The organism is Streptomyces sp. LX-29 (genome assembly GCF_029541745.1).
Classification (GTDB): domain Bacteria; phylum Actinomycetota; class Actinomycetes; order Streptomycetales; family Streptomycetaceae; genus Streptomyces.
On the sequence record NZ_CP089746.1, the window covers coordinates 2076178 to 2133848 of the forward strand.

At 73.5% G+C, this 57671-nt stretch carries 40 protein-coding genes, 1 pseudogene and 1 riboswitch (2 of these 42 only partly in view); of the genes and pseudogenes, 13 read left to right on the forward strand and 28 right to left on the reverse strand.

The window, feature by feature from the left end; translation table 11 throughout:
- Nucleotides 1-1743, reverse strand: the 5' portion of a protein-coding gene (locus LRS74_RS08795) for an acyl-CoA dehydrogenase family protein (protein ID WP_277740486.1). Its footprint begins 222 nt before the window's first position; 1743 of the gene's 1965 nt are visible here — the first part of the coding sequence; it begins with the start codon at nucleotides 1741-1743; the stop codon falls past the left edge of the window.
- Nucleotides 1744-2517: 774 nt separating this feature from the next.
- On the opposite strand from LRS74_RS08795, the gene LRS74_RS08800 reads away from it, so the two are divergent.
- Nucleotides 2518-7077 (forward strand): CHAT domain-containing protein, encoded by a 4560-nt coding sequence (locus tag LRS74_RS08800; RefSeq protein WP_277740487.1) that lies wholly within the window; start codon nucleotides 2518-2520, stop codon nucleotides 7075-7077.
- Nucleotides 7078-7194: 117 nt separating this feature from the next.
- On the opposite strand, the gene LRS74_RS08805 is transcribed toward LRS74_RS08800, so the two are convergent.
- From LRS74_RS08805 to LRS74_RS08815, 3 genes are all read right to left on the reverse strand, one after another.
- Complete coding sequence (locus LRS74_RS08805; RefSeq protein ID WP_277740488.1) at nucleotides 7195-8640, reverse strand: aldehyde dehydrogenase family protein; 1446 nt, start codon at nucleotides 8638-8640, stop codon at nucleotides 7195-7197.
- Between the two features lie 454 nt (nucleotides 8641-9094).
- Nucleotides 9095-10927 carry a PucR family transcriptional regulator gene (locus tag LRS74_RS08810; protein ID WP_277740489.1) on the reverse strand — a complete coding sequence of 611 codons (1833 nt, stop codon included), beginning with the start codon at nucleotides 10925-10927 and terminating at the stop codon, nucleotides 9095-9097.
- 295 nt (nucleotides 10928-11222) lie between these two features.
- Entirely contained in the window at nucleotides 11223-13469 is a 2247-nt protein-coding gene (locus tag LRS74_RS08815; RefSeq protein ID WP_277740490.1) for an ATP-binding protein, read from the reverse strand.
- Between the two features lie 492 nt (nucleotides 13470-13961).
- Between LRS74_RS08815 and gabT the strand changes: the two genes are divergently transcribed.
- Both gabT and LRS74_RS08825 read left to right on the forward strand, forming a co-directional pair.
- Nucleotides 13962-15320, forward strand: coding sequence for a 4-aminobutyrate--2-oxoglutarate transaminase (gene gabT, locus LRS74_RS08820; protein WP_277740491.1), 1359 nt, complete (start codon nucleotides 13962-13964; stop codon nucleotides 15318-15320).
- A gap of 478 nt (nucleotides 15321-15798) precedes the next feature.
- Nucleotides 15799-16668, forward strand: a complete 870-nt coding sequence (locus LRS74_RS08825; protein WP_347178116.1) for a phosphatase PAP2 family protein — start codon at nucleotides 15799-15801, stop codon at nucleotides 16666-16668.
- 26 nt (nucleotides 16669-16694) lie between these two features.
- Here LRS74_RS08825 and LRS74_RS08830 read toward each other — a convergent pair whose 3' ends face one another.
- The 7 genes from LRS74_RS08830 to LRS74_RS08860 form a co-directional block, all read right to left on the reverse strand.
- Nucleotides 16695-17126, reverse strand: coding sequence for a hypothetical protein (locus LRS74_RS08830; RefSeq protein WP_277744662.1), 432 nt, complete (start codon nucleotides 17124-17126; stop codon nucleotides 16695-16697).
- A gap of 363 nt (nucleotides 17127-17489) precedes the next feature.
- A complete protein-coding gene (locus LRS74_RS08835; protein ID WP_277740492.1) occupies nucleotides 17490-18902 on the reverse strand; it encodes an FAD-dependent oxidoreductase in 1413 nt (470 codons plus the stop codon).
- A 5-nt stretch (nucleotides 18903-18907) separates the two neighbouring features.
- Nucleotides 18908-19741: an ABC transporter permease gene (locus LRS74_RS08840; RefSeq protein ID WP_277740493.1), complete on the reverse strand. Its 834-nt coding sequence runs from the start codon at nucleotides 19739-19741 to the stop codon at nucleotides 18908-18910.
- Nucleotides 19741-20619, reverse strand: a complete 879-nt coding sequence (locus tag LRS74_RS08845; RefSeq protein ID WP_277744663.1) for an ABC transporter permease — start codon at nucleotides 20617-20619, stop codon at nucleotides 19741-19743. The genes LRS74_RS08840 and LRS74_RS08845 overlap by 1 nt, the downstream gene beginning before the upstream one ends.
- Nucleotides 20620-20666: 47 nt before the next feature.
- Nucleotides 20667-21821 carry an ABC transporter ATP-binding protein gene (locus tag LRS74_RS08850; protein ID WP_277740494.1) on the reverse strand — a complete coding sequence of 385 codons (1155 nt, stop codon included), beginning with the start codon at nucleotides 21819-21821 and terminating at the stop codon, nucleotides 20667-20669.
- 29 nt (nucleotides 21822-21850) lie between these two features.
- Nucleotides 21851-23101: a spermidine/putrescine ABC transporter substrate-binding protein gene (locus LRS74_RS08855; RefSeq protein ID WP_277740495.1), complete on the reverse strand. Its 1251-nt coding sequence runs from the start codon at nucleotides 23099-23101 to the stop codon at nucleotides 21851-21853.
- 205 nt (nucleotides 23102-23306) lie between these two features.
- Nucleotides 23307-24842 carry a gamma-aminobutyraldehyde dehydrogenase gene (locus LRS74_RS08860; protein WP_277740496.1) on the reverse strand — a complete coding sequence of 512 codons (1536 nt, stop codon included), beginning with the start codon at nucleotides 24840-24842 and terminating at the stop codon, nucleotides 23307-23309.
- A gap of 226 nt (nucleotides 24843-25068) precedes the next feature.
- Between LRS74_RS08860 and LRS74_RS08865 the strand changes: the two genes are divergently transcribed.
- Nucleotides 25069-25641, forward strand: coding sequence for an NADAR family protein (locus LRS74_RS08865; RefSeq protein WP_277740497.1), 573 nt, complete (start codon nucleotides 25069-25071; stop codon nucleotides 25639-25641).
- Nucleotides 25642-25736: 95 nt separating this feature from the next.
- Here the strand turns inward: LRS74_RS08865 and LRS74_RS08870 are convergent, their stop codons facing one another.
- Together LRS74_RS08870 and LRS74_RS08875 are read right to left on the reverse strand one after the other, a co-directional pair.
- Entirely contained in the window at nucleotides 25737-26210 is a 474-nt protein-coding gene (locus LRS74_RS08870) for a DUF4190 domain-containing protein (protein ID WP_277740498.1), read from the reverse strand.
- A 276-nt stretch (nucleotides 26211-26486) separates the two neighbouring features.
- Complete coding sequence (locus LRS74_RS08875) at nucleotides 26487-28001, reverse strand: hypothetical protein (protein WP_277740499.1); 1515 nt, start codon at nucleotides 27999-28001, stop codon at nucleotides 26487-26489.
- A gap of 121 nt (nucleotides 28002-28122) precedes the next feature.
- On the opposite strand from LRS74_RS08875, the gene LRS74_RS08880 reads away from it, so the two are divergent.
- From LRS74_RS08880 to LRS74_RS08890, 3 genes are all read left to right on the forward strand, one after another.
- The gene (locus LRS74_RS08880; protein WP_277740500.1) at nucleotides 28123-29145 is read left to right on the forward strand and encodes an adenosine deaminase; all 1023 of its coding nucleotides are present in this window, start codon (nucleotides 28123-28125) and stop codon (nucleotides 29143-29145) included.
- A complete protein-coding gene (locus tag LRS74_RS08885; protein ID WP_277740501.1) occupies nucleotides 29142-29831 on the forward strand; it encodes a glycerophosphodiester phosphodiesterase in 690 nt (229 codons plus the stop codon). Before LRS74_RS08880 ends, LRS74_RS08885 begins: the two co-directional genes overlap by 4 nt.
- Before the next feature lie 544 nt (nucleotides 29832-30375).
- A complete protein-coding gene (locus tag LRS74_RS08890; protein ID WP_277740502.1) occupies nucleotides 30376-31962 on the forward strand; it encodes a M4 family metallopeptidase in 1587 nt (528 codons plus the stop codon).
- Between the two features lie 71 nt (nucleotides 31963-32033).
- On the opposite strand, the gene LRS74_RS08895 is transcribed toward LRS74_RS08890, so the two are convergent.
- Nucleotides 32034-33308, reverse strand: coding sequence for a spermidine/putrescine ABC transporter substrate-binding protein (locus LRS74_RS08895; RefSeq protein ID WP_277740503.1), 1275 nt, complete (start codon nucleotides 33306-33308; stop codon nucleotides 32034-32036).
- 128 nt (nucleotides 33309-33436) lie between these two features.
- Complete coding sequence (locus tag LRS74_RS08900) at nucleotides 33437-34891, reverse strand: gamma-aminobutyraldehyde dehydrogenase (RefSeq protein WP_277744664.1); 1455 nt, start codon at nucleotides 34889-34891, stop codon at nucleotides 33437-33439.
- A 179-nt stretch (nucleotides 34892-35070) separates the two neighbouring features.
- Here LRS74_RS08900 and LRS74_RS08905 point away from each other — a divergent pair, with 179 nt between their 5' ends.
- The 4 genes from LRS74_RS08905 to LRS74_RS08920 all read left to right on the forward strand — a co-directional run bounded on the left by LRS74_RS08905 (nucleotide 35071) and on the right by LRS74_RS08920 (nucleotide 39392).
- The gene (locus tag LRS74_RS08905) at nucleotides 35071-35544 is read left to right on the forward strand and encodes an Lrp/AsnC family transcriptional regulator (RefSeq protein WP_277740504.1); all 474 of its coding nucleotides are present in this window, start codon (nucleotides 35071-35073) and stop codon (nucleotides 35542-35544) included.
- A gap of 2 nt (nucleotides 35545-35546) precedes the next feature.
- Entirely contained in the window at nucleotides 35547-36908 is a 1362-nt protein-coding gene (locus LRS74_RS08910; protein WP_277740505.1) for an aspartate aminotransferase family protein, read from the forward strand.
- Nucleotides 36909-37212: 304 nt separating this feature from the next.
- Nucleotides 37213-37941, forward strand: coding sequence for an ATP-binding cassette domain-containing protein (locus LRS74_RS08915; RefSeq protein ID WP_277740506.1), 729 nt, complete (start codon nucleotides 37213-37215; stop codon nucleotides 37939-37941).
- Nucleotides 37923-39392: a hypothetical protein gene (locus LRS74_RS08920; protein ID WP_277740507.1), complete on the forward strand. Its 1470-nt coding sequence runs from the start codon at nucleotides 37923-37925 to the stop codon at nucleotides 39390-39392. Before LRS74_RS08915 ends, LRS74_RS08920 begins: the two co-directional genes overlap by 19 nt.
- Nucleotides 39393-39408: 16 nt before the next feature.
- Here LRS74_RS08920 and LRS74_RS08925 read toward each other — a convergent pair whose 3' ends face one another.
- The 9 genes from LRS74_RS08925 to rpsB all read right to left on the reverse strand — a co-directional run bounded on the left by LRS74_RS08925 (nucleotide 39409) and on the right by rpsB (nucleotide 49500).
- A complete protein-coding gene (locus LRS74_RS08925; RefSeq protein WP_277740508.1) occupies nucleotides 39409-40431 on the reverse strand; it encodes an ABC transporter ATP-binding protein in 1023 nt (340 codons plus the stop codon).
- Nucleotides 40431-42044, reverse strand: coding sequence for an iron ABC transporter permease (locus tag LRS74_RS08930; protein ID WP_277744665.1), 1614 nt, complete (start codon nucleotides 42042-42044; stop codon nucleotides 40431-40433). The genes LRS74_RS08925 and LRS74_RS08930 overlap by 1 nt, the downstream gene beginning before the upstream one ends.
- A 167-nt stretch (nucleotides 42045-42211) precedes the next feature.
- Nucleotides 42212-43303: a thiamine ABC transporter substrate-binding protein gene (locus LRS74_RS08935; protein WP_277740509.1), complete on the reverse strand. Its 1092-nt coding sequence runs from the start codon at nucleotides 43301-43303 to the stop codon at nucleotides 42212-42214.
- A riboswitch (TPP riboswitch) is annotated at nucleotides 43299-43403 on the reverse strand. (Overlaps the previous gene by 5 nt.)
- Nucleotides 43404-43601: 198 nt before the next feature.
- On the reverse strand, nucleotides 43602-44714 hold the full coding sequence (gene rlmN / locus LRS74_RS08940) for a 23S rRNA (adenine(2503)-C(2))-methyltransferase RlmN (RefSeq protein ID WP_277740510.1): 1113 nt from the start codon (nucleotides 44712-44714) through the stop codon (nucleotides 43602-43604).
- 167 nt (nucleotides 44715-44881) lie between these two features.
- On the reverse strand, nucleotides 44882-46018 hold the full coding sequence (locus LRS74_RS08945; protein ID WP_277740511.1) for a phosphatidate cytidylyltransferase: 1137 nt from the start codon (nucleotides 46016-46018) through the stop codon (nucleotides 44882-44884).
- Nucleotides 46018-46575, reverse strand: coding sequence for a ribosome recycling factor (gene frr, locus LRS74_RS08950; protein WP_277740512.1), 558 nt, complete (start codon nucleotides 46573-46575; stop codon nucleotides 46018-46020). Before frr ends, LRS74_RS08945 begins: the two co-directional genes overlap by 1 nt.
- A gap of 126 nt (nucleotides 46576-46701) precedes the next feature.
- Nucleotides 46702-47484, reverse strand: coding sequence for a UMP kinase (gene pyrH, locus LRS74_RS08955; RefSeq protein ID WP_277740513.1), 783 nt, complete (start codon nucleotides 47482-47484; stop codon nucleotides 46702-46704).
- 184 nt (nucleotides 47485-47668) lie between these two features.
- Nucleotides 47669-48505, reverse strand: coding sequence for a translation elongation factor Ts (tsf, locus tag LRS74_RS08960; protein ID WP_277740514.1), 837 nt, complete (start codon nucleotides 48503-48505; stop codon nucleotides 47669-47671).
- Nucleotides 48506-48615: 110 nt separating this feature from the next.
- Nucleotides 48616-49500, reverse strand: a complete 885-nt coding sequence (gene rpsB, locus LRS74_RS08965) for a 30S ribosomal protein S2 (RefSeq protein ID WP_277740515.1) — start codon at nucleotides 49498-49500, stop codon at nucleotides 48616-48618.
- 1048 nt (nucleotides 49501-50548) lie between these two features.
- Between rpsB and LRS74_RS08970 the strand changes: the two are divergent.
- Nucleotides 50549-51139 (forward strand): annotated as a pseudogene (locus tag LRS74_RS08970) (M23 family metallopeptidase); the annotation flags it as partial.
- Between the two features lie 1180 nt (nucleotides 51140-52319).
- Here LRS74_RS08970 and LRS74_RS08975 read toward each other — a convergent pair.
- The 4 genes from LRS74_RS08975 to LRS74_RS08990 all read right to left on the reverse strand — a co-directional run bounded on the left by LRS74_RS08975 (nucleotide 52320) and on the right by LRS74_RS08990 (nucleotide 56896).
- Nucleotides 52320-52877, reverse strand: a complete 558-nt coding sequence (locus tag LRS74_RS08975; RefSeq protein ID WP_277740516.1) for a TetR/AcrR family transcriptional regulator — start codon at nucleotides 52875-52877, stop codon at nucleotides 52320-52322.
- Nucleotides 52878-52951: 74 nt separating this feature from the next.
- Nucleotides 52952-53788 carry an RNA polymerase sigma factor WhiG gene (gene whiG / locus LRS74_RS08980; RefSeq protein WP_144381731.1) on the reverse strand — a complete coding sequence of 279 codons (837 nt, stop codon included), beginning with the start codon at nucleotides 53786-53788 and terminating at the stop codon, nucleotides 52952-52954.
- 174 nt (nucleotides 53789-53962) lie between these two features.
- Complete coding sequence (dprA, locus tag LRS74_RS08985; protein ID WP_277744666.1) at nucleotides 53963-55093, reverse strand: DNA-processing protein DprA; 1131 nt, start codon at nucleotides 55091-55093, stop codon at nucleotides 53963-53965.
- A 183-nt stretch (nucleotides 55094-55276) separates the two neighbouring features.
- Nucleotides 55277-56896 (reverse strand): YifB family Mg chelatase-like AAA ATPase, encoded by a 1620-nt coding sequence (locus LRS74_RS08990; RefSeq protein WP_277740517.1) that lies wholly within the window; start codon nucleotides 56894-56896, stop codon nucleotides 55277-55279.
- 239 nt (nucleotides 56897-57135) lie between these two features.
- Here LRS74_RS08990 and LRS74_RS08995 point away from each other — a divergent pair, with 239 nt between their 5' ends.
- A protein-coding gene (locus LRS74_RS08995; protein WP_277740518.1) for an IS110 family transposase crosses the window boundary here: on the forward strand, nucleotides 57136-57671 show its beginning. It continues 661 nt past the right edge of the window; the window shows 536 of its 1197 coding nt (coding positions 1-536); the start codon lies at nucleotides 57136-57138; its stop codon lies off the right edge, out of view.

The window sequence follows — 57671 nt, forward strand, 5'->3', positions numbered from 1 at the left end:
CGCGAGCTGGTACGCCTCCGTGCCGTGGTCGCCCTCGCCGCGCAGCTTCTCGGCCCGTACGCAGGCGGCGCTCATCGCGAACAGTTCGGCGCCGATGTCCACGATGCGGCCGAGGAAGCCCTGTTTGGTCTCCATCCGGCCCTGCCAGCGCGACATGGCGTAGAAGGTGGAGCGGGCGAGCTTGCGGGCGGAGCGCTCGACGTAGCGCAGATGGCCGGAGAGGTCGCGGTGGCCGGCCGGGTTGAACTCGGCGTACGCGCGGGGCAGCTGGCCGGGGCCGGTGACCAGGCCCGGCAGCCAGCGTGCGTAGAAGCCGCCGGCCTTGGCGGCCGCTCGGCGCTTCTCCGCGAACGACTTGTCGGGGTCGATCAGATCGCCGGCGACGGACAGATGGGCGTCGACGGCCTCCCGGGCGATCAGCAGGTGCATGATCTCGGTGGAACCCTCGAAGATCCGGTTGATGCGCATGTCGCGCAGCATCTGCTCGGCCGGGACGGCTCGCTCGCCTCGGGCGGCCAGCGAGGCGGCGGTCTCGAAGCCGCGCCCACCGCGGATCTGCACCAGCTCGTCCGCCATCCGCCAGGCCTGCTCGCTGCCGTACAGCTTGGCCAGCGCGGCCTCGATGCGGATGTCGTTGCGGTCCTCGTCGGCCATCTGGGAGGCGAGGTCGAGGACGGCCTCCAGCGCGAAGGTGGTCGCCGCGATGAAGGAGATCTTGGCGCCGACGGCCTCGTGTCGGGCGATCGGCTTGCCCCACTGCTCACGGGCGGCCGACCACTCGCGGGCGATCTTCAGGCACCACTTGCCGGCGCCCGCGCACATGGCGGGCAGGGAGAGCCGGCCGGTGTTGAGGGTGGTCAGCGCGATCTTCAGGCCGGCGCCCTCGGGCCCGATGCGGTTGGCCGCGGGGACCTTGACCCGGTGGAACCGGGTGACGCCGTTCTCGAGGCCGCGCAGCCCCATGAAGGCGTTGCGGTTCTCCACCGTGACGCCTTCGGAGTCCGCCTCGACGACGAAGGCGGTGATGCCGCCCCGGTGGCCCTCGGAGCTGGGCACCCGCGCCATGACCACCAGCAGGTCGGCGACCACGCCGTTGGTCGTCCACAGCTTCACGCCGTCCAGGACGTAGCCGTCGTCGCCGTCGGGGACGGCCACCGTGGCCAGCCGGGCCGGGTCCGAGCCGACGTCCGGCTCGGTCAGCAGGAAGGCCGAGATGTCGGTGCGAGCGCAGCGCGGGAGGTAGGTCTCCTTCTGCTCCTGTGTGCCGAACTGCTTGAGCGGCTGCGGTACGCCGATCGACTGGTGCGCGGAGAGCAGCGCGCCGATGGCGGGGCTGACGGAGCCGACCAGGGCGAGCGCCTTGTTGTAGTACACCTGGGTGAGCCCCAGGCCACCGTACTTGGTGTCGATCTTCATCCCGAGGGCGCCGAGCTCCTTGAGCCCCTCGATGGTCTCGTCCGGGATCCGCGCCTCGTGCTCGATCCGCACCGGGTCGATCCGGGTCTCGCAGAAGTCCCGCAGCTTGGCGAGGAACTCCTCGCCGCGCCGGACGTCGTCGGGGGCGGGGCTCGGGTGCGGGTGGATCAGGTCGAGCCGGAAGCGGCCGAGGAACAGCTCCTTGGCGAAGCTCGGCTTCCGCCACGCCTGCTCCCGGGCGGCCTCGGCGACCTGGCGCGCCTCACGCTCGGAGACGCTGCGTACGGGAGGTACGGGGGTGTCTTCGGGGATCGTACGAGCGGTCATGAGGCTCACCTCGCCGCGGAGTCGGGGTAGTTGGGCCGGTCATCTACCGACCGGTGCTACTGCTGCGTATGTACCCGATACGGGAATTGTGTACCAGCCCTCGCGGCGCCGCGCTGCGGGACGGGGCCGCCCTCGGACACTCACCGGGGGCTCTCGGGCCCCTCGGTTGTCCGGAACGCTACGGCCGTTTCGACCAGAAGTCCGATTCGCCCACCCAGGCGGCCGACTGCTGCCACACTCGCCCGGGGACGACACTCCGTGCCGTGCAGGGGGGTGCTGCGCATGGCGAGACACTGGCCTGGTTTCAAGGCGTCCGGTCGCCACGGACGCCGACGGAAGGCGGAGCGCGGACGGCTGGATGCCGCCGTACGGCACTCCGAGCCACCCGGCCGCGGGGACCCGGGCGCCCGGGGACCGGAACCGTTCGCGCCGCTGGGCGACGGCGGTGGTGAGGGCGGGGCGACGGGCGCCGGGGCGGGCTGGTCAGCGAGCCCGTCAGCGCTGGGCACGGGGTGCGACGCGGGCTCGGATGCGGGGTGCGACACGCTGGGCGCCGGGGGTCTCGGGGGCGCGGAGCAGGGTCCCGCGTGCCTTTTCTCCGCGGCTGGGCCGTTCGAGCGGGATTCCCCGACTGGGCCGTTCGAGCGGGTCTCCCCGGCTGGGCCGTTCGAGCGAGCGGCCCCTCACGTCGAGCCCGGGTACCCGCTTCAGCCCCCTGCCCCGCCCCCCGTCACCGAGCCCGTGGCCCACTCGGGCGGGCCCGCTGAGCCGTTCGTGTGGACCGAGCCTCGCGGGGACGGCGGGTACGGCCCCTCCGGCGGGCGGGAACAGTCCGGGGAGGGCGTCGCCGAGCGGAGCGTCGCCAGGCCGCCGCGCGGCGCGGGGGCGGAACCGGTACCGGCCGGCGTCCAGCTCGCCCAGGCTGTGGCGGGCGGCGGGGCGGAGTTCGTCACCGTGAGCGATGGGGTCGGGTCCCGGGCCGGGCCCGGTTCCGGATCGGTGTCCGAGTCGGCGTCGGTGTCGGGCTCGGAGTCAGGGTCGGCCGTCGTGGCGGCGATCGATCCGGCCCTGGCCGTCGGTGGGGTCGATCCCGCCGATCCGCTGGGCTCGGCCGATCGGCTGCGGGCGGCGTACGCGCGGTCCGGGGATCCGCGGTTGCTGTCTCTGGCGGTCCGTATGGGGCGGCTGGCGGTGGGGCTGTACGGACAGCGGGCGCAGAACACGGCGCCATGGCCTTTGCACCGTCGCGAGGGCGAGAGCGCGATGGCGGACCATCCCTTGCGCGTCCTGAGTCTGACCCTGTTGGGGACGCTGCTGCGGTTGAGCTATCGGGGCGACGGGGCCCCGGAGACGCTCGCGGAGGCGGTGGACGCCGGGCGGGCGGCGGTCGCCGCGACCACCCCGGAGGACACCGGCTACAGCCGGCATCTGGGCGGCCTGGCGGACTCCCTCCAGGAGGTGTTCGAGCGCACCGGCGACATGGCGGCGGTGGACGAGGCCATCGCGCTGTACCGACGCTGCCTGGCGGTGTGCCCGTCCAGGACGCCGGGCTACGCCCGACTGCAGTCCGAGCTGGCCCGCGCGCTGCTGCGCCGGACCCGCCGGGAGCCGGACCCGACGCTGCTGGACGAGGCGGTGCTGTTGTGTCGTTCGGCCGTGCGCGGCACGCCGGCCGGGCGGCCGCAGCACCCGCTGCGCCTGGCCGACCTGGGCTCGGCGCTGCTGCGGTACGCCACGGCGACCTCGCACCGTGCCGCGCTCGAGGAGGCCGTCGCGGTCCACCAGCGGGCGCTGGCCGCGCTGCCGGCCGGCCATCCGGCGGGCGAGCGGATCCGGGCGGAGCTGGGTCGGTGCGCGCGGGTGCGCCAAGCGATCGAGGCAGGGCGAGGCCGCGCGGTGCCTCCGGGGGCTGGCGCGCCGGGTGCCCCGCGGCCCGGGCCGGCGGTGGCGTGGGCCGGCGAACTGGCGCGGGCCGCGTCGCACCTGGCGGCGTACGAGCGGTCCCGGAGCCTGCCCGACCTGGAACGGGCCATCGGCGGGTTCGAGTCCGTGCTGCGCTCCCCCGCGGAGAGCCCGATCCGCGGGGCGGCGGCCGACGGCCTGGGTACGGCCCTCTGGTCGCGGTACACCCGAGGCGGCGACCAACGCGATCTGGATCAGGCGATCGCCCTGTTCCGGGAGGCGCTGGCGATGCTGCCGCCGGAGACCGCGGAGGCGCACGGCGCGAACGCGAACCTGTCCGGGGCACTCTGGGTCCGCTGGCTGCGCACCCGCGACGGCGAGGACCTCACCGGCTCCGTGGGCCTCGCCCGCGCCGTGCTCCTCGGCACCGCGGTGGACGATCCGCGCCGCTCCGGCCGGCTGCTGTGCCTCGGCACCGGCCTGCGCGCCGTCCACCAGCACTTCGGCGACCCGGCCGCGCTCGTCGACGCCGTGCGCACCCTCCGCCAGGCCGTCGCCGCGGCCCCGGACGACGGCGACGCCCGGGCCCGCTCCCGCGCCGAACTGGCCGAGGCGCTCCGGCTGTGGGCGCGGACGGCGGCGGTCCCCGGCCGGCACGGCCACGAGCACGGCCCCCACGCCGCGACGCCCCACGGTGGAGCCCCCGCCGCGGACTGGCCGGGCGGCACGGGGAGTGTCGGTGGCGTCCGGGGCGGGAGCGGCGTCGGGGGCGGTGGGGCGCGCCCGACGGGCGACCGCGGGCCGACCGGGGTCCCCGGAACCGGCCCGCCGGGGGCGTCCGCCCCAGCCTGGGGCGGACGACGCCCGACCGGAGGAGGACCGCAGGGCGCGGCCGGGTGGCGACCGGCCGGCTCGGGCGGGGGCTGGCCGGAGCACCCGGCCGGGGACGGATCGGACCACCCCTCCGGGCGCGGACCGGACCACCCGGCCGGGCCGGCCGGATCAGACGAGGCGGCCGGGGGCGGGTCGGACGACACGGCCGGGGGCGGATCGCGGGTCGCGGCCGCGCTGGCGGAGGCGGTGGACCTGGGCCGAGCCGCGCTGGCGCTGACGCCGCCGGACCAGACGGTGTACCCGTATCTGGAGGCCGGCCTGAGCCGCAGCCTGTCGCAGCGGTACCGCGCCGGCGGTGACCCGTACGACCTGGCGGAGGCGGCCGCGGCCGCGCGGCGCGCGGTGGAGGCCACGGCGCCGGGTCACCCGCACCGGCCGGAGCGGCTCACCGCGTTCATCGGGGTCCTGCGGCTGGTGTACGAGGCGCGGCGGGACGGCCAGGCGCTCGGGGCGCTGCTGCGGGTGGCCGAGGAGGCCGCGCGCACGGTGCCCGTCGGGCATGCGCTGCGCGCCGCGGCGGTGTGCGCGTACGCCGACGCGCTGGCGGTCAAGGGCGCCGTCGAGCACGACCTGGACGCGACCCTCGGCGCGGAGTCCGGCTACCGGGAGGTCGCCGAGGACGCCCTGGCCGCGATCGGCGAACGGGTGGCGGCCGCGCGGAGCTGGGCCGAGTGCGCGTACGCCGTCGGGGGCGCGGAGCGCGCGATGCGCGCGTACGAACTGGCCGTGGAGTTGCTGCCGCGCATGGCCGCGCGCCGCGCGGAGCCGGAGCGTGCCTTGGCGAGGCCGTCGCCCCGGGTAGACCGGCCGAACCCGGCGCGCCCGGCGGAGCCGATGAACCGGGCGGACCCGATGAAGCGAGTGGCCCCGACGAACCGGGCGGGCCCGGCCGGGCTCGCCTCGCGGGCCGCCGCCTGCGCCATCGAGCTGGGCGACCCGTGGCGCGCCGTACAACTGCTGGAGCTGGGCCGCGGGGTGACGCTGGCCCACGCGCTGGACGCGCCCACCCCACTCGCCGACCTGTGGGAGAGCCACCCCGGGCTCGCCCATCGACTGCTGCGGCTACGGGAGGCGTTGGACCGGCCGGCGGAGCCGGACGGCCCTGGCCTCGCGGGCTGTGCCGGGGGGCTGGAGAACGGTGGCCCGGGGGCGGCGGCGCGACTGGAGGATCGACACGCGCTGGTCGAGGAGTGGGCGCGGCTGACGGACCGCATCCGTCGGACACCGGGCTTCGCGGGATTCCAACGCCCGCCCGATATAGTCGAGTTGCGGGCGACGGCGGAGCGCCTGGGCGGCCCGGCGGTGATCGTGAACGTCAGCGAGACGCGCTGCGACGCCCTGCTGCTGGACGGCGGCGAACCGCGGATCGTGCCGCTGCCCGGGCTGCTCCTGTCCGAACTGCTCGATCGGTCCGCGGACTTCGCGGCCGCCGTGCGCGCCGAGGCCGAGGAGGAGGTCTTCGGGGTTCTGGAGTGGCTGTGGGAGGCGGTGGCCGAGCCGGTGCTGACCGCCCTCGGGCTCACCGGTCGACAGCAGCGCAGGCCGTCGCGCCGGGAGCGGGGCGTGGAGCGTCCCCTGCCGCGGCTGTGGTGGATCCCGACCGGCCCGCTGACCGCGCTGCCGCTGCACGCGGCCGGGCGTCGCGCCGCCCCCGGCGTCCGCGCCGACGGTGTGCTGGACCGCGCGGTCTCCTCGTACGCGCCCACGCTGGGCGCCCTCGCCCACACCCCCGCCGCGGCGCCGCGACCGGCTTCCGGCGGTGGCGAGGTGGAGCCGCTGGTCATCGCCGTGCCGGGCGGGACGAGCGGAAGAGGCGAAGTCGGCCGGATGGGCGAGGCGTACGGGATGACCGCGCCGGAGAGGTCGGCTGGCTCGGTACGGTCGGCCGTCTCCGGCGGCACGGGTGTGGCCGGGGTGCCGAGCGTCTCGGGGGTGACCGGGGGCACGATGTCGGACCCCTCGCGCCGGCCGGGCCTCCCCCGGGTGCGGCGGGAGGCCGCCGCGCTCACCGGGCGACTCCCCGGCACCCGGGTGCTGACCGGCGAGCGAGCGCGGCGCGAGGTCGTCCTGGAGACCCTGTACCGGCACCGCTGGGTGCACTTCGCCTGCCGCGCGGTCAGCGATCCGGACGATCCGTCGGCCGGCCGGGTGCTGCTCTACGGAGAGGAGGCGAGCGGTGGCCACCACCCGCGGCCGCTGGCCGTCGCCGACATCGCCCGGCTGCGGCTGGGCGACGAGGCGGAGCTGGCCTTCGTGTCGGCCTGCGAGACCGCGCGGACGGGCGAGGCACCGGGCGCGGAGCCGCTGCATCTGACCGGGGCGTTGCGGCTGGCCGGATACGCGCACGTGGTCGGCACCCTGTGGGTGGCGGACGACGCGGTCGCCGCGGGCCTGGCCGACGACTTCTACGCGGCGCTCGGCGAACCGGCGTCGGCGCAGAACGCGGCGCGCGCCCTGCACCGGGCGGTGCGGGGCGCGCGTGAGGCCCATCCGACGGCGCCCACGCGATGGGCGGCGCACATCCACGTGGGCGCCTGACGGACGACGGACGAGCGAACCCCGGCCGTACGACGCCGAAGCGGCGCCGTACGACCGGGGTTCGGTCCTGAAATCGGACCTGGGGGTCGGACTCGGGGGTCGGACCCGGGGGTCGGACTACAGCTCGATGCCGGTGACGACCATGACCCGCTCGTAGGTGTAGTCGTCCATGGCGTAGCGCACGCCCTCGCGGCCCACACCGGACTGCTTGGCGCCGCCGTACGGCATCTGGTCGGCGCGGTAGGACGGGACATCACCGATGATCACGCCGCCGACCTCCAGCGCGCGGTGGGCGCGGAAGGCGGTCTGCAGGTCACGGGTGAAGACGCCGGCCTGGAGGCCGTACTTGGAGTCGTTGACGGCGTCGAAGGCCGCGGCCTCCCCGTCCACCTTGGTAACGGTCAGCACCGGGCCGAAGACCTCCTCGCGGGCGATGGTCACCTCGCCCGGCACCTCGGCCAGCACGGTCGGCGCGTAGGCGGCGCCGTCCCGCTTGCCGCCGGTGAGCACCTTGGCGCCCGCGTCCACGGCCTCGTCGACCCAGGACTCGACGCGCTTGGCGGCGTCCTCGCTGACCAGCGGGCCGACATCGGTGGTGTCGTCCGACGGGTCGCCGGTCACCTGCGCCTCGACGGCCGCGACGATCTTCGGGACGAGCCGGTCGTAGACCGAGGCGTCGGCGATGACCCGCTGCACCGAGATGCAGGACTGGCCGCCCTGGTAGTTGGAGAAGGTGGCGATGCGGCCGGCCGCCCAGTCGAGGTCCGCCTCGGAGGAGAAGTCGGGCAGCACGACGGCGGCGCCGTTGCCGCCCAGCTCCAGGGTGCAGTGCTTGCGCGGCACCGAGTTCATGATCGCGTAGCCGACGGTGTCGGAACCAGTGAAGGAGATCACCGGCAGCCGCTCGTCCTGCACCAGCGCCGGCATCCGGTCGTTCGGCACCGGCAGCACGGACCAGGAGCCGGCCGGCAGCTCGGTCTCGGCCAGCAGCTCGCCGAGGATCAGCGCGGACAGCGGGGTGGCCGGCGCCGGCTTGAGGATGATCGGGGCGCCGACGGCGATCGCCGGGGCGACCTTGTGGGCGCACAGGTTCAGCGGGAAGTTGAACGGCGCGATGCCCAGCACGACGCCGCGCGGGAAGCGGCGGGTCAGCGCGAGCCGGCCGACGCCGCCCGCGTCGGTGTCCAGGCGCTGCGCCTCGCCGCCGTTGTAGCGGCGGGCCTCCTCGGCCGCGAAGCGGAACACGGAGACGGCACGGCCGACCTCGCCGCGCGCCCACTTCATGGGCTTGCCGTTCTCGGCGGAGATCAGCAGCGCGATCTCCTCGGTGCGCTCGGCCAGTCGCTTGGACACGTGGTCGAGCGCGGCCGCCCGTACGTGCGCGGGCGTCGCGGCGAACTCGTCCCGCGCGGCGAAGGCCGCGGCCACGGCCTCCTCGACCTGGGCCTCCGTGGGGACGCTCACCGCGCCGACGAGACGACCGTCCCAGGGGGACGTGACGTCGAAGGTGTCCTCGCCGGTCGCCTTACGGCCGGCGAGCCAGAACGCGTGGGTGGTAGTCACAGCGGATCCCGGCCCTTCCGAAGTGGTGGGTTGGTGCGGTTGGCTCTCACCCTCCACCGTAGGGGCGCCGCGCCCGAACGGCGTTTGTCCGGCAAGGAGCAGTCGACCGCGCCGGCACACCGCTATGGCGTGCGCCCGCCACGCGACGCGGCGCGGGACGCCGCGAGGGACGGGGGTTGGTGGCCGCCGTGGGGGACGGGGGCGGGGTGCGGCGCGGGATGGGGGCGACGGTGCGGGGTGGGGGCGGCGGTGTGGGTGGGGCGGGGCCCGGACGCAGCGCGGCGTGAGGGGTGAGGTCTGGCCCGGGAGGACCGGTCACGTCCAAGGGCCCCGGCACGCTCACGGGCGAAGCCTCGGGCCCGGCCAGGTCCGGCCTCCGGAGCCGACCACGTCCGGGCTCCGGGCACGAGCAAATCCGCCTCCAGCCCCGATCAGGTCCGGGCCTCTGGGCCGGTCAGGTCTGAGAAGACGGTGCGGTCGCCTTGAGGGCGAGCCAGAGTTCCATACGGACGTCGGGGTCGTCGAGCGAGCGGCCGAGGATCTCCTCGACGCGGCGCATGCGGTAGCGGAGCGTGTGCCGGTGCACGCCGAGGTCGGCCGCGGCCGCGTCCCACTGGCCGTGCCGGGACAGCCAGGCGCGCAGCGAGGCGACGAGGTCGCCGCGACCGGTGGCGTCATGGTCGCGCAGGGCGCGGAGCATGCCGTCGGCGAAGGCGCGCACCGCGTCGTCGGCGAGCAGGGGCAGCACGGAACCGGCGGCGACCTCCTCGTGTTCCACGAGCACCCGGCCGCGCCGGCGGGCCACGGACAGCGCCTGCTCGGCCTGGCGGTAGGCACCGACAGCGGCGATCGGGCCGGCGGGCGCCGAGAGGCCGATCACCAGGTCGTCGTCCGGCGCCGGGGGCGCGGCCGCACGGTCGCGCGGGCGGGTGGCGGAGCCGCGGCGCTCCTCTACCGCGGCGGCGTGTTCCGCGCAGGCGGCGACGGCCGCGCCGCCGTCGGAGGCGAGGACGATGAGCCGTTCGCCGTCCGGGACCACCAGGACCGCCTCGCCGGTGCGGGCCGCCGCGGTCTCCACCGTGTCGGCGAGCGCGCCCAGCGGGTCCGGGGCGAGCTCGCCGCTCGGCGCACCCGGGCCGTTCGCCGCCGCGGCGGCCGGCGTCGCCGCCCCGCTGGCGGCCGGGGCGGCCGCCAGCGCCGCTTTCCCCACTTTCACCGCGTTCCCGGGTTTCGCCGCTTTCACCGGCTTCGCGGTGCCACCGATGCCCTCGATCGGGAGGTCCTCAGCCGCGTATGCGCCGGGCTGTGTCCCGGCGACGCTCGGCGCGGCCTCCGCGACCAGCATCCGGAACGGCGCGTCGAGGAGCCCGCCGTACAGCCGCCCGGCCACGGCGTGGGCGTGGTCGGGCTCGCCCGCGAGCAGCATCCGCAGCACCGCCGCGCCCAGGCGGCCCTCCGCCTCCTGGAGGGAGCGGGAGCGTTCCGTGGTCAGGGTCAGCAGGGCCACGGCGGAGTGCACGGCATAGCGCTCGGCGGTGCCGAGGGGAGCGCCGGTCCCCACCGCGAGCACGCCGCGTGCCCGGCGGCCGGTGCCGAGGGACTGCAGCTCGACCCGGTCGGCGGCGTCCTCGGCCTCCTCGCCGCCGGTGCCGCCCACGACGGCGCTGGCGGGGGCGGGGCGGGCCCGCAGTCGCTCCACGTCGGCGGAGAGCCGGGCAGCTCGGCGGGCTGCCCAGTCGGGGGCGGCGGCGACCACGGCGCCGGAGGCGTCGTACAGGGCGGCCCACCCGTCGAGGTGTGCGGCGAGCCGGGCCAGCAGCGCGGCCGGCCCCTCCATGCCCATGGCGGCGCGGGTCAGCTCGCGCTGCGCCTCGAAGCCGGCGGTCACCGCCCGGTACTGGTCCGCCGCTATCGCCGCCGAGACGGCCTTGCTGATGGCTATGAAGGGGGTGCGGCGGGGCACCTCGAGCAGCGGGAAGCCCTCGTCGCGGGCCGCGGCGACCAGCGCCTCCGGGACCGTGTCGTAGTTGACGCCGACGGCGAAGCCGAGGCCCACGACCCCCGCGCCGGCGAGCCGTACCACGTAGCGACGCATCGCTTCCGGGTCCTCGGCGTCCAGCTTCATCGCGGTGATCAGCAGCAGCTCGCCGCCGTCCAGGTAGGGCGTCGGGTCGGCCAGCTCGCTGACGTGCGCCCAGCGCACGGGGGTCTCCAGCCGTTCCCCACCCGCGAGCACGGTCAGCTTGAGCGCGGAGTGGTGGACGAGTGAGGCGAGGGTGGGTGGCATGACACCTTCGATACGGCTGTGGTGCGTGTGGTCGGGCAGGCGGCTCGGCGGGGCGGGGTGAGCGGCGGCTCGTGCCGGGCTGAGGGGACGGGCCGCGGAACGGCGCACCGCATCCGGCAGGTCTCCGGCCCGGACGGCGCCCGACCACTACGCCCTGTACGAACCACCGCCATCAATTCTGCCTCAGTGGAGCCGTCGGGCCCTCATCGCACGGGCCGGTCCCCGTCCACGGCCTCAAGGGCGGCCGGGCCCCGCTCCCGGTTGCGACCGGTCCGGCCGGCGGTCCGGCCCGGTCTCATCCCCGCAGGTCCACCAGCACCGGGGGCGCGCTCTCGCCCCGCACCGAGGTCACGGACAGCACCGCGTGCCCGGGTGGTACGGAGTGCGCCAGCTCCGACGCCGACCAACGCTCGCGCTCCACCTTGCGGACGGTCACGGACTGCACCGTGGCGGCCTTGCCGGTCACCACCCTGCGGATGAAGTGCAGCACCTTGGTCATCGGCTCGTCGGAGATGATCTGCCGGTCGGTGACGTCCCGCGTCTCCACCCATGCCGTTCCCCAGACCTCGGCGAAGCGCGCGCCGTCCCAGGTGGTCACTCCCGCGTACGCCATCCGGCAGCCGACCGCGCCCAGCAGCGCGCTGCGCAGCGCTTCGGGGACGTCGTCCAGCGTGCGCAGCGTCAGGACCGCGCCCGCGTTGGCCGAGCGGAGGCGCTGGATGCCGCGCAGCGCCTCCGGGGTGACGGTGTGCGAGGCGTCGTCGAGGACCAGACAGGCGAAGAGCGAACGGTCGGCCCGTCCCACCGCGCACTCGGTGAACTGCGCCAGCACCAGTCGGGCGAGCATCCGCGACGCCTCGGCGTGCCCGCGCTCGGGGAGGTCGATGCGGACCCTGAGCGGGTGTTCCAGCGCCCGCAGCGAGAAGGGACGCCGGCCGCCGCGCGTGTCGAAGAAGTCCGCGAAGGCCGGCCGGTCCAGCAGCGCGATCCGGTCCGCGAGCAGCGCTCCCACGTCACCTGCGGCGGCGGACTGGCGCACCCGCGCGTCGAGCTCCCGGGCCTGCGCCTGCTGCCCGGCCTCGTCGAGCGCCGCGCGGAGGGCGTCCAGGGCCGTCTGCGAGCCGTCGAGCAGCTCGCGCAGCTCGGGCACGGAGGGGAAGCGGCCGTGGGCGGCGCGATAGGGGCCGAGCAGCTGCGCCAGCGCGGTCGCGGCCCGCCGGCTGTCCCCGCCGGGCAGGCCCTGCGCCATGTCGCCGACCAGCGCCTCCGCCAACACGCCCGCCGCCTCGTCGGGGTCGGTGGTGCCGCCGTACAGGTCCAGGTCGTAGGCCGACTCCGGACGGCCGATCTTCACCACGACGTCGAAGGCGTCATCCGGCCCGATCCCGGCGCCCGCGGGCCCGACGGCCACCACCGCGACCCGCCCGGCCAACGCCTGGAGGCACAGCGACTCGACCACCGGCCGTACCAGCCGCCCGGTCTTCCCCGCCCCCGGCGGCCCCACCGCCAGGAGAGAGGTGCCCAGCACCGCCGGGTCCAACGCCATGCTCACGTCGCGGAACTCATACGGATTGCGCAGGTCGTCCGTGGCCCTGCCCAGGCGCACCTGGCACGCGACGAGGTCGTGCCGCGCCGTGCGCACCGGCAGGTCGCGCACCCCCGACGGATGCCCACAGGCCGCCGCGCCCTCCCTCAGCACCGTGTCCGTGAACGCCGCCAGCCGCCCGGGCTGCGCCCGCACCGACTCCCACGCCCGCTCGAGCCGGGCGTGGTCCACGTCGTTCATCACCCCGGCCCGCGCCTCCGCCGCCAACCGGTCCGCCACCCCATGCGCCCCGGCGGCCCGCAGGTGGGGCCATTGGGCGGGGTCGGTCTCTGGTTGGGTGCATTGCGTTGTCTCGCGCCTTTGACGGAAGTGTCGAAGCAGCGGCTCTGCCAGCCGACGAGCGAGCTCCGGCCAATGCCCGACCCGTCCAAAACCGAAAGCGATCAGCCCCTTCACCAGCCACACATAGCCGTCCGCCACCAACGCGCCGCCTTCGGTGCCTCGCCATGAATCTGGGAAGAACAGAATCAGGGGTAGGCGCCACCAACTACCGAGGTAGTTGTTGGAGAGCAGGGCCCAGAGCAACCAAGCGCACAGGAATGCGATCAGAGCCCCGCTGACGAGCCTCCGGGTAGGGACGCGCTCCGGATCTTCAACAGGCTTGGGCTTGTGCCCGAACATCCACACCCCCGGCCCGCCCGCCGTCCGCGGCGTCCGCAGCCAGGTCAGGAAGGGCGACTGGGCCGCGGGGGACGCCGGCCCGGTGGAGAGCGTCGCGCCGGGCGCTGCCCCGGGAGGCGGGGGTACCGGCGGGGCGGGTGGAACAGGCAGCGGCACGGAGTCGGCAGGGGCCGTGCTCGGCAGTGAGGCCGGGGGGGCGGGGTGGACCGGGGGGTGGGGCGGGCCCGGGGGGACTGCCGGGAGGGGTGGGGTGGCAGGGCGGGGCACCGCGTCCCGCCGGGTCCCACGTGAGTCGTACGTGCCCTCGGTGTCCATGTGCCGCCCCTTACCCCCTGACCAGCCAAGCCATCTGTAGTACGCACACGCGTGCGCGCCCCATCCGTGTACGCCGACCTTCAGGGGCTCAATCTAGTGGGCCCGGCCGGGTGGTTCGGTGACACATCCGGATGCCGCGCCCAGCCGGAGCACACGATTACCCGCCGGCCGGGCCACCGCCCCCTCCACCGCTGCTCCTGGCTCCCCCACCGCCAGCCCGCCCCCCAGAGCAGGCCCATCCCCTCACCAGGCGCCCGACTCCGCCGCCCCCCCCAGAGCAAGCCCACCCCCTCACCAAGCGCCCGACTCCGCCCGCCCCGAGAGCAGGCCCATCCCTCACCAGGCGCCCGACTCCGTCCCTCGCCCCACGCCCCCGCTATGTCCGTCGCGGACAACGCAACACGTCCACTGCTCCCGATCGGAACATGCCTCATCGGCGCCACCGCCCCTAGCCTGCGTCTAAAACCTCTGTTCTTTCCCCTGGAGCACCTCATGACCGAACTGACCGGAGGCCCGTCCCTCCCCCAGGAGCGCCGCGTCGTCACCGCGATCCCCGGCCCGAAGTCCCAGGAGCTGCAGGCCCGCCGGCTGGCGGCCGTGGCCGGCGGTGTGGGCTCGGTGCTGCCGGTCTTCACGGTGCGCGCCGGCGGCGGCGTGATCGAGGACGTGGACGGCAACTCCCTCATCGACTTCGGCTCCGGCATCGCGGTGACCTCGGTCGGCTCCAGCGCCGAGGCCGTGGTGCGCCGCGCTTCGGCGCAGCTCGCCGACTTCACGCACACCTGTTTCATGGTGACGCCGTACGAGGGCTATGTGGAGGTCTGTGAGGAGCTCGCCAAGCTCACGCCGGGCGACCACGCCAAGAAGTCGGCGCTGTTCAACTCCGGCGCCGAGGCCGTCGAGAACGCGGTGAAGATCGCCCGCGCCTACACCAAGCGCCAGGCGGTCGTCGTCTTCGACCACGGCTACCACGGTCGCACCAACCTCACCATGGCGCTGACCGCCAAGAACATGCCGTACAAGCACGGCTTCGGCCCGTTCGCCCCTGAGGTCTACCGGGCCCCGCTGGCGTACGGCTACCGCTGGCCGACCGGCCCGGAGAACTGCGGCCCGGAGGCCGCCGCCGCGGCCATCGACATGATCAGCAAGCAGGTGGGCGCGGAGAACGTCGCCGCGATCATCATCGAGCCGGTGCTCGGCGAGGGCGGCTTCATCGAGCCGGCCAAGGGCTTCCTGCCGGCCATCGCGCAGTTCGCGAAGGACAACGGGATCGTCTTCGTCGCGGACGAGATCCAGTCCGGCTTCTGCCGCACCGGCCAGTGGTTCGCCTGTGAGGACGAGGACATCGTCCCGGACCTGATCACCACCGCCAAGGGCATCGCCGGCGGCATGCCGCTGGCCGCCGTCACCGGCCGCGCCGAGATCATGGACGCCGCGCACGCGGGCGGCCTCGGCGGCACCTACGGTGGCAACCCGGTGGCCTGCGCCGCCGCCCTCGGCGCCATCGAGACCATGCGTGAGCTGGACCTGAACGCCAAGGCCAAGCGCATCGAGGAGGTCATGAAGGACCGCCTCGCCGAGATCCAGAAGAACGCCGCGAACGGCGACATCATCGGTGACATCCGCGGCCGTGGCGCGATGATCGCGGTCGAGCTGGTCAAGCCCGGCACCAAGGAGCCCCACCCGGAGGCGGCGGGCGCCCTCGCCAAGGCGTGCCACGCCGAGGGCCTGCTCGTCCTGACCTGCGGCACCTACGGCAACGTGCTGCGCTTCCTGCCGCCGCTGGTGATCGGCGAGGACCTGCTGAACGAGGGTCTGGACATCATCGAGGGCGCCTTCGCCCGCATCTGAGGCTCCTTCGCCCGGATCTGAGGCGCCTTCACCCGGATCTGAAACGGCCGCGGGGCACGACGGCCCCGCCCGAGTCCGGACGCCGTCGATGCTCCACCGGCCGTCCGCCCCGCCTCTGGTGACCCTGCGTCACCTTCGGCGGGGTGGACGGCGGGGGCGGCGTGAAGAAGATGTGCGGGGCCCATGTCGGACAGGTGATCCGACTGTCGGCCCCGCGCTCGCTGCCGTACGGTTTCTGCAGATGAGAGAAACACCCCGCTCGCAGGGGACTGCGAGCGACGCCGAGCCGGTGCTTCCCCAGCTCCGACCCGGCCGTGCCCTCGCGCACACCACTGGAGCCCTCGGCTCTGGATCTCCTCACCGATCGGACGGCCGCCCGCCCCAAACCCCCCGGGGCGCGCGGCACACCGGTCGCATCGGCGGCCCCGGAACTACCCCCCCTGTTCCGGGGTCGCCGGCTGTTCTGCTCACGCTCTGTGTGCTTCTCTTCGTGATCGTCACCTGGCAGGTGGCCACCCACGGGCCCCTGCGGGAGCTCGACGAGCGCATCGGATCCGGCGCGCGCGGCCGGCTGCTACCCGCTCCCCTCGCGGAGTTCCTCGCCGACCTCGGCAACACCACCGTCGCCCTTCCCGTACTCGCGGTGGCGATCGCCTACGCGGCCTGGCGGGGCCGTCGCCGCGCCGGACGGAGCCCGGGGACGGTACGGGGCACGCCCTCCCCGGACGCACCTCCTGTGGAGACGACCTCCGCGGCCCCGCCCCCGGTGGACGCACCATCCCTACGCCAGGCGCCCGACGCGCCGGCGTCGGCCGCCGTACCAGGGGCGCCCGCCGGAGGAGACGCGTCCGGCGGAGGGGACGGATCCTCGCTACGCGCGACGCCCGCCATACGGGGGACAGACGCCGTACGACGACGCCCCTGGTGGCAGCCGCCTCTCGCGGCGGCTCTGGCCATGGCCTTGGTGCCGGCCCTCGTCGTACCGGTGAAGACGCTGCTTGCCCGGCCGGCACCGCCGGGGCCGCTCGCCGGCACGGACGGCTTCTACCCCTCCGGCCATGCCGCCACCGCCGCGCTCGCCTACGGGGCGGCCGCGCTGCTCCTGCTCGGGTGCTCCGAACGCTCCCCCGCCCCACGCCGCCGCCGGCCCCTGCCCGGGGCCGTGGCCACGGCCGTCGTGGTGGCGGTGGTCAACGTCGGCGTGGGCCTCGGCCTGGTGCTGCGCGGTTATCACTGGCCGCTGGACGTGGTCGGCGGCTGGTGCCTGTCCGGCGTGCTGCTCTCGGCCGTCCTCACGGTGACGACCCGCTCGCCGCGCCGCCGGCGGGAGGAGCGGCCGGACCGCTGACCGGGCGCGGCGCGGGGCAGCCGTTCTCACCGCCGGGTGAGGCGTAGGGCCGCCTCATGCATGGCCAGTTCGAGGGTGCCGGGGTCGGTGAGTCGGCCGGAGCCGTCCGGCGGCACCAGCCAGCGCACCCCGCCGCAGGGCCGCCCCGGATGCGGGACCACCACCCAGCTGCCGGCGCCGGCTCCGCGCACGCCGGTGCCCACCCAGTGGTCGGTGGTGCCCACCGGGACGAGGAAGCCCACCCGTGCGTCGTGGTAGGCGCCGATCACCGGGCCGGGTCGGTCGGGGCGGCGCTGGAGCACGTCCAGCGCCGCCGTGCCCAGCCGGCCCGGCAGGATCAGGACGTCCCAGAGCCTGCCGGCGGGGAGTAACGCCACCCCCAGCGGGTGGCGCTCCCACTCCCATCGGCAGGCTCCGGGGTCGGGGGCGGCGGAGGCCAGCCACTCCAGGGCGTTCATCCGCCCCACGCCGCCACCCGTGCCCCCGCTGGCCGCTTCGTCGCTCACGTCGGTTCCTCTCCGTCCGTCGGCGCGCCGTGGCGCGCATGGCGTGTTCACGGGAGGAGAAGAGGGGCGACGCGGATCCTTACGGCGTTACGGCTACCCGTTGGTAGTGACGTGGCGCACACGTCCGGAGCCGGCCGGCAGCCCGCGGGCGTACGTCGACGGCCCCGGTCCCAGGCGCGCGATGACGACCGCGTCGGCGAGCGGCGCGCGTCGCCGTCCGGCCGCCCTGTACCAGCCGCCACGTCCCGGCCGCCGCGCCCGCGCGGGCGCCGACCGACGGGTGTCGGGAGCCGGCCGAAGGGGCCGTCCGTCGGCTCAGCTGTCGAAGCCGAGTCCCGCCTTGTCCATCGCCTTCAGCCACAGGTTCCGCCGCCCGCCCCGCTGGTCGGCGCGGGTCATCGACCACTGGGTGATGCCGATGCCCGCCCAGCGCAGCGGCTCCGGCGGGAACGGCAGCGGCTTCGTGCGGACCATCTCCAGCCGGGTGCGCTCGGTCTGCCGGCCGTCCAGCAGGTCGAGCATCACGTTGGCGCCGAAGCGGGTGGCGCCCACGCCGAGGCCGGTGTAGCCGAGGGCGTAGGCCACGCGCCCGCTGTGGGCCGTTCCGAAGAAGGCCGAGAAGCGGGAGCAGGTGTCGATCGCGCCGCCCCAGGCGTGGCTGAAGCGCACCCCTTCCAGCTGCGGGAAGCAGCGGAAGAAGTGTTCGGCCAGGGTCCGGTAGGTGTCCGGGTGGTAGTCGTACTCGGCGCGGACGCCGCCGCCGAAGCGGTAGACGATGTCGTAGCCGCCCCACAGGATGCGGCGGTCGGCGGTGATCCGGAAGTAGTGGAAGTGGTTGGCGTAGTCGCTGAGCCCCTGGCGGCGCTTCCAGCCGATGGCCGCGAGCTGCTCCTCGGTCAGCGGCTCGGTCATCAGCGCGTGGTCGTAGACGGGCACGACGTACGGGCGGACGCGCCGCACCGGGGAGGGGAAGGCGTTGGTGCCCAGCGCGACGCGGCGGGCTCGGATGCGTCCGTAGGGGGTCCTGACGGTCGCTCCGGCGCCGGAGGTGACGGGGCGTCCGGCGCGGGTGTGCTCGTAGATCCGCACCCCCAGGTCCAGGCAGGCCCGCTTCAGGCCCCAGGCGAGCTTGGCGGGGTGCAGCATGGCCACGCCGTCGCGGTTCCAGAGCCCGGCGAGGAAGGTCGGCGAGTCGACCTCCGCGCGCAGCGCGTCGCGGTCCAGGAACTCGTGTCCGCCCAGGCCCAGCCGCTCGATGTCGGCGGCGGCCTCGCGGAGCTCCTCGACCTGGTGCGGCTCGGTGGCGATGTCGATCTCGCCGGTGCGCTCGAAGTCGCAGTCGACGGCGTAGCGGGTGAGGGTGTCCTGGATCTCGTCGAGGTTGGCGTGGCCGAGCCGCTCCAGCTCCTTGAGCTCGCCGGGCCAGCGGGACAGGCCGTTGCCCAGGCCGTGGGTGAGGGAGGCCGCGCAGAAGCCGCCGTTGCGACCGGAGGCGGCCCAGCCGACCTCCTCGCCCTCGACCAGGACGACGTCCCGGTCGGGGTCGCGCTCCTTGGCGAGCAGGGCGGTCCACAGACCGCTGTAGCCGCCGCCGACGACGAGCAGGTCACACTGCTCGTCGCCGACGAGGGCGGGCTGGGCCTTGGGCCGGCCGGGGTCGTCGAGCCAGTAGGGCCTGGGTTCAGCGTCGGAAAGGCTTCGGACAAAGTTCATGGCTGCTGAGGCCATGATTCTCAGCTCCTTTTGCGGCGAGAGCCGGCCAGCTGGCCGACGAGTACGCACAGCACGGCGATCGCGAACATCGCGGTCCCGATCACGTTGATCTGGACCGGGGTGCCGCGCTGTGCCGATCCCCACACGAACATGGGGAAGGTCACGGTGGATCCGGCGTTGAAGTTCGTGATGATGAAGTCGTCGAAGGAGAGCGCGAAGGACAGCAGCGCGCCGGCGGCGATGCCGGGGGCGGCGATGGGCAGGGTGACCCGCAGGAAGGTCTGCACCGGGCTGGCGTAGAGGTCCTGGGCGGCCTGCTCCAGCCGCGGGTCCATGCTCATCACGCGCGCCTTGACGGCGGTCACCACGAAGCTGAGGCAGAACATGATGTGCGCGATGAGGATGGTCCAGAAGCCGAAGTCGACGCCCATGTTGAGGAAGAGGGTGGCCAGCGAGGCGGCCATCACCACCTCGGGCATCGCCATCGGCAGGAAGATCAGGCTGCTGACGGCGGAGCGGGCCCGGAAGCGGTAGCGGGCCAGCGCGAAGGCGATCATCGTGCCGAGGACGGTGGCGCCGATGGTCGCCCATATGGCGATCTTCAGGCTGAGCGTGAGCGAGCCGCAGAGGCCGGCGACCCCGCACGGGTCGGTCCAGGCGTCGGTGGAGAACCGCTGCCAGGCGTAGTTGAACCGGCCGTTGGGCTTGTTGAAGGAGAAGACCAGGACGACGAGGTTGGGGAGGAGCAGGTAGGCGAGGGTGGCCAGGCCCGCCAGCACCACGAGGTTGCGGCGCAGCCAGCTGCTGAGGGCGGTCAGCGGTCCCCTGCTCGCCGTGGGAGTCGTCGAGCTCATCAGACCAGGTCCTCCGTCCCGGACTTGCGGATGTAGACGGTGACCATCGCGAGGATCGCCGCCATGAGGATGAAGGACAGCGCGGCCGCCGTCGGGTAGTCCAGCACCCGCAGGAACTGCGACTGGATGACGTTGCCGACCATCTTCTGGTCGGCCGAGCCCAGCAGCTCGGCGTTGATGTAGTCGCCGGCGGCCGGGATGAAGGTGAGCAGGGTGCCGGCCACCACGCCGGGCATCGACAGCGGGAAGGTCACCTTGCGGAAGGTGGTGAAGGGCCGGGCGTACAGGTCCCCGGCGGCCTCGTGCAGCCGGCCGTCGATGCGCTCCAGCGAGGTGTAGAGCGGCAGGATCATGAAGGGCAGGAAGTTGTACGTCAGTCCGCAGACCACCGCCAGCGGCGTGGCCAGCACCCGCTCCCCCTCGGTGAGCCCGAGCCAGCTGGTCACGTCGAGCACGTGCAGCGAGTTGAGCACGGAGACGACGGTGCCGCTGTCGGAGAGGATCGTCTTCCAGGCCAGGGTGCGGATGAGGAAGCTGGTGAAGAACGGGGCGATCACCAGGATCATCAGAACGTTTCGCCAGCGGCCCGCCTTGAAGGCGATCACATACGCCAGCGGGTAGCCGAGCAGCAGACAGCCGAGGGTGGCGGAGGCCGCGTAGAGCACCGAGCGGAGGAACTGCGGGTAGTACTCGGTCAGCGCGTCCCAGTAGGTCTGGACGTGCCAGGTGACCTTGAAGCCCTCCTCCAGCGAGCCGGTCTGGAGCGAGGTCGACGCCTGGTAGACGAGCGGGGCGGCGAAGAAGACCAGCAGCCACAGGATGCCCGGCAGCAGCAGCCAGTAGGGCACCAGGCGCTTGCGGGTGGCGGGCTTGCGCACCGTGAGGGGCGGCGTGTCGAGCGGTGGCGGCGCGTCGGTGGTCACGCTCACGAGACCTCCTCGTCCACGTCCGTGCCGGCCTCGATGTCCTGGTCGGCGTCGAGGCCGAAGGTGTGCTGCGGGTTCCAGTGCAGGACGACCTCGGCGCCGGGTACGAGCCGCGGGTCCCGCTCGATGTTCTGCTCGTAGACCGAGAGCGCGGGGCAGGCCGGGCTGTCGATGACGTACTGGGTGGAGACGCCGATGAAGCTGGAGTCGCTGATCGTGCCGCGGACCTGGTTGCGCCCTTCGGCGATGGTGTCGGCGGCGTCCGCGTGGGTCAGCGAGATCTTCTCCGGGCGTACGCCGACAAGCACCTTGTCGCCGGTGCGGGCGGTGGTGGTGCAGCGCTCCGCCGGCAGTCGGAGGGTGGCGTCGGCGGCCCGTACCACCAGGTCGCCGCCGGACTTGTCGGTCACGGACGCGGCGATCAGGTTGGAGGTGCCCAGGAAGTTGGCGACGAAGGTGGTGCGCGGGTTCTCGTAGAGCTCGGCGGGGGCGCCCAGCTGCTCGACCCGGCCGCCGTTCATCACTGCGACGGTGTCGGCCATGGTCATGGCCTCTTCCTGGTCGTGGGTGACGTGGACGAAGGTGATGCCCACCTCGGTCTGGATGCGCTTGAGCTCCAGCTGCATCTGGCGGCGCAGCTTCAGGTCCAGGGCCCCCAGCGGCTCGTCCAGCAGCAGCACCCGCGGGTGGTTGATCAGCGCCCGGGCGACGGCGACGCGCTGCTGCTGGCCGCCGGAGAGCTGGTGCGGCTTGCGGCGCGCGAAGTCGCCGAGCTGGACCAGCTCCAGCATCTCCTGGACCTGCTTCTTCACCGACTTGATGCCGCGGCGGCGCAGCCCGAAGGCGACGTTCTCGTAGATGTCCAGGTGCGGGAAGAGCGCGTAGCTCTGGAAGACGGTGTTGACCGGGCGCTTGTACGGCGGCAGGGCGGTGACGTCCTCGCCCGCGAGCTCGACCGTTCCGGTGCTGGGGTCCTCCAGGCCGGCGATCATGCGCAGCGTGGTGGTCTTGCCGCAGCCGGACGCGCCCAGCAGCGCGAAGAAGGAGCCGGCGGGGATGGTCAGGTCGAGCGGGTGCACGGCGGTGAAGGAGCCGTAGGTCTTGCTGATCCCGGTGAGGCGGACATCGCCGCCGGAGGGGGCCGGTGGTGTCATGAGTGGCATCTCTCCGTTGTCTGGCGTTGTCAGGCGCCGATGAGCTTCGCGAACTTGTCCTCGAACGCCGTCTCTTCCTTGCTGCTGAGCGAGCGGAAGGCGTGCGACGTGGCGGCCATCTCCCCGGTGGGAAGGATCAGCGGGTTCTCGGCCAGGTCCGGGTCGATTTTCGCAAGCTCGTCGCGGACCCCGTCCACCGGACAGACATAGTTGATCCAGGCGGCGAGCCGGGCGGCGACCTTGGGCTCGTAGAAGTAGTCGATGAGCCGCTCGGCGTTCTTCTTGTGCCGGGCCCCGCTCGGCACCAGCAGGTTGTCGGTGGAGATCATGTAGCCGCTGTCCGGGATGGCGAACTTGATGGCGGGGTTGTCCGCCTGCAGCTGGATGAGGTCGCCGGCCCAGGCGACACAGGCAGCGATGTCGCCCTTGTCCAGGTCGTTGGTGTAGTCGTTGCCGGTGAAGCGGCGGATCTGGCCCCGGTCGACGGCCTTCTGGACGCGGGCGATGGCGGCGTCGAAGTCGTCGGCCGTGCAGCTCTCGGGTTTCCTGCCCATGTCGAGCAGGGTCAGCCCCATGGTGTCGCGCATCTCGGTGAGCATCGCGACCCGGCCCTTGAGCTCGGGGTCCTCCAGGAGCTGGGAGATCGAGTCGACCTTCTTCCCGCCGGTGGCCTTCTCGTTGTACGCGATGACGGCGGGGATGCCCGTCCACGTGTAGGAGTGGGCCCGGCCGGGGTCCCAGTCGGGGCTGCGGAACTGAGGCGAGAGGTTGGCGTAGGCGTGCGGCAGGTTGGCCGGGTCCAGTTGCTGCATCCAGCCCAGCCGGATCATCCGGCCGGCCATCCAGTCGGTGACGCAGATCAGGTCACGGCCGATGTCCTGCCCCGCCGCGAGCTGCGGCTTGATCTTCCCGAAGAACTCGACGTTGTCGTTGATGTCCTCGGTGTACTTGACCGCGATGCCGGTGCGGCGCTCGAACTCCTCCAGGGTCGGATAGTGCTTGTTGTCGTCGCTGACGTCGATGTACTGCGTCCAGTTGGAGAAGGAAAGCCGCTTCTCCCGGTCGGAGTGGTCGTCGGAGGGGTCGGCCCCGGTGCGGGTGGCGGCCGGGATGCCGCAGCCGCTCAGGGTGCCGAGCCCGCCGACGGCGAGGAGCCCGGCGCCACCGGCACGCATCAGCGAGCGCCGGGTCATCGCCATGCGGCCGCGGGTGAGGCTGCGCCGCATGGCGGCGATCTGGGGCGGGGACAGGCTCTCCGGCCCGTGCTGATCCTGCTCCATGCTGTGCCCTCTCTGGGGTCGGGCCGGTGGTCAGCCGGTGGGGTGGTGTGGTGCCTGAGCGCTCCGCGGGAGGTTCGGTGATGGGCCGTCGGTCGTCTCGGGGCCCGTTGGGGCGGGCCGTGCCCACGCGGCGGGAGCCGCGTGTCCCACCCGGCCCCGCGCCCCTTCGGGCCCCGCCGAACCGCGGCCGACGTCACCGAACTCCTCAGCGGTCCCCGAAGATGGTGCGGTGCCAGTCCTTCCTGGCGATCGCCGTGTTGTCGTACATGACGTGCTTGACCTGCGTGTACTCCTCGAAGGAGTACGCCGACATGTCCTTGCCGAAGCCGGAGGCGCGGTAGCCGCCGTGCGGCATCTCGCTGATGATCGGGATGTGGTCGTTGACCCAGACGCAGCCGGCCTTGATCTCCCGGGTGGCGCGTCCGGCGCGGTAGACGTCGCGGCTCCAGGCGGAGGCGGCGAGGCCGTACGGGGTGTCGTTGGCGAGCGCCAGCCCCTCGTCGTCGCCGTCGAAGGGCAGCACCACCAGCACCGGCCCGAAGATCTCGGACCGCACCACCTCGCTGTCCTGCGGGGCCCCGGTGATCAGGGTCGGCCGGTAGTACGCGCCCTTGGCGAGCTCGCCCTGCGGGGCCTCGCCGCCGGTGACCACGGTGGCGTACCCCCGGGCCCGGTCCACGAAGCCGGCGACGCGGTCGCGCTGGGCGTGCGAGATCAACGGGCCGAGGTCGGTGTGCGGGTCGAACGGGTCGCCCAGGCGCACGGTCGCCATCAGATCGGCGACGGCGGCGACGAAGGCGTCGTACAGCGGCCGCTGGACGTAGGCGCGGGTGGCAGCGGTGCAGTCCTGGCCGGTGTTGATGAGGGCTCCGGCGACCGCGCCGTGCGCGGCGGCCTCCAGGTCGGCGTCGTCGAAGACCACGAAGGGGGCCTTGCCGCCGAGCTCCAGATGGAGCCGCTTGACGGTGGCGGTGGCGAGCTCCGCGACCCGCTTGCCGACCGCGGTGGACCCGGTGAAGGAGGTCATGGCGACGTCCGGGTGGCCGACGAGGTGCTCACCGGCCTCCCGGCCCGCGCCGGTGACGATGTTGACGACGCCGTCCGGAATGCCCGCCTCGGTCGCCGCCTGGGCGAACATCAGCGAGGTGAGCGGGGTCAGCTCGGCGGGCTTGAGGACCACGGTGTTGCCCGCGGCGACGGCCGGGAGGATCTTCCAGGCCGCCATCTGCAGCGGGTAGTTCCAGGGGGCGATGGAGCCGACCACGCCGATGGGCTCGCGGCGTACGTAGGAGGTGTGGTCGCCGCTGTACTCGCCCGCTGACCTGCCCTCGAGGTGACGCGCGGCCCCCGCGAAGAAGGCGGTGTTGTCGACGGTGCCGGGGACGTCGAACTCGGTGGAGAGCTTGATCGGCTTGCCGCACTGCAAGGACTCGGCTCGGGCCAGCTCCCCGGCCTGGTCGGCCAGGACGGCGGCGAAGCGGTGCAGCGCGTCGGACCGCTCACCCGGGGTGGCGCCCGCCCAGTCGGGGAACGCCTCCCGCGCGGCGGCGACCGCCGCGTCCACGTCGGCGGGGCCCGCCAGCTCGTAGCCGTACACCTCCTCGCCGCTCGCCGGATCGACGACCGCGTGCCGGCGGCCGGAGGTTCCGGCCCGCAGGGCCCCGCCGATGTACTGCGCGCCGGCGGCGAAGCGGTCCTGTACGTCGTTCTGTGCCTGGAAGCGGTTGTCCTGGTCGCCCATCACGCTCTCCTCCGCCGCGCCCCGTCCCTGAGGTGCCGGCGTAGCTCCAGCTCGAATTGAGTGCCGATCCTGACAGAGGGAATCCCCTTCAACAAGTGATTCCGTTGTTGCCTTTTGGTTACGCGACGAAATCTATCGAGGGGCCGATGATCGCGTCCGCCACTGTGCCGGGTCGCGAGGGAAAACCCGTTACGGAGTGTCAGTGGCGGATGCCAGACTCACCTGTATGACGATCATCGACTCCACGGACGCCCTGCTGGAGCGGGTGCTCTCGGGCGAGCCCGTGAAGTACCTGCACTTCTGGGGCCACACCCCGCGCCGCGACGGCCGCGTGGGTGCGAGCTGCCTCAGCCAGTGGTGGCCGTCCCCGTTCACCGTCGACGGCGTCTCCTACGCGACGGCGGAGCACTGGATGATGGCCGCCAAGGCGCGGCTCTTCGGGGACTCCGAGGCCGAGCGGCACGCCCTCGACGCCGCCAACCCGGCCCTGGCGAAGAAGGCGGGGCGACTGGTGCGCGGCTTCGACGAGGCGGTGTGGCGGCGCGAGCGCTACGACATCGTGGTCGAGGGCAGCGTGCACAAGTTCCGGCACGACCCCGAGCTGCGCGCCTTCCTGCTCTCCACCGGCGACCGCGTCCTGGTCGAGGCCAGCCCGATGGACCGGATCTGGGGCATCGGGCTGGCCGCCGACGACGAGCGCGCGCACTCCCCCGAGCACTGGCGCGGGCTCAACCTGCTCGGCTTCGCCCTGATGGAGGCCCGCCGCCGGCTCGCGGCGGAGTCGGGCCCGGCGGCCTAGGAGCTCGGGAAGAGTACGGGCCCGGGGCCTGGTCGGGGCCCAAGAGATCGACGGCGTCTGTCAGCAGGTCTGCCGGACAGGCGTCAGAAGGTCTGTCAGAAGACCGAGTCGATGGCCGCGCCCAGCGCGGCGAGGTAGATGAACGGGATGACCATGCCGACGATCCCGCAGACCAGACCGGCGGTCGCCGAGCCGGCGTTGCCGGCCTCACCGCGCTTGGCCTTGCCCTTGCCGACGGCACCGAAGATGATCGCCAGGATGCCGAGGATGACGGCGAAGACCCACAAGAAGTAGGTGATGCCGCAGACCAGGCCGATGATGCCGCACACCAGCGCGGCCGTGCCCATGCCGTTGCTCTGCTGCATCGGCATCACGGCGCCACCGGGGTATCCCGGGTATCCGGGGTAGGGCCCGGCGGGCGGGGCGACGGGGTATCCGTGGCCAGGGGCGCCGGGGTACCCCTGGGGCGGGGCCGGCGGCTGCTGCGGGGCGGCGGCGTACGGGGTCTGGGGGTGGCCGCCTAAGGCGTTCGGGTCATAGCCGGGCTGGCTGGGAGTGTTGCTGGACATGCGTGGTTTCCCCTCCATGTTTGCGTCGCGCAATGCTATGGGGTGAAGTCACCTTCAGTCAGCTCGACGGCACTCTCGGTTCCGGATGCCAGAACAGGCCCGGGATGAGATGCGGGGGAAGCGGGGACGCAGCCAGTGGTGGTCTTCCCCGTTGACCGTCGACGGGGTGCGGTATGCCACGGCGGAGCACCGGGTGACGCCCGGGGTCCTGACCGGGGCCGGCCCCGGTCTGCGCGTTCGGCGCGGGCCGTCGGTGCCGTCGGTGCCGTCGGCGAGCTAGTACGGACGGTCAGCCCACGCTACCGAGCCGCCCGCCGACCTCTCCGAGCCGCGCTCGGACGCGTCCGAAGCGTCGAGAGACTCCACCCGCACCACGGTGGTGCGTGCGTAGGGGTCGTCGTCCTCGTCGTCCTCGGCCTCGATGTAGACGAACAGCATGATCAGGCTGGCGATCACGGCGCACGCGCCGAGGATGATCCCGGCCAGCGCCTGGCTGCCGTTGGTCGCCTGGCCCCGCGCCGCCTTGGCCCGGCCGAGCGTGCCGAAGACGATCGCCAGGATGCCGAGGATCGCGCCGAAGACCACGCTCACGAACAGCACGGCACCCACGATGCCCAGCACCAGGGCCGCCGTTCCGTGCCCGTTGTCCGGCGGGTACGGGCCGGTGCCCCAGCCCGGACCGTACGGAGAGCCGGGGTAGCCGTAGGGCGCCGGCGCGGCCGGATAGGCCGGGTGGTGCCCGTAACCGCCGTGTCCGTACCCCTGCTGCGGGAGGTATCCAGCCGGTCCAGGGCCGGGGCCGAGGCCGGGGTATCCGTACGGCCCGGTCGGGTACGTGTTGGGGGCGCCGAGCCCCGTCGGGTAGGCGCTGGGGGTGCCGGGCCCGGTCGGCGCCTGCGGGGGTGGCGGGACGGGAGTGCCCCCGGTCGGTGGCGCACCCGGCACGGTCGGCATGCCGATCGTGCCCGGCGGCGGCCCGGCCACGGGGGCACCCCCCGGCGGCGGCACGGGAGGCACACCAGCCGCTCCCGGCCGCGCGGCGACCCCGGGGGCACCGCTACGGGCGGGCGGCACGAGAGGCGGGGCAGGCGCGGCCGCCGGCGGCGCCGGGGGCATGGCGGGCGGGGCGGCGGGCGGGGCGACCCCCACTGCCGCGGTCGGGGCGATCCCCGCCGCGGTCGGGGCCGTCGCCCGCTCCGGCCTCCCCGGCGCCTCGGACTTGCTCAGCGCCACCGGCCGTTCCGGCTCCGCCCACGGGTCCCGCTCGCGCCCCGCCCCGGAGGGGGAGGAAGGAGCGGCGGGGGACACGCGGCTCTCCGAGGAGCCCGCGTACGACGTCTCCTCGGCCTTCGCCGCCGTGGGGGTCGCCTCGGGCGCCGGTGCGGGAGAGGGCACCGAGCGAGCCGGACCGCCGACGGCGTCGGCCGTCGTCGCCGGTGCCGACGCCGCGGGCGCCGGGCCCCCGGACGGCTCCGGCTCCGGCGAGGCCCCCGCCGCCGAGTCCCCCTCGGCGGACGCCGCGACAGCGGGTCCCATGTCGGCGGAGTCCGCCGACATGGCGGCGGACGACGGCGAGCCCTCTGGCTGCGCGGCCGCCGAGGCCGGCGCCCCGGCGTCGACATCGGTCGACGGCGTGGGCGCGTCGGGCGAGGGTCGCGAGCCGGTCGCGTCGGAGGGTTGCGCCGTCTCCGGCGGGAAGCCCGGCGAAGGCTCGGCCGGCACGGTGGTATCCGCCCCCGGAGTCGACCGCTGCGGCTGCTGTGACGGTTGCTGCTCGGGCTGCTCGGCCATGGTTCTCCCCCACGCGATGCGGTGCCGGCCATGCTACGGCCTCCCTCTCACCGGGCGCCGCCGCCCATCTACGATGTTCGGAGCCCGCCGCACGCGGCGGCCCGTCTTCAGGAGGAATCCGATGACCGACCTCAACGCCTTCATCGCCGGCATGCCGAAGGCCGAGCTGCACGTCCATCACGTCGGATCCGCCTCCCCCCGCATCGTCTCCGAGTTGGCCGCGCGGCACCCCGACTCCCGGGTGCCCACCGACCCCGAGGCGCTGGCGGACTACTTCGTCTTCAAGGACTTCGCGCACTTCGTCGAGGTCTACCTGTCGGTGGTGGACCTGATCCGCGACGCCGAGGACGTGCGGCTGCTGACGTACGAGGTCGCTCGCGACATGGCGCGGCAGAACATCCGGTACGCCGAGCTGACCGTCACCCCGTACAGCTCGACCCGGCGGGGCATCCCGGACGCCGCCTTCGTCGAGGCGATCGAGGACGCCCGCAAGTCGGCCGAGTCCGAGCTGGGCGTGGTGCTGCGCTGGTGCTTCGACATCCCCGGCGAGGCGGGCCTGGAGTCAGCCGAGGAGACGGCGCGGATCGCCACCGAGCTCCGCCCCGAGGGGCTGGTGAGCTTCGGTCTCGGCGGTCCGGAGATCGGCGTGCCGCGCCCCCAGTTCAAGCCGTACTTCGACCGCGCCATCGCGGCCGGCCTGCACAGCGTGCCGCACGCCGGCGAGACGACCGGCCCGCAGACCATCTGGGACGCGCTCACCGAGCTCCGCGCGGAGCGCATCGGCCACGGCACCAGCGCCGTGCGGGACCCCCGGCTGCTGGCGCACCTGGCCGAGCACCGCATCCCGCTGGAGGTCTGCCCGACCTCGAACATCGCCACCCGCGCGGTGGCCACGCTCGACGAACACCCGATCAGGGAGATGGTCGAGGCGGGCGTCCTGGTCACCGTCAACAGCGACGACCCGCCGATGTTCGGCACCGACCTCAACACCGAGTACGCGGTCGCCGCCCGGCTGTTGGACCTGGACGCGGCGGGCGTGGCGGCGCTGGCCAAGAACGCCGTGACGGCGTCCTTCCTGGACGAGCCGGCCAAGGCGCGGCTGACGGCGGAGATCGACGCCTACACCGCGAGCGCGGCGGGGTGACGGCCACGGCCGGCTGCCACGCCGTCGGACACCGCGGCGATCCGTACGTCCAGCGGGAGAACACGCTGCCCTCGATCCGCTCGGCGGTGCGCGCGGGCGCCCAGGCGGTGGAGATCGACGTGCGGCTGACCCGCGACGGGGTGCCGGTGCTGCTGCACGACGCCACGCTGGAGCGGCTGTGGCGCCAGGACCGCCCGCTGGCCGGACTCTCCGCCGCCGAGGTGCGCGGCCTGACCGGCGGCGGGGTGCCCACGCTGCACGAGGCGCTGGCCCACACGGAGTCGGTGCGCACCCTCGTCGACCTGCCCGACGCGACGGCGGCGTCCGCCGCCGTGGCCGCGGCGCGGGAGAGCGGGGCGGCCGACCGGGTCTACTACTGCGGCTCGGTGGCCGCGATGCGCGCCGTACGTCGCGCCGACCCGGCCGCCGAGCTGGCCCTGACCTGGACCACGCTGGCCCCGCCGCGCCCCACCCTGCTCGCCGAGTTGCGCCCGCGCTGGATCAACTACCGCTTCGGGCTGCTCTCCCGCGCGCTGGTGGACCGCAACCACGCGGACGGGCTGCTGGTCTCCGCGTGGACCGCGGACACCCGCTGGTCGATGTCCCGGCTGCTGACCGTCGGCGTCGACGCGATCACCACCAACCGGGTCGGCGCGCTGTGCGCGCTGCTGGCCACGCGCCGCTGAGCGAGCGGCCCACGACGCCGCCGCGGGCCGACGCCCCCGGCGCCCGCGCCCCGTACACCCACGGAGCCCGCCCTCGTACCGCCGCACCACCACCCGGCGCCACGCCGTGCTCTCCGCAGAGCCCGCGCCCGCGCCGCGCCGCGCCGCCCTCCCACGTCCCGCACCAGCGCCGGCCCTCCCCACGGCCGTACCCGCGCCGGCCCCGCCCCGCCGCCCGCGCCGGCCAACAGCCTCCGCGCACCGCCACCGACGCGGCGGCCGGGGCCGATCCGCAGCCGGGACACCGGCCCTCCGGACGGCCGGGGCCCGCGCCGGCCCTCGCCCGCCGCCCAACAGCCTCCGCGCGGCGCGCGGGAGTCGTTGAGCGGAAGCTGTCGTGCCCCTGCCATGTAGCGCGGAACGGTGCCATGCTCGCTGACGTCCAGCAGCTCTTCGGCGTGGCCGCCACAGAGGGAGTCTGTCGTCGATGTCATCACCCACACCCCCCACCACCCGCCCCCGGTTACCGCGTCCACGGCGGGGCGCGGCGCGGCGGGGAAGAACCGTGGCCTTCGCGCTCGCCGCCGCGAGCGCGCTGATCGTCACCGGAGCGCAGGGCGGCGCGGCGGACGCCGCCGGCGCGCGGCGCGCGACACCCGTCGGCGCCGAGGCCGTCCCGCTCACCCCCGCGCAGCGGACCGCCCTGATCGCGGACGCCCAGGCCGCCGGCGCGGCCACGGCCGACCGGCTCGGCCTGGGTCCGCGCGAGAAGCTGATCGCCGTCGACGTGGTCGAGGACGCCGACGGCGCGCGGCACACCCGCTACCAGCGCACCTTCGCCGGCCTCCCGGTCCTCGGCGGGGATCTGGTCGAGCACCGCGCGGCCGGCGGGCGCACCACGGTCACCCGCGCCACCGCCGCCGCCATCGCGGTTCCCACCACCACTCCCGTCCGCACCCCCGCCACCGCGCGGCGGGCCGCGCTCGGCGCCGCCGTGGCGGAGGGCGATTCGGGGGCCCACGCGGACCGCGCGCCACGGTTGGTGGTCTGGGCCGCCGCCGGCCGGCCCGCCCTGGCCTGGGAGTCGGTGGCCACCGGGCGGCGGCCCGACGGCTCGCCCAGCGAGCTGCATGTGATCGGCGACGCGACCACCGGGAAGGAGCTGTTCCGCTACCAGGCGGTGCGCAACGGCACCGGGATCAGCACCTACAGCGGTCCTGTCGGCCTGGACACCACGTACAACGGCACGACCCGCCGCTATGAGTTGATCGACCCCAAGCGCGGCAACCACCGCACTTGCGATCTGCGCCGGCAGACCTCGGGCGCCTGCGTCCCGATGTCCGACCTCGACGACGTCTGGGACCACGTCGGCCAGCGCACGGGCGTGGACGCCCACTACGGGCACGCGGTCACCTGGGACTACTTCTTGTACGTGCACGGCCGGAACGGCATCAGGAACGACGGCCGGGCCGGCACCAGCCGGGTCAACTACGGCAACGGCTACGTCAACGCGTTCTGGCAGGACAGCTGCTTCTGCATGACCTACGGCGACGGCGGCGGCTCCCGCCCGCCGACCAGCATCGACGTGGCCGCGCACGAGATGTCCCACGGTGTCACCTCGGCCACCGCGAACCTGCTGTTCAGCGCGGAGGCCGGCGGGCTGAACGAGGGCACGAGCGACATCTTCGCCGCCTCCGTGGAGTTCCACGCGGACAACCCCTACGACCCGGGCGACTACCTCATCGGCGAGAAGCTCAGCACCGACGGGACTCCGCTGCGGTCCATGGACCGGCCCTCCCGGGACGGGCGGTCCAAGGACTACTGGTACCCCGGCATCGGCTCCATCGACGTCCATCACTCGTCGGGCGTCGCCGACCACTTCTTCTATCTGCTCTCCGAGGGCAGCGGACGGAAGGTGATCAACGGGGTCGCGTACGACAGCCCGACCTTCGACGGCGTGCCGGTGACCGGCATCGGCCGGGCCGCCGCCGAGAAGATCTGGTACCGGGCGCTGACCGTCTACATGACCTCCACCACCGACTACCGGGCCGCCCGCGCAGCGACCCTGCGCGCCGCGGCCGACCTCTACGGTCAGGGCAGCGCCCCGTACGGCGGCGTCGCGGCCGCCTGGGCCGCCGTCAACGTGAAGTAGAGGCGACGGCAGCGGGCACGGGGCAGCGGGGCAGGGGTCCGGGACCTCGGCCGTGTGGCCGCCGCGTAGGGCTACAGCCCCACGATCGAGTTCCACTCCCGCGCGAAGTCCCTGCGCTCCGCCGACGTGATGTCGCGGGCCACCGCCAGCCGCCCGCGCATCGCGTCGTCGGGGAAGATCAGCGGGTTCTCGGCGAGCTCGGCGGTCTCCGCGTCCTTGGCGGAGGCCAGGATGTCGCGCGCGGCCGGCACCGGGCAGACGTAGTTGACCCAGGCGGCGAGCTCGGCGGCGACCTCCGGTTCGTAGTAGTAGTCGATGAGCCGCTCGGCGTTGCGCTTGTGGCGCGCCCGGTTGGGGATCATCATGCTCTCCGCCCACAGTTCGGCGCCCTCCTCGGGCACCACGAACTCGATGTTCGGGTTGTCGGCCTGGAGCTGGATGATGTCGCCGGAGTACGCCTGGCAGGCGAGCACGTCGCCGCTGGACAGGTCCTTCAGATAGTCGTTGCCGGTGAACCGGCGGATGTGGCCTCGGTCCACCAGGCGGCGCAGCTGGTCGGTCATCCGGTGGAAGTCGTCGGCCGTCCAGCGCGTGACGTCCACCCCGTTGCCCTGCATGAGCAGGGTGAACGCCTCATCGAGGCCGGACAGCAGGGTGACCCGGCCACGGAGGTCGGAGTGCCACAGGTCGGCGGTGCTCCGGATCTCCCGCCCGAGCCGCTTGCGGTCGTAGGCGATGCCGGTGATCCCGGACTGCCAGGGCGCGCTCTGCCGGCGGCCGGGGTCGAAGGCCGGCTTGCGCAGCAGCGGGTCCAGGTACTTCTCGACGTGGGGCTGATGGGGCCGGTCCATCTCCTGGACCCAGCCGAGGCGGACGTACCGGGCGCACATCCAGTCGCTGATGACGACGATGTCCCGGCCGGTGTCCTGGTGGTTCATCAGCGCCGGGCTGATCTTCCCGAAGAACTCGTCGTTGTCGTTGATCTCCTCGACGTAGTCGACGGATATCCCGGTGCGCTCCTCGAAGGCGTCCAGCGTGGGCCGCTTGCGCTCGTCGGCGTCGTCGACGTCGATGTAGAGGGGCCAGTTGGCGAAGGTCAGCCGCTTCTCCTGGGCGGACCGGTCGCGGGCGGCGCGGTCGCCCGGCTCCACGTAGGCGGCGGGCACCCCGCACCCGGCGGTCGCGGCGGCGAGGGCGGCGGTGAGCCCCGCCGCGCCGGAGGAGCGGAGGAACCCGCGGCGGGAGAGCCCACGGCCGGGGGCCTGGAGGCCCAGGGCCGCGAGGTCGGGGGCCCCACGGCCGAAGAGCCCACGGCGGGAGGGCGTGGGGCGGGTAAGCGCTGGCATGCGGAACACCTTGATACGCGAGGGGCGGAGGAGGCAACCGACGGATCGTCGGCCCGGCCCCCTCCGCCCGCTACACACCGTCAGGCGACGGCCGGTCGGGACCGGCCGTCGGTCGGCGTGTCGTCTCGTCAGCCGTCGAGCGAGGTCATCACGTGCTTGATGCGCGTGTAGTCCTCGAAGCCGTACGCCGACAGGTCCTTGCCGTAGCCGGACTTCTTGAAGCCGCCGTGCGGCATCTCGGCGACCAGCGGGATGTGGGTGTTGATCCACACGCAGCCGAAGTCGAGCGCCTTGGACATGCGCATCGCGCGGGCGTGGTCCTTGGTCCACACCGAGGAGGCCAGCGCGAACTCGACGCCGTTGGCGTAGGAGACGGCCTGGTCCTCGTCGCTGAAGGACTGGACGGTGATGACCGGGCCGAAGACCTCCTGCTGGATGATCTCGTCGTCCTGCTTGAGGCCCGAGACGACGGTGGGGGCGTAGAAGTAGCCCTTGTCGCCGACGCGGTGGCCGCCCGCCTCGACCTTGGCGTGCGCCGGCAGCCGGTCGATGAAGCCGCTGACCTGGGCCAGCTGGTTGGCGTTGTTCAGCGGGCCGTAGAGCACGTCCTCGTCGTCCGGCGCGCCGGTCCTGGTCTCGGCCGCGGCCTTGCCCAGCGCCGCCACGAACTCGTCGTGGATGGACTCGTGGACCAGCACGCGGGTGGCCGCCGTGCAGTCCTGGCCGGCGTTGAAGAAGCCGGCCACGGAGATGTCCTCGACCGCCTTGGCGATGTCGGCGTCCTCGAAGACCACGACCGGGGCCTTGCCGCCGAGCTCGAGGTGGACCCGCTTGACGTCCTTGGCCGCGCTCTCGGCGACCTGCATGCCGGCCCGCACCGAACCGGTGATGGAGGCCATGGCGGGCACCGAGTGCTCGACCATGAGCCGGCCGGTCTCGCGGTCGCCGCAGATGACGTTGAAGACGCCCTGCGGGTGGCCGAGGTCCGCGAGCACCCCGCCGATGATCTCGGCGATCAGCACGGTGGAGGCCGGGGTGGTGTCGGACGGCTTGATGACGACGGTGTTGCCCGCGGCGAGCGCCGGGGCGAACTTCCACACGGCCATCATCATCGGGTAGTTCCAGGGGGCGACCTGCGCACAGACGCCGACCGGCTCACGACGGATGATGGAGGTCATCCCGTTCATGTACTCGCCGGCCGAGCGGCCCTCCAGCATCCGGGCCGCGCCCGCGAAGAACCGGATCTGGTCGACCATGGGCGGGAGCTCCTCGCTCCGCGTGAGGCCCAACGGCTTGCCGGTGTTCTCGGACTCGGCCGCGATGAGCTCCTCGGCGCGCGCCTCGAAGGCGTCGGCGATCTTGAGCAGCACCTTCTGGCGCTCGCCCGGAACCAGGTCGCGCCAGGCGGGGAAGGCGGCCGCGGCGGCGGCCATGGCGGCGTTGACGTCGGCCGCGCCGGACAGCGGTGCGGTGGCGTACGCCTCGCCCGTGGCCGGGTTGACCACCTCCGTGGTCCGCCCGTCCGCGGCGTCCCGGAATTCTCCGTCGATGTAGTTGCGCAGACGACGCAGCTCGGTGGTCACTGCCACCCCTCCAAGTCAGATGTCCGATGGGTGAGACACCCACACTAGTCGGCCAGGCGACGCATTCAACATACCCGCCAGGCCACAACTACGGAATCCGTGAAATCTGGTCCACAAGACAACGAATTTCATAGGTCCAGGGGTTGCGAGACTGCTGACTTCTCGTGCACAGTGAGGACGTGGCCACACCTGACAAGAACGGCACGCCGTCGATCGACTCCGTCTCCCTGGCGATCATCGAGCAGCTCCAGGAGGACGGCCGACGGTCCTACGCCGCCATCGGCAAGGCCGTGGGCCTGTCCGAGGCGGCTGTACGGCAGCGCGTGCAGAAGCTGCTCGACCAGGGCGCGATGCAGATCGTCGCGGTCACCGACCCGCTCACCGTGGGGTTCCGGCGGCAGGCGATGGTCGGCATCAACGTCGAGGGCGACCTCGATCCGGTGGCGGACGCGCTGACCGCCATGGAGGAGGTCGAGTACGTGGTGGTGACTGCGGGCTCCTTCGATCTCCTCATCGAGATCGTCTGCGAGGACGACGACCACCTCCTCGCGACCATCAACAAGCGGATCCGCACGCTGCCCGGCGTGCGCTCCACCGAGAGCTTCGTCTACCTCAAGCTCCGGAAGCAGACCTACACCTGGGGAACGCGATAGCCATGAGCGCCGACCTGTCCAAGACGGCCTACGACCACCTGTGGATGCACTTCACCCGCATGTCGTCGTACGAGAACGCCCCCGTGCCCACCATCGTGCGCGGCGAGGGCTGCTACATCTACGACGACAAGGGCAAGCGGTACATCGACGGCCTCGCCGGGCTGTTCGTGGTCAACGCCGGTCACGGGCGGGTCGAGCTCGCCGAGACCGCCTACAAGCAGGCCCAGGACCTCGCCTTCTTCCCGGTGTGGAGCTATGCCCACCCCAAGGCGGTGGAGCTCGCCGAGCGGCTGGCCGGCCACGCCCCCGGCGACCTCAACAAGGTCTTCTTCACCACCGGCGGCGGCGAGGCCGTGGAGACCGCCTGGAAGCTGGCCAAGCAGTACTTCAAGCTGGTCGGCAAGCCGACCAAGTACAAGGTCATCTCCCGCGCGGTCGCCTACCACGGCACGCCCCAGGGCGCGCTCTCCATCACCGGCCTGCCCGGGCTGAAGGCCCCCTTCGAGCCGCTGGTCCCCGGCGCGCACAAGGTCCCCAACACCAACATCTACCGCGCGCCGATCTTCGGAGACGACCCCGAGGCCTTCGGCCGCTGGGCCGCCGACCAGATCGAGCAGCAGATCCTCTTCGAGGGTCCGGACACCGTCGCGGCCGTCTTCCTGGAGCCGGTGCAGAACGCCGGCGGCTGCTTCCCGCCGCCGCCCGGCTACTTCCAGCGGGTCCGCGAGATCTGCGACAAGTACGACGTGCTGCTCGTCTCCGACGAGGTCATCTGCGCCTTCGGCCGGCTGGGCACGATCTTCGCCTGTGACAAGTTCGACTACGTCCCGGACATGATCACCTGCGCCAAGGGCATGACCTCGGGCTACTCCCCCATCGGCGCCTGCATCGTCTCCGACCGGATCGCGGAGCCGTTCTACGCCGGCGACAACACCTTCCTGCACGGCTACACCTTCGGCGGCCACCCGGTCTCCGCCGCGGTGGGCCTGGCCAACCTCGACATCTTCGAGCGCGAGGGTCTCAACCAGCACGTGCTGGACAACGAGAGCGCCTTCCTCTCCACCCTCCAGCGCCTCCACGACCTGCCGATCGTCGGCGACGTCCGCGGAAACGGCTACTTCTACGGCATCGAGCTGGTGAAGGACAAGGCCACCAAGGAGTCCTTCGACGCGGAGGAGACCGAGCGCGTCCTGTACGGCTTCCTCTCCAAGGCCCTCTTCGAGAACGGCCTGTACTGCCGCGCCGACGACCGCGGCGACCCGGTGGTCCAGCTCGCCCCGCCGCTGATCGCCGACCAGCAGCAGTTCGACGAGATCGAGCAGGTGCTGCGCAGCGTGCTGACGGAGGCGTGGACGAAGCTCTGACGGACGGTCCCGTCGACGCGCCGCGGTGCCGGTCCCACGGACACGGCACCGGGCACCGCGGTGAGGTACGGGGAGCGCGGTAGGGGGCGAGCACCCATGGTGCTCGCCCCCTAACCGCGCGTCCGCCGTCGGGCCCGGGCGGGGCCCGCCGACGGCTGATCGGAGGAACCCCGGGGCCGCACGCGCCGAGCCTGGGCGCCGGCACGGGGTCGGATTCCTTACCGTGCCAGTGACTCATCGGCCCTTGTCGTCGTTCCCCCAACCGGGGGAACGGACACACATCAGTCGAACCGAGGTGCTCTGCATGGTGGCCCCGCCGGACAACGACGTGCTCTGGGCACGCACCCTCACGTACGCGTACCGCGGCTCACCCGCCCTCGTCGGTGTCTCCCTCGGCGCGCGCGAGGGCGAGATCCTCACGGTGCACGGCCCGCGCGGAGCCGGGAAGACCACCCTCCTCAAGTGCCTGTCCGGCCAGCTCGCCCCCGACCACGGCGAGGTGTGGTTCAACAGCCGCCCCGTGCACACCCTCTCCACGGCGCGCCGGGAGCGGCTGCGGCGCGAGCGCTTCGCCTGGATCGGCAGCGAGCCGGCCCTGGTGCCCGAACTGACGGTCTGGGAGAACGTCGCGCTGCCGCTGATGCTGCGCCGCGCGGGCCGCCGCGTCGCGAAGCACACCGCGCGGGAGTGGCTGGACCGGCTCGACATCGGCGACCTGTGGCGCGCCCGGCCGGCCGCGCTGCTCCAGTCGCAGCGGCAGCGTGTCGCCATCGCCCGCGCGCTGGCCGGTGCCCCCGCGGTGCTGTTCGCCGACGAGCCCACCGCCCCGCTGCACCGCGCGGACCGGGGACAGGTGCTGCGGACGCTCACCGCCGCGGCCCGCTCGCACGGCATCACCGTGCTGCTCGCGACCCACGACGAGGAGGCCGCCGAGTTCGCCGACAGCGCGGTCACCCTGGTGGACGGCCGCCGGGTCGGGGCGATCCCGGCCCCCGACGCGGAGGGCCGAGGCGCGTGCTCAGTCTCCGCCTAGCCCGCGGCACCCACCCGCTCGTCCTGCTCCGCCGGCTGCTGGTCACCGCCGCATCGGCGGGCACGGGCTTCCTGCTGCTGTGCACGCTGGCGTACGCGGCCGCGCACCCCGCGGAGGCCGGCCACGCGCTGCTGCGGCTGCTGTGGTGTCTCATCCCCCTGTCCGCGACGGTGCAGCTGGCCGTCGCCGTGGCGCGCACCGCCTTCGGCGCCCGCACGCACCGAGGGCTGACCGCCGCCGGTTTCGGACCGGCCCGCCACACGCTGCTCGCGGCGGCCTCCACCGCGCTCTTCTGCGCCCTGGGCAGCGCGCTGGCGCTGCTGGCGTTCCTGGCCGTGCGGGGGCACTTCGGCGGCTGGCGGCCGTCGGCCCGGCTGGTCGCGGAGTTCGGCGACGGCGGCCCGCTCCCGTTGGGCGCGGTGCTCATCATGGTGGCCGTGGCCCCGTTGACGGCGGCCGGGGCGACGGCGGTGTGCCTGCGGCCCCCGACGTCGAAGTCCCCGCGCGGCCCCGTCGGCCGACGCCGCGAAGCGGCGTTCGCGCGGGTCCTGTCGGCCGGCCGGCCGGCTCCGCTCCCCCAGCCCGCCCTGACGGGAGGGGAGGTGACGGAGCCCCAGCCGCTGAGCGAGGCAGTCGGCGGGCCGCGGGCGACGGCGGCCGCTCCGCCCCCGGGCGACGCGACGGGTCGGGAGGCGGCCGCGCACGACGAGCCGCACGAGGGGACGTCGCGGCAGGGCGCGCCGCGGGACGGGGCGGCGCCCGAGGCACCCCGGCCGGCCCCGGCGCCGCTCGACCTCGCCGCCCTGCTGCCGCCGGCCCCCGAGCCGCCGTCCGCGGCCACGCTGGCCGGACTGCCCTGGGGCACCACGCTGATCGCGGCGGGCCTGGCGCTTGAGGCGTACACGGCGCACGAGAGCCCCGACGCCACCAGCGACCTGCTGCCCTTCCCGGGCCCGGTCGCCGGGAGCCCGCCGGGCATCGTCGGCGGCTGGGCGCTGACCGTGCTGGGGCTGATCCTGGCCGGCCCGGGTCTGACCATCGCCTGCGGCCGCCTGCTGGCCGTCTGCCGGCCCGGCGCCCTGCGGCTGCTCGCCGGCCGCGCCCTCCAGGAGGAGGCCGGGCTCATCGGCCGCCCGCTGGGCGTGCTGTGCGCCGTCGCCGCCGGTGCCTACACCGTGGTCGAGCTCTACGGCCCGGCCCTGCGCTCCGCAGGCCCGCTCACCGGCCTGGGCGCGGCCCTCGTCATGATGTGCACCACCGCCGCCGCGCTCACCGCGACGCTCCACGTGAAGGCCGTACGCGAACCCACCACCGCGGCGCTCCGGCAGCTGGGCACCTCCCGCCGCGTCCTGCGCACCGCCGCGACCCTCCGCGGCGCCGCGCTCCTCACCCTCCTGGCGGCCTTGACCTGGGGGATCGCCGAGCTCATGACCCTGCCGCTCACCCGCTGAACGAAAAGCCGCCCGGCTACCTCAACACCACGACGTCCTCCGCCTCGAAGGCGACCCGCACCCGCGCGCCGGCCTCCGGGGCGTCCCGCAGCGCACAGGACGCCTCCAGCCGGGGCCCGGCCTCGGGTTCCAGCAGCAGGGCGACGTGGTCGCCCCGGAAGGTGCGGCCCGCCACCGCGCACGGCAGCCCGTCGTCGGCGGCGGTCAGCCGTACCCCGGCGGGGCGCACCAGGAGCCGGCACGGGCCGGCCGGCGACCCGGCGGGCACGGGGATCGGCCCCCAGGGGGTGTCGGCGACGGCCTCGCGGACGGTGGCCTCGACCACGTTGTCGAAGCCGAGGAAGCGCGCGACGAACTCGGAGGCGGGCCGCTGCCACACCTCCAGCGGGGTGCCGGTCTGGGCGATCCGACCGCTCTCCATCACCACCACCCGGTCGGCGAGCGCGAACGCCTCGCCCTGGTCGTGGGTGACCGCCAGCACCGTGGTGCCGAGCCGGTCGAAGAGCTGGCGGAGTTCGACGACGAGCCGCTCGCGCAGGGAGCGGTCGAGTTGGCCGAGCGGCTCGTCCAGCATGAGCAGCCGCGGCCGCGGGGCCAGCGCCCGCGCGAGCGCCACCCGCTGTTGTTCGCCGCCGGAGAGCGCGGCCACGGCCCGCCGTTGGGCGCCCGGCAGGCCGACCAGGTCCAGCAGTTCGGCGACCGTGCGTTCCCGCTCGGCGCGCGCGACACGCCGCATGCGCAGCCCGAAGGCGACGTTGCCGCCCACGTCGCGCTGCGGGAAGAGCTGATGGTCCTGGAACATCAGGCCCACCCCGCGCCGGTGGGTGGCCACGCCGCTCTGGTCCCGCCCGGCGAGCCAGACCCGACCGGCGTCGGCGCGCTGCAAGCCGGCCACCACGCGCAGCAGGGTGGACTTGCCGCTGCCGCTGGGGCCCAGCACGCACACGGTCTCCTGTTCGGCGACCTCCAGGTCCACCGCGTCCAGCACCGCGCGGTCGCCGAAGCGCACCGTCACCCCGTCAAGTCGCAGCGAGGCCATCAGAACTCTCCCGAACGGTCGGTGCGGATGCGTTCCAGTGCCAGCAGCGCCACCGCGCACACCAGCATCAGCAGGGTGCTCAGCGCCATCGCCTGCCCGTAGTTGAGCTCGCCGGGCCGGCCCAGGAAGCGGGCGACGGCCACCGGCAGCGTCGGGTTGTCGGCGCGGGCGATGAACACCGTGGCCCCGAACTCGCCGAGCGAGACGGCGAAGGCGAAGCCCGCCGCGATGCCCAGCGCCCGGCCGACCAGCGGCAGGTCCACTTCGCGCCAGGCGCGCAGCGGGGAGGCGCCGAGCACGGCGGCGGCCTCGCGGAGCCGTGCGTCGACCGCGCGGAGCACCGGCAGCATGGTCCGTACGACGAAGGGCACGCCGACGAGGGCCTGGGCCAGCGGCACCAGGATCCAGGAGGCGCGCAGGTCCAGCGGCGGCTCGTCCAGCGCGATGAGGAAGCCGAAGCCGACGGTGACCGCGGAGGTGCCCAGCGGGAGCATCAGCAGGGCGTCGAAGCCGCGCACCAGCCGTCCCGCGCGGCGGGTGAGGGCGGCGGCCGCGAGCCCGCCGACCAGCAGCGCGATGAGGGTGGCGACGGCCGCGTACGTGAGGGAGGTGCCGATGGCCTCCACCGGGGGCTCCAGGAACATCCCGCCACTGTCGGCGGCGGAGCCCAGGGCGCGGTAGTAGCCGAAGCCGTAGCCGTCGGGGGTGTCGAGGGAGCGCTCGACCAGCACCCCGAGCGGCAGCAGCACCAGGAGCACGACCGTGAGCAGCACGCCGCCCAGCAGCGCCCACTGGCCCGCCCCGCGCGGGCGGCGGGCGGTCAGCGCCGGGTCGACGAGCCTGAGGGCGCTCTCTCGGCGGCGCACGGTCCAGGCGTGCACTCCCAGCAGCGCGGCGACGGCCGCGAACTGCACCAGGGTGAGCACGGCGGCGGCCGGCAGGTCGAGCAGATGCGCGGTCTGCCGGTAGATCTCCACCTCCAGGGTGGCGTAGTGCGGTCCGCCGAGGATCTGGATGACGCCGAAGGAGGTGAAGGTGAAGAGGAAGACCATGAGGGCGGCGGCGGCCACCGCGGGGCCGAGCGCCGGCAGGGTCACCCGCCGCCACGCCCCGAGCCGGCTCGCGCCGAGCACCCGCGCGGCCTCCTCCTGGCGCGGGTCGAGCTGGGCCCACAGTCCGCCGACGGTCCGTACGACGACGGCGTAGTTGAAGAAGACGTGCGCGAGCAGGATCGCCCACACGGTGGTGTCGAGCCGTACGCCCCACATCTCGTCGAGCAGCCCGCCGTGGCCCAGCAGGGCCAGGAAGGCGCTGCCGACGACGACGGTGGGCAGCACGAAGGGCACGGTGACGACGGCGCGCAGCAGTTGCTTGCCGGGGAAGTCCAGCCGGGCGAAGACGTAGGCGCCGGGCAGCGCGATGAGGAGGGTGAGCCCGGTGGAGGCGGCCGCCTGCCAGGCGGTGAACCACAGCACGTCGAGGATGTGCGGGTCGGCGAGCGCCTCGCCGACCCTGCCCAGCCGCCACCGGCCGTCCTCCTTCAGGCCGCGGGCGACGATGGCGGAGACCGGATAGCCGAAGAAGACCGCGAGGAAGGCGATCGGCACGGCCATCAGGCCGCAGCGCACCGCCGCGCCGCGCGGATCGCGCTCGCGCGGGGCGGCGGTTCGGGGCGCGCGCAGCCGTGTGCCGGCCTCACGGCCGGCCGCAGTCCCGTCGGGCCGTTCCGGCCCGGCGGGCGTGCCGGGCCGGACCGGAGCGGCCTTGGCGGGGTCGTTCCCTACAGAACGAGGGAAGACCATGACTTGATCCACCGCTCACGGTTCTCGGCGATCTTGCCGGGTTCCATGGTCTGCGGCTTGTCGACCGTGACTCCGAAGTCGGAGTAGATCTTCGGGAGCTTGGCGCCCTCGACGACCGGGTCCACGAACATGGTCAGCGGCATGTCCTCCTGGAACCGCTTGCCGACCATGAAGTCCAGCAGCGCCTTGCCGCCCGCCTCGTTCTTCGCGCCGGCGAGCAGGCCGGCGAACTCGGTCTGGCGGAAGCAGGTGCCGGTGGCGACGCCGGTCGGCGCCTTCGTGGGCTGCGGCTTGGCGAAGTACACCTCGGCCGGCGGGCTGGAGGCGTAGGAGACCACCAGTGGCCGGTCGCCGCCGGCCTTCTTGCCGCCCGAGGAGCCGGAGAAGCGCGCGTTGTACGCCTGCTGCCAGCCGTCGGTCACCTCGACGCCGTTGTCGCTCAGCTTCTTCCAGTAGTCCTCCCAGCCGTCGTCGCCGTAGCGGGCGGCGGTGCCGAGCAGGAAGGCGAGGCCGGGCGAGGAGGTGGCGGGGTTCTCCACCACCAGGAGGTCCTTGTACTCCGGCTTGACCAGGTCGTCGAAGGACTTCGGCGGGGTGAGCTTCTTGTCGGCGAAGTACTTCTTGTCGTAGTTGACGCAGACGTCGCCGGTGTCGATCGGGGTGACCCGGTGCTCGCCCTTGTCCAGCTGCACGGCGTCGGGGATCCGGTCCAGGCCCTTGGCCTCGTACGGGGCGAACAGGTCGTTGTCGAGCGCGCGGGACAGCAGCGTGTTGTCGACGCCGAAGAAGACGTCGCCCTGCGGCTTGCCCTTGGAGAGCACCGCCTGGTTGACGGCGACGCCCGCGTCCCCGCTCTTGAGCACCTTGAGCCGGTAGCCGCTCTCCTCCTCGAAACGCTTCTGCGCCTCGGGGGAGATCTGGAAGGACTCGTGGCTCACCAGGACGACGGTCTTGGAGCCGGCGCCACCCTTCGCGTCGGAGTCGTCGTCCGAGCCGCAGCCGGTCAGGGCGGTGGCGCCGAGCGCGCCGAGAAGGGCGGTGCCGATGGCACGCCGAAGGATGGTGTTCATGGTCGAGCTGACTCCCTACGCCGGTATGACCCGGATCAGGTCCGAGGGTCTGCGGCCGTGCCGCACTCTCAGCGCTGTGTGCGCTCCCCTGTCGGAATGTTCATTTGTGCGAATGCACCGTATCAGCCGGTGCGGGCGGGAACGGCCGGCGGTGAAGCCCGCCCCGTAGGCGGCCGTACGGGCGGGCCCGGCACCGGGCCGCCCCTGCGGCTCGCGCGCGGCGACGGGCCCGGCGACGGCCTGCCCCCCCGGGGCGTCCTCGGCCGCGGGCGGGCCCGGCGCCCCCTGCCCGCGCGGGTCAGCGCTCGGAGGCCGCCAGCTGCCCGCAGGCGCCGTCGATCTCCTGGCCACGGGTGTCGCGCACGGTCACCGGCACGCCGTGGGACTCCAGCGCCGCCACGAACGCGCGCTCGTCCTCGGGCCGGGAGGCGGTCCACTGGGAGCCGGGGGTCGGGTTGAGCGGGATCAGGTTGACGTGCACCCGCTTGCCCTTGAGCAGCCGGCCCAGCAGGTCACCCCGCCACGCCTGGTCGTTGATGTCGCGGATCAGGGCGTACTCGATGGAGACCCGACGGCCGGACTTCTCGGCGTACTCCCAGGCCGCGTCGAGCACCTCGCGGACCTTCCAGCGGGTGTTCACCGGCACCAGGGTGTCGCGCAGCTCGTCGTCGGGGGCGTGCAGCGAGACCGCGAGCCGGCACTTGAAGCCCTCGTCGGCGAACCGCAGCATCGCCGGGACCAGGCCCACGGTGGAGACCGTGATGCCGCGCTGGGACAGGCCCAGGCCGTCCGGCTCGGGGTCGGTGAGCCGGCGGATGGCCCCCACGACCCGGTTGTAGTTGGCCAGCGGCTCGCCCATGCCCATGAAGACGATGTTGCTGAGCCGCGCGGGGCCGCCGGGGATCTCGCCGTCCCGCAGCGCCCGCATGCCGTCGACGATCTGGTGCACGATCTCGGCGGTGGACAGGTTGCGGTCCAGGCCGGCCTGGCCGGTGGCGCAGAACGGGCAGTTCATGCCGCAGCCCGCCTGCGAGCTGATGCACATGGTGACCCGGTCCGGGTAGCGCATCAGGACGGACTCCACCAGGGTGCCGTCGAAGAGCCGCCAGAGCGTCTTGCGGGTGGTGTCGTTGTCGCAGGAGATGTGGCGGACCACGCTCATCAGGTCGGGCAGCAGCTCGCCGGCGAGCTTCTCGCGCGAGGCGGCCGGGATGTCGGTCCACTCCGCCGGGTCGTGGGCGTACCGCGCGAAGTAGTGCTGCGAGAGCTGCTTCGCGCGGAACGGCTTCTCGCCGATGGCGGCGACGGCCTCACGGCGCTCGGCGGGCGAGAGGTCGGCGAGGTGCCGCGGGGGCTTCTTGGCTCCGCGCGGGGCGACGAAGGTGAGCTCACCGGGTGCGGGCGGTGCCATGGGCGGAAACTCCTCAGTACGACTGGCCGGGCGATCCCCGCTGTCGCGGGGCAGGCGGCTGGATGACGCCGACGCCCGGCGATCTCACGGGGGCGTTCCCGTGGCCGCGGGGCCGGAAAAGGGCCCGCCGCAGAAGCGACGGGCCCTTCCAGGGTACCGGGCGCGGTTCAGCCCGCCCCGACGAAGATCACCAGCAGCAGCCACACCACCGGCGCCGTCGGCAGCAGCGAGTCCAGCCGGTCCATGATGCCGCCGTGGCCGGGCAGCAGGTTGCCCATGTCCTTGATGCCGAGGTCCCGCTTGATCATGGACTCGCCCAGGTCGCCGAGGGTGGCGCTGACCGCCACCGACAGCCCCAGCAGCAGGCCCTGCCACCAGACGCCGTCCTCGACCACGTACTGCATGCACAGCGCGCCGGCCACCATCGCGAACGCCACCGCGCCCAGCAGCCCCTCCCAGGACTTGCCGGGGCTGATCCGGGGCGCGAGCCTGCGCTTGCCGAAGCGCCAGCCCACGGCGTACGCGCCGGTGTCGCTGACCACGGTGAGCAGCAGGAAGGTCAGCACCCGCTGCGGACCGTCGTCGGCCGCCAGCATCAGCGCCACGAACGTGGCCAGGAAGGGCACGTAGAAGGCCGCGAACACGCCGGCGGTGACGTCCCGGAGGTAGTTCTCAGGAGGCTCGGTCATCCGCCACACGAGCACCGCGAGCGCGGTGAGCGCGACCGCCACCCACGCCCCCTCGGCTCCGCGCACATAGCCGGCGACGACCATGGCGACGCCGCCGACGGCGAGCGGGATCAGCGGGGCCCGGATCTCCTTGCGCTCGGACAGCCGGGAGGTGAGCTCCCAGAGCCCGACGACCACGGCGAGCGCTATCACGCCGATGAACGCGGGCTTGTAGACGAAGAGCGAGGCGACGATGACCGCGCCCAGCCCGACGCCGACCCCTATCGCCGCCCGCAGGTCGCGGCCCGCGCTCTTCTTCGCGGGCGCGGGCTGCGGTGCGGGCTCCGACGGCCGCGCGGCCGGATCCGAGGGGGATCCGGGCGAGCCGGGCGGCTGCGGCGACTGGTGCGACCGGTTCGCCGAGTCCGGCTCCTCACGGAACAGGGGGCCGCTCAGCCGAGCGGCCCCCAGGTCACGGTCGTCCTGGTTTCCGCCTGCGTGGGGCACGGTGGGCATGGGCCGAGTCTGCGCCGCCTCGCCCACCTGATGCGCGGGACCCGCCGAGACGGCGGGACCCTGGTCGGTCGGGCCCCAGTATCCGGCGCGCGGCGGGGCTCCCCAGGAAGAGTCACTCATCAGACTTCGAGAAGCTCGGCTTCCTTGTGCTTCAGCAGCTCGTCCACCTGTGCGACGTACTTCGCGGTGGTGTCGTCGAGCTCCTTCTCGGCGCGGCGGCCGTCGTCCTCGCCGACCTCGCCGTCCTTGACGAGCTTGTCGATGGACTCCTTGGCCTTGCGTCGGACGCTGCGGATCGAGATCTTCGCGTCCTCGCCCTTGCCCTTGGCGACCTTGATGAACTCCTTGCGCCGCTGCTCGGTGAGCTCCGGGAACACCACTCGGATGATGCTGCCGTCGTTGCTCGGGTTGACGCCCAGGTCCGAGTCACGGATCGCCTGCTCGATGTTGCGCAGCGCGCTCTTGTCGAACGGGGTCACCACGGCCATCCGCGGCTCCGGCACCGAGAAGGACGCCAGCTGGTTGATCGGCGTCATCGCACCGTAGTAGTCCGCCACGATCTTGTTGAACATCGCCGGGTGCGCACGCCCGGTGCGGATCGCGGCGAAGTCCTCCTTGGCGACCACAACGGCCTTCTCCATCTTCTCCTCGGCCTCGAGGAGGATCTCTTCGATCACCACTTGCTCCTGGTGTTATGGGTAAGCAGAGCCTCGCCCCTGCGTGCGTCTTCTCCTGCACGGTGTCCGACCGGCAGGCCGTTGTCCATCCCCGTAACGGGCTGTGTACGAGCGGTGTCGGCCCGACTAGGACCGAGTGCCCTGGTCGCTCACGAGCGTGCCGATCTTCTCACCCTTGACCGCGCGGGCGATATTGCCCTCGGCCAGCAGCTCGAAGACCAGGATCGGCAGGTTGTTGTCCCGGCACAGGGTGATGGCGGTGGCGTCGGCGACCTTGAGGTCCCGCGCGATCACCTCGCCGTACTCCAGCGCGTCGAACTTCACCGCGTCCGGGTTGGCCTTCGGGTCGGAGTCGTAGACCCCGTCCACGCCGTTCTTGCCCATGAGCAGCGCCTCGGCGTCGATCTCCAGGGCGCGCTGGGCGGCGGTGGTGTCCGTGGAGAAGTACGGCATGCCCATGCCCGCGCCGAAGATCACGACGCGTCCCTTCTCCAGGTGGCGCACGGCACGCAGCGGGATGTACGGCTCCGCGACCTGCCCCATGGTGATAGCGGTCTGGACGCGGGAGTCGATGCCCTCCTTCTCCAGGAAGTCCTGGAGCGCCAGGCAGTTCATGACCGTGCCGAGCATGCCCATGTAGTCCGAGCGGGCCCGGTCCATGCCGCGCTGCTGCAGCTCGGCGCCGCGGAAGAAGTTGCCGCCACCGATGACGATGGCGATCTCGGCGCCATCCCGCACCACGGCGCCCACCTCACGGGCGATGGCGTGCACGACGTCGGGGTCGACGCCGAGCCCGCCGCCGCCGGAGAACGCTTCTCCGGACAGTTTCAGCAGGAACCGGCGGCGCTTGGTCCGACCGTCGGTGCGCTTGTCGTCGGCGGCCAGTGTGGCGTCCGCACCCTGATTCATTGGAGATCTCCTCGTGCACATACCAAGAAGGCCATTGCCGGATGGGTCTTTGTTCGACCTCTGCGGCAATGGCCTCCTCGTCACATCTGCGGCCGGCCGGAAGACGGCCGGCTGCGTACGACCCTATAGGGGCCGCACACCGATCGCTGCCCGCGTGGGCTCAGGCGTCGCTGCCCTGGTGGGCTCAGGCGCCGACGCGGATGCGCGCGAAGCGCTTCAGCGAAACGCCGGCCTCGGCCAGCACCTTCTCGACGGACTTCTTGTTGTCCTTGGCGAACGGCTGGCTCAGCAGCACGCTCTCCTTGAAGAAGCCGTTGACGCGACCCTCGACGATCTTCGGCAGGGCGGCCTCAGGCTTGCCCTCCTCACGCGCGGTGGCCTCGGCGACGCGACGCTCGTTCTCGACCGTCTCGGCCGGGATCTCGTCCTTGGTGAGGAACTTCGGCGCGAAGGCGGCGATGTGCTGCGCGACGTCCTTGGCGGTGTCGGCGTCGGCCTTGTCCAGCTCGACCAGGACACCGACCTGCGGCGGCAGGTCCGGGCTGGTGCGGTGCATGTAGGCGTAGACGAAGCCGTCCGCGTACTGCGCGAAGCGGTCCAGGACGATCTTCTCGCCGAGGGTGGCGTTGGCCTCGTCCACGAACGCCTGGACGGTCTTGCCGGCCTCGATCTCGGAGGAGAGCAGGGCCTCCAGGTCGGCCGGGGAGCCCTTGGCGACGTGGGCGGCGAGCGCGTCGGCGACGGCCACGAACTTCTCGCCCTTGGCGACGAAGTCGGTCTCGCACTTCAGCTCGAGCAGCACACCGGAGGTGTGGTCGTCGGCGATGAGGGAGACGACGGCACCGTTCTCGGCGCTGCGGCCCTCACGCTTGGCCACGCCCTTCTGGCCCTTGACGCGCAGGATCTCGACGGCCTTCTCGACGTTGCCCTCGGCCTCGTCCAGCGCCTTCTTGCAGTCCATCATGCCGGCGCCGGTGAGCTCGCGGAGCTTCTTGACGTCAGCGGCGGTGAAGTTCGCCATGGTCTGTGAATCTCTTCTCGAAAGTCTCGAAAGTCTGAGAGGTCAATGCTCTACGGGTGGACGGCGGGGGCGTGTCGCCCCCGCCGTCAGCAACCGCGAGGTATTGAGGTTCAGGCCTGCTCGGCGTCGGCGGCCGGGGCCTCGGCGGCCTTCTCGGCCTCAGCGGGCTTCTCGGCCTCGGCGGCCTTCTCGGCCTCGGCGGCAGCCGGCTCGTCGGCCTTCTTGTCGCCCTCGAGCAGCTCGCGCTCCCACTCGGCCAGCGGCTCGCCCGCGGCCTTGTCGCCCTTGCCGCCCTCGGCGACACCGGAGCGGGCCATCAGGCCCTCGGCGACGGCGTCGGCGATGACGCGGGTGAGCAGGGTGACGGAGCGGATCGCGTCGTCGTTGCCCGGGATCTTGTAGTCGACCTCGTCCGGGTCGCAGTTGGTGTCCAGGATCGCGACGACCGGGATGCGCAGCTTGCGCGCCTCACCGACGGCGATGTGCTCCTTCTTGGTGTCCACGATCCAGACGGCGCTCGGCACCTTCTGCATCTCGCGGATACCACCGAGGGTCTTCTCCAGCTTGGCCTTCTCGCGGGAGAGAACCAGCAGCTCCTTCTTGGTGAGGCCGGAAGCGGCCACGTCCTCGAAGTCGATCTGCTCAAGCTCCTTGAGGCGCTGCAGACGCTTGTAGACGGTCGAGAAGTTGGTGAGCATGCCGCCCAGCCAGCGCTGGTTGACGTACGGCATGCCGACGCGGGTCGCCTGCTCGGCGATGGCCTCCTGCGCCTGCTTCTTGGTGCCGACGAACATGATGGAGCCGCCGTGCGCGACGGTCTCCTTGACGAACTCGTAGGCGCGGTCGATGTACGACAGCGACTGGAGCAGGTCGATGATGTAGATGCCGTTGCGCTCGGTGAAGATGAAGCGCTTCATCTTCGGGTTCCAACGGCGGGTCTGGTGCCCGAAGTGGACGCCGCTCTCCAGCAGCTCCCGCATCGTGACGACGGCCATGGCCGTACTCCTTTGAGGTACTCGGTTCCGCGACGGCCGGGCGGCCGTCACGCCTGACGCCCCGACGCGCCATGCCGCGGAGCTCCGAGCGGAGCCTGCCGAGGACCGAGGAACGCGACCACCGGTTCTGCGCCGGTAGCGGGGCGTGCGAAGTCGACCCGGTGACCCGGATCGCCATAAGAAGTGTACGGGACCGTCGCTGTGCTGGGTGACGGCGATGTCCACAACCAGCGAGTAGTCCCCAGATCTCACCCGACCTCCCCACACCCCGCCCCCACTGGGTCACCCTGCGGACATGACCCATACCCCGCGCGCACGGACACCACGGCGAACCCGCGTGAGCGACGCGCTCCGCACCGACCACGGTCACCGAGGCCACGCCCCGCGCGGCCGCGCCCCGGGCGGTCGGGGCGGGGGCGGTCGGGGCGGGGGCGGTCGCGCCCCGTGCGATTGCGCTCCGGACGGTCGGGGGCGGGGCGGTCGCGCCCCGGGCGATTGCGCTCCGTGTGATTGCGCCCCGGACGGTCGGGGCCGAGGCGGTCGCGCCCCGGACAGTCTCGCCCCAGTCGGTCGTACCCCGAGCGGTCGTACCCCGAGCGGTCGGAGACCGGGCCGTCGGAGCGGGGGCGGTCAGCCGGTGGGCGGGCGGACCGTGGGTGGTCAGCCGGTGGGTGGTCAGCCGGCGGGTGGCCGGAGCGTGGGCGGTAAGCCGGTGGGCGGTCAGCTAGCGGGCGGGCAGCCGGTCGGTGGCCGGAGCCCAGGCGTCCGGCGCCCGGGCGGGCGGGGTCCGACGGGCGTCGTGGCGCGCCGGCCGGCGCGGGGTGACGCTCTGCCGACCCCGCGCCCGACGGCTCTCCGCGGGGTGGGGGCGGCGCGGGGCGGCGCGCCCGTAGCGACGGCAGTGTCTGGGGCCGGGCCGGCGCGGGCCGGCGCACCGTGGCCCGCGCGGCGCGCCGCGCGGGGGACGGCGGGGGCGGCGGGGGTCGACACGCGCCGCGCGATGCCGGTGCTCGCGCACAGGGCGGCGCGCGCCGTCGGGGCGGCACTGATGGGCCTGAGCGTGCTCATGGTGCTGGTGGTGCCGCTCGCGCTGGCGCCCCGGTCCGCGGCGTACGCGACACCCGCCGGGGCCGCGGCGGGTGTCGAGGCCGCCGCGGCCGGCGAGGCTGCCGAGACCGCCGGCGACGGGGCCGAGGGGGGCCGTTCCTGGCCGGTCGGCGGCCGTCCGCCGGTCCTGCGGGGCTGGGAGCCGCCCGACTCGCCCTACGGCCCGGGGCACCGTGGCGTGGACCTGGCGGCCTCTCCGGGTGAGCCGGTGCTGGCGGCCGCCCCCGGTCGGGTGTCCTTCGCCGGCCGGGTGGCGGGTCGCGGAGTGGTCTCCATCGAACTCGACGGCACCGGCGCCCCACCGCTGCGGACCACCTACGAGCCCGTGCGAGCGAGGGTGCGGGAGGGCGAGGCGGTGGAGGCGGGGCAGGTGGTGGGGGTGCTGGAGCCCGGCCCGTTCCACTGCGCGGTCGGCTGTCTGCACTGGGGTCTGCGCCGCGCCGATCGCTATCTCGACCCGCTCTCCCTGCTGCCCCCGTGGCTTCTCCGGCGCGGCCCCTCCCGGCTGTTGCCGATCTTCGACGTGCCGCAGGGCGCGCCGCTGGTGCCGAGCGGGGGCTCGGCGGCAGGAGCGGTGTGGGCCGGCGCCACGACGTTCGACCCGGATCACCCCGGAGGCGCCTTTATGCCCCGGACCCGGACCGCCGCGGGCGCCCAGCCGACAGGCTGCGCGGACCTGGCCCCGCCGGCGATGCTGGCCGGCGCCGCGGCCTGGGCCCGACGCCGCCTGCACCGCCCACCGACGCGCCGGAACGCCCGGAAGCCGCGACGGGCGCCCGGCCGAGCCCGCCTCCGACCACCGTCGGGGATACCCGCGGGTCAAGCAGGTACAGGTCCGAGACGGATACGCGACCGGCGTGAGCGTCACCCCGAGCATCCAGCCGACCAGCGGCGACACCCGACCACCGAGCCGCCGGCCGGGCGGCGCTTCCACGGCGTCGCGCGGGCCGTCGGCGGTGAACGCGGCGGCCACCGGCGCCGCGGCCCACATCGCCCCGTACACCCGTTGCCGGTGTGCGACCGCACGGCGTCACGCCGCCCGACCACCGGGCCGCCGGCCGACCAGGGGGCGTCCGGCCACCGAGCCGGCGGGGCCGCCGCCGCCCGGGTCAGCCACACCCGGAAGCGGCCGGGCCCGCCGGGCGTAAGAGCGCGACGGCAAGCCAGACCGCCGACGCAGGGCGATGAGCGCGGCCGCAAGACAAGCGGCGGGGCCAGGGGCGCACGACACAGACACCCGCCAGAGGCAGGCACGACGGCAGACCGGAACGGGCAACGCCCGCTCGAAGACCGCTGACACCCGCCACCAGGGCAATGGGCACCGCCCGCCAGACGAAGCGACCAGGCCCCCACACGGCGGCCACTCCGACACCGCGGGCCCTCACAGGGCCGAGGCCCCAGGCGAGGGGGCTAGGCCGGTCCCCTCGAAAGCGGGACCCTGACGATGGGCCTGTGAGACGCCGGCTGAAGGCGGCCCCCGGCGGACAGAGCCGGGTCAGCCCCCACGTCGCGGAGGGCCACCGCCAGGTGCGAGCGCAGTGACAAGACCGCAACGACCAACGGCCACTCCAGCACCGCGGGCCCCGACAGGGCCGAGGCCTTGGGCGATGGGGCTCGGCCGGTCCCTCGAAAGCGGGATCCTGGCAAAGCGGGACCCTGGCGATGGGCCTGTGGGGTGCCCGCTGGAGGTGCCCCCGGCGGATAGAGCCGGGTCAGCCCCCCACGCCGCGGAGGGCCATGGCGACGGCGGCCTCGGTGATGGTGGCCGGGTCTTCGGCGGCGCCGAGCTCGATACGGCGGACGGCGGCGTCGACCACGCCCTGGAGCAGCATCGCGGCCAGCCGTGGCTGCTCGTGGCCAAGGGTGCCGAGGGCCTCCACGACCATGGCGACGAGCCCGCCGTGGGCCGCGCGGATCTTCTCCCGGGCGCCGGCGTCCAGTTCCAGCGCGGAGATCGCGACCACGGCCCGGTGACGCCGGTCGCCGACGAGGGTCAGCTGCTGGCGCACATACGCCTCGATCTTGTCCTCGGGCGTGTCGGCGCGCTCCATGGCGGCTTCGACCTCGGCAGCCCAGACGGGGAAGTCGACGGCACACAGCTCTTCGACGACGGCAGCTCGGGAGCGGAAGTACTCGTAGACCGAGGACCGCGCGAGGCCCGTGCGCTCGGCGAGAGCGGGGAAGGTCAACGCCTCCGTTCCACCCTCGGACAGCAGGGAGCGGGCGGCGTCCAGCAGGGCGCCGCGCTGCATCGTCCGGTGCTCAGCCACTGAGGCCGCTCGAATCCTTGGCACATGACCACTTTACGGAGCACCCGGCCGAGGGGCGATGTTGGAGGGACGATTCAGCGTCCGAGGTCCTGCAGTTTGGCTCGCAACTGCAGCACGGACTTGGTGTGGATCTGGCTGACCCGGCTCTCGGTCACGCCCAGGACCTGCCCGATCTCGGCCAGCGTGAGCCCCTCGTAGTAGTACAGGGTGACCACCGTCTTCTCCCGCTCCGGGAGCGTGTTGATGGCGCGGGCCAGCAGCCGGCGCAGCTCGCGGTCCTCGGCCACCTCGACCGGGTTGTCGGCGGCGGTGTCCTCCAGGGTGTCCATGAGGCTCAGTCCGTCGCCGCCTTCGCCGCCGACGTGCAGCATCTCCTCCAGCGCCACCACGTTGGCGAGCGACAACTGGCTGAAGAGTCCGTGCAGTTCGTCCAGCGAGATCTGCATCTCGGCGGCGACCTCGGCTTCGGTGGGGGTGCGGCGCAGCGCCGCCTCGAGCGTGGCGTAGGCGCGCTCGACCTCGCGCGCCTTCTGGCGGACCGAGCGCGGGATCCAGTCCAGGGCGCGCAGTTCGTCGATCATGGCGCCGCGGATCCGGGTGATGGCGTAGGTCTCGAACTTGATGGCCCGTCCGGGGTCGAACTTCTCGATGGCGTCGATGAGTCCGAACACGCCCGAGGAGACGAAGTCCGCCTGCTCGACATTGGACGGCAGCCCCACGCTGACCCGACCCGCCACGTACTTCACCAGCGGCGAGTAGTGCAGGATCAGCTGTTCCCGCAGTCGCTCGTCACCGGTGGCCTTGTACGTCCGCCACAGCTCGTCCAGCGATGAGGGCGCGGCGGGGCGCACGACACCGCGGGCAGCGGACGGCGCTGCCGTGCGGTCAGACCCGGAGATGTGCTGGGGCATTCGTCGCCTTGTGCCGTTCTGCGGAGATGAAGGTGTGGGGGTTGGAGTGCTGCGTTCCCGCCAGAAGCCTTGTGAGCGTAGCGTGACGGAGGCGTCGCGTTAAGCGATGAGACGCGATTGCGTGGTGTGGGGATACGGTCATCGCCCCAACCCTTTCACCCGATTGCCCCAAATTCAGGGACCGCCTCGCCGTGGGCCGCCCCGCTGACCGCCGGCGTGGTTCAACTCCCATCGGTCGCCCTGTCGGTTGACGAATCCCAGCGCGAGCAGCTCCTGGAGCCGGCGGAGCGCCTCGTCGCGACCGGTCCCGGAACCCCGGGCCACCTCGTCCACCTCGTTGCCGCCCCGTGCCGACAACGCTTCCAGGACGCGCGCCGTCACGGGATCGAGCGCGTCGCGTGCCACCACGGGTCCGCGCCGCTCGGGGGGCGGCTCCTCCCCCACCCGCCCGACCAGCTCGGTCACGTCCGCAGCGTCGGTCACCAGAACGGCTTCTCCGCGCAGGAGTTCGTGCACCCCCGCGGAGAGAGCGCTGGTGACCGGGCCCGGCACCCCCATGACGACGCGGCCCAGGTCCCGGGCGCGGCGCGCGGTCACCAGGGACCCGCTGCGGTAGCAGGCCTCGACCACGACCGTGCCACGGGTGAGGGCCGCGATGACCCGGTTGCGGAGCACGAACCGGCCGCGGGTGGGGTGGGCACCCGGCGGCAACTCGGCGAGGATCAGACCCTGTTCCGCGATGCGGGCGATCAACTCGGCGTGGCCGCGCGGGTAGGGCACGTCCACCCCGGAGGCGAGCACGGCGACGGTCGTCCCGCCGGCGGCCAGCGCCCCCCGATGCGCCGCCCCGTCCACGCCGTGCGCCGCACCGGAGGTGACCACGAAGCCGCGCTCGGCGAGCCCCGCGCCGAGGGTGGTCGCGACCCGCGCGCCGTAGTCGGTGCAGGCCCGGGCGCCGACCACGGCGACCGACCGCAGCGCCCACAGCCGCAGCGACGCCCTGCCGCGGACCCACAGGCCGACCGGTCGGGCGTCCCCGAGGTCGTCCAGTTGTCGGGGCCACTCCAGGTCGCCGGGGCAGACGAAGGCGCCGCCCAGCCGGGCGATGGCGGCGAGGTCGGCCGCCGGGTCGAGGTCCGCGGCGCGGAGCGCGCAGCCGGCCAGTCGCCGCGGGCCCGCCCCGACCGGGGGCGCCGCCTCCCCGGTGAGCGCGCGCCACAGCTCCACGGGCCCGAGCTCTCGCAGCCACCGCCCCACCGTGGCGTCCCCGGGCTCGACCAGGCGGGTGAGCGCCGCCCGCGCCATCCGCTCCTGATCGGCGACCTCGGGCACCCCGACCTCTTCCAGCACCCCGGCCTCCTCCAGCACCTCCACCTCCTCAGACACCTCCACCTCCTCAGACACCTCGGACACCTCGGACATCGGCTCCGGTGGGCGCCGCGCGCGGCGGGCCCGGCCGGGTCCGGCGGTTCTCCCGCGCGTGCCGGGTCACCAGTCCGCCCCGACCGGCATGCCGCGGGTGACGCCGGTGCGCAGCTCCAGAGCCCGGACCACGTCGTCGTGAGTGGGGCGGTCGTGGCCGGCGAGGTCGGCGATCGTCCAGGCGACGCGGAGCACCCGGTCCAGGCCGCGGGCGGTGAGCAACCCGCGCTCCAGATCGACCTCGGCCTCCCGCAGGGCGTCCGGCGCGACCGGCCAGCGCGTCCGCAGCTCATGTCCCGGGACCTCGCTGTTGGTGCTCCAGGGGGTGGCGGCGTAGCGGGCGAGGGAACGCTCCCGGGCCTCGCGCACCCGGGCGGCCACCCGGGCGGTCGGCTCGCTGTCGCCAGGTGGGCCGGCCAGCTCGGCGCGGCTCACCGGCGCCACAGGGACCCGCAGGTCGATCCGGTCCAGCAGCGGGCCGGAGAGCCGGCCCTGGTAGCGGCGGATGGCCATGGGTGTGCAGTCGCAGCCGTCGCCGACCAGTGAGTAGCGCCCGCAGGGGCAGGGGTTCGCGGCGAGCAGCAGCAGGAACCGGGCGGGCATCCGCATCATGCCCGCCGACCGGGCGATCACCACATGCCCGGACTCCAGCGGTTGCCGCAGCGCGTCCAGCGCCCGGCCGCTGAACTCGGGCGCCTCGTCCAGGAACAGCACTCCCCGGTGGGCCAGGGAGACCGCGCCCGGCCGCGGCATCCCGTTCCCGCCGCCGACGAGGGCGGCCATGGTGGCCGAGTGATGCGGGGCGCAGTACGGCGGGGTGTCGACCAGGGGCTTGCCGGGCGGTAGCACCCCGGCCACCGAGTGCACGGCGGTGACCTCCAAGGCGTCCTGCGCGGCGAGCGGAGGCAGCAGTCCGGGGAGCCGCTCGGCGAGCATGGTCTTCCCGGCACCGGGCGGGCCCAGGAAGTACAGGTGGTGCGCCCCGGCGGCGGCGACCTCCAGGGCCCTGCGGGCCGCGTGCTGCCCGGCCACATCGGCCAGGTCCGGCTGGCGGGGGTCGCCGGCGACCCGGGTCAGCACGCCGGTGCCGGTGCCGGCCCCGGCAACGGTGAGCCCGGCCAGCATCGCGTCCGGCCGTCCGCTGTCGGCCGGCTCCGGTTCCTCCGGCACCGGCTCGTCGGTCAGCACCGCGATGAGCTGCCGCAGGCTCCGTACGCCCAGCACCGAGACGCCGGGGACCAGGGCTGCCTCGGCGGCCGTCTGCTCGGGGACGACGACCTGGCGATACCCCGAGTCGGCCGCCGCCAGCACCGCGGGCAGCACCCCGCGCACCGGCCGCACCCTGCCGTCGAGGCCCAGCTCGCCGATGAGCACCAGATCGGCGATCTCACGCGGGTCGATACGCTCCGCCGCGCCCAGCACCGCGCAGGCCACCGCCAGGTCGAAGCCGCTGCCGGCCTTGGGCACGGAGGCCGGGCTGAGCCCCACGGTGAGCTTCTTCTGCGGCCACTCGGCGCCGGAGTTGACCACGGCGGCGCGCACCCGGTCGCGGCTCTCGAACAGGCTCTTGTCCGGCAGCCCGACCAGGGTGAAGGCGGCCACCCCCGGCTCCAGGTCCGCCTGGACCTCCACCACCACGCCCTCGACGCCCACCAGCGCCACCGAGCAGGTGCGCGCGAACCCCATCAGGCGGCCCTACCTTTCAACTCACGGGTGAACCGCAGCCATTCGTAAGGTTGTGGCACCCAGGGGAGCGGGGTGTGGCTCTCAGGCTGGCTGCCGTTGTTCGTGGCTCCGGAGGCTTGGCCGCCCTGCTCCCCACGACGACTCGGCCGCCGATTAGGAAGTGCGACAAGATCGCTGTGTAGGGCAATGCCGGCGAGGTCGTCCGTGGTAGGCAAGGCAGGAACGACTTCGGGAGCACGATGAGCCGGATATGGGCCGGGATCGACTGCGGCAAGACCCACCACCACTGCGTCGCCATGGACGTCGACGGCAAGACCCTGCTGTCGCGCCGGGTGGCCAACGACGAGCCCGAGCTCCTGAAGCTCATGGGCGACGTCCTCGACCTCGCCGACGGCCGCGAGCTGACCTGGGCGATGGACATGACCGGCGGCGAGCCGGGTCTGTTGATCGCTGTCCTGGTCAACCACCTGCAGGAGCTGCTCTACATCCCCGGCCGCATGGTCAACCGGGCCTCCGACGCCTACCGGGGAGAGGGCAAGACCGACGCCCGCGACGCCCGGATCATCGCCGACCAGGCACGCATGCGCCGCGACCTGCAGATCATCCGTCCCGACGACGAGACCACGATCGAGCTGCGGCTGCACACCAGCCACCGCATCGACCTGGTCGCCGACCGCACCCGCACCATCAACCGCCTGCGGGGCACCCTGCTGAGCATGTTCCCCGCGCTCGAACGCGCCCTGGAACTCACCAACGCAGGTCCCCTGGTCCTCCT

Coding starts and splice junctions, on each gene's coding strand:
- LRS74_RS08810 (WP_277740489.1), bottom strand. CDS start 10,927: ATGCCACCCACCCTCGCCTCACTCGTCCACCACTCCGCGCTCAAGCTG.
- LRS74_RS08815 (WP_277740490.1), bottom strand. CDS start 13,469: ATGGACACCGAGGGCACGTACGACTCACGTGGGACCCGGCGGGACGCG.
- gabT (WP_277740491.1), top strand. CDS start 13,962: ATGACCGAACTGACCGGAGGCCCGTCCCTCCCCCAGGAGCGCCGCGTC.
- LRS74_RS08830 (WP_277744662.1), bottom strand. CDS start 17,126: ATGAACGCCCTGGAGTGGCTGGCCTCCGCCGCCCCCGACCCCGGAGCC.
- LRS74_RS08835 (WP_277740492.1), bottom strand. CDS start 18,902: ATGGCCTCAGCAGCCATGAACTTTGTCCGAAGCCTTTCCGACGCTGAA.
- LRS74_RS08840 (WP_277740493.1), bottom strand. CDS start 19,741: ATGAGCTCGACGACTCCCACGGCGAGCAGGGGACCGCTGACCGCCCTC.
- LRS74_RS08850 (WP_277740494.1), bottom strand. CDS start 21,821: ATGACACCACCGGCCCCCTCCGGCGGCGATGTCCGCCTCACCGGGATC.
- LRS74_RS08855 (WP_277740495.1), bottom strand. CDS start 23,101: ATGGAGCAGGATCAGCACGGGCCGGAGAGCCTGTCCCCGCCCCAGATC.
- LRS74_RS08860 (WP_277740496.1), bottom strand. CDS start 24,842: ATGGGCGACCAGGACAACCGCTTCCAGGCACAGAACGACGTACAGGAC.
- LRS74_RS08865 (WP_277740497.1), top strand. CDS start 25,069: ATGACGATCATCGACTCCACGGACGCCCTGCTGGAGCGGGTGCTCTCG.
- LRS74_RS08870 (WP_277740498.1), bottom strand. CDS start 26,210: ATGTCCAGCAACACTCCCAGCCAGCCCGGCTATGACCCGAACGCCTTA.
- LRS74_RS08875 (WP_277740499.1), bottom strand. CDS start 28,001: ATGGCCGAGCAGCCCGAGCAGCAACCGTCACAGCAGCCGCAGCGGTCG.
- LRS74_RS08880 (WP_277740500.1), top strand. CDS start 28,123: ATGACCGACCTCAACGCCTTCATCGCCGGCATGCCGAAGGCCGAGCTG.
- LRS74_RS08895 (WP_277740503.1), bottom strand. CDS start 33,308: ATGCCAGCGCTTACCCGCCCCACGCCCTCCCGCCGTGGGCTCTTCGGC.
- LRS74_RS08910 (WP_277740505.1), top strand. CDS start 35,547: ATGAGCGCCGACCTGTCCAAGACGGCCTACGACCACCTGTGGATGCAC.
- LRS74_RS08915 (WP_277740506.1), top strand. CDS start 37,213: ATGGTGGCCCCGCCGGACAACGACGTGCTCTGGGCACGCACCCTCACG.
- LRS74_RS08925 (WP_277740508.1), bottom strand. CDS start 40,431: ATGGCCTCGCTGCGACTTGACGGGGTGACGGTGCGCTTCGGCGACCGC.
- LRS74_RS08930 (WP_277744665.1), bottom strand. CDS start 42,044: ATGGCCGTGCCGATCGCCTTCCTCGCGGTCTTCTTCGGCTATCCGGTC.
- LRS74_RS08935 (WP_277740509.1), bottom strand. CDS start 43,303: ATGAACACCATCCTTCGGCGTGCCATCGGCACCGCCCTTCTCGGCGCG.
- rlmN (WP_277740510.1), bottom strand. CDS start 44,714: ATGGCACCGCCCGCACCCGGTGAGCTCACCTTCGTCGCCCCGCGCGGA.
- LRS74_RS08945 (WP_277740511.1), bottom strand. CDS start 46,018: ATGAGTGACTCTTCCTGGGGAGCCCCGCCGCGCGCCGGATACTGGGGC.
- pyrH (WP_277740513.1), bottom strand. CDS start 47,484: ATGAATCAGGGTGCGGACGCCACACTGGCCGCCGACGACAAGCGCACC.
- tsf (WP_277740514.1), bottom strand. CDS start 48,505: ATGGCGAACTTCACCGCCGCTGACGTCAAGAAGCTCCGCGAGCTCACC.
- rpsB (WP_277740515.1), bottom strand. CDS start 49,500: ATGGCCGTCGTCACGATGCGGGAGCTGCTGGAGAGCGGCGTCCACTTC.
- whiG (WP_144381731.1), bottom strand. CDS start 53,788: ATGCCCCAGCACATCTCCGGGTCTGACCGCACGGCAGCGCCGTCCGCT.
- dprA (WP_277744666.1), bottom strand. CDS start 55,093: ATGGCGCGGGCGGCGCTCACCCGCCTGGTCGAGCCCGGGGACGCCACG.
- LRS74_RS08990 (WP_277740517.1), bottom strand. CDS start 56,896: ATGGGGTTCGCGCGCACCTGCTCGGTGGCGCTGGTGGGCGTCGAGGGC.